This window comes from Peptoniphilus duerdenii ATCC BAA-1640 (genome assembly GCF_000146345.1).
In the GTDB taxonomy this organism is placed as follows: Bacteria; Bacillota; Clostridia; order Tissierellales; family Peptoniphilaceae; genus Peptoniphilus_B; species Peptoniphilus_B duerdenii.
Map to the genome: position 1 here is coordinate 1,345,391 of NZ_GL397071.1, position 57,671 is coordinate 1,403,061.

At 31.6% G+C, this 57,671-nt stretch carries 57 protein-coding genes, 2 pseudogenes and 1 other annotated feature (2 of these 60 running past the window's edge); of the genes and pseudogenes, 47 read left to right on the top strand and 12 right to left on the bottom strand.

The genetic code is table 11. From position 1 onward, the window contains the following. The 3 genes from HMPREF9225_RS05980 to HMPREF9225_RS05990 all read left to right on the top strand — a co-directional run. Positions 1 to 318, top strand: partial view of an S-layer homology domain-containing protein gene (locus tag HMPREF9225_RS05980; RefSeq protein ID WP_008902062.1) — the end only. The gene continues 951 nt to the left of window position 1, outside the view; 318 of the gene's 1,269 nt are visible here — the last part of the coding sequence; its start codon lies beyond the left edge, outside the window; the stop codon is at positions 316 to 318. 177 nt (positions 319 to 495) lie between these two features. Further along, positions 496 to 734: a binding site (T-box leader), on the top strand. Positions 735 to 790: 56 nt separating this feature from the next. Continuing rightward, positions 791 to 2,368, top strand: a complete 1,578-nt coding sequence (locus HMPREF9225_RS05985) for an ABC transporter substrate-binding protein/permease (protein WP_040551350.1) — start codon at positions 791 to 793, stop codon at positions 2,366 to 2,368. Between the two features lie 9 nt (positions 2,369 to 2,377). Continuing rightward, positions 2,378 to 3,106, top strand: coding sequence for an amino acid ABC transporter ATP-binding protein (locus tag HMPREF9225_RS05990; protein ID WP_008902064.1), 729 nt, complete (start codon positions 2,378 to 2,380; stop codon positions 3,104 to 3,106). 68 nt (positions 3,107 to 3,174) lie between these two features. On the opposite strand, the gene rd is transcribed toward HMPREF9225_RS05990, so the two are convergent. After that, positions 3,175 to 3,336, bottom strand: a complete 162-nt coding sequence (rd, locus tag HMPREF9225_RS05995; protein ID WP_008902065.1) for a rubredoxin — start codon at positions 3,334 to 3,336, stop codon at positions 3,175 to 3,177. Positions 3,337 to 3,493: 157 nt separating this feature from the next. Between rd and HMPREF9225_RS06000 the strand changes: the two genes are divergently transcribed. Beyond that, complete coding sequence (locus HMPREF9225_RS06000) at positions 3,494 to 3,892, top strand: ATP-binding protein (protein WP_008902066.1); 399 nt, start codon at positions 3,494 to 3,496, stop codon at positions 3,890 to 3,892. Between the two features lie 146 nt (positions 3,893 to 4,038). After that, positions 4,039 to 5,859 carry a translational GTPase TypA gene (gene typA / locus HMPREF9225_RS06005; RefSeq protein WP_008902067.1) on the top strand — a complete coding sequence of 607 codons (1,821 nt, stop codon included), beginning with the start codon at positions 4,039 to 4,041 and terminating at the stop codon, positions 5,857 to 5,859. A gap of 84 nt (positions 5,860 to 5,943) precedes the next feature. Here the strand turns inward: typA and HMPREF9225_RS06010 are convergent, their stop codons facing one another. From HMPREF9225_RS06010 to HMPREF9225_RS06035, 6 genes are all read right to left on the bottom strand, one after another. Next, positions 5,944 to 7,581, bottom strand: coding sequence for a recombinase family protein (locus HMPREF9225_RS06010; RefSeq protein WP_040551353.1), 1,638 nt, complete (start codon positions 7,579 to 7,581; stop codon positions 5,944 to 5,946). Between the two features lie 72 nt (positions 7,582 to 7,653). Continuing rightward, positions 7,654 to 7,830, bottom strand: a complete 177-nt coding sequence (locus HMPREF9225_RS10325) for a hypothetical protein (protein ID WP_169304152.1) — start codon at positions 7,828 to 7,830, stop codon at positions 7,654 to 7,656. Positions 7,831 to 7,835: 5 nt separating this feature from the next. After that, the gene (locus HMPREF9225_RS06020) at positions 7,836 to 8,816 is read right to left on the bottom strand and encodes a phage major capsid protein (protein ID WP_281032284.1); all 981 of its coding nucleotides are present in this window, start codon (positions 8,814 to 8,816) and stop codon (positions 7,836 to 7,838) included. A 115-nt stretch (positions 8,817 to 8,931) separates the two neighbouring features. Then, positions 8,932 to 9,144, bottom strand: coding sequence for a hypothetical protein (locus HMPREF9225_RS06025; protein ID WP_008902071.1), 213 nt, complete (start codon positions 9,142 to 9,144; stop codon positions 8,932 to 8,934). Positions 9,145 to 9,255: 111 nt separating this feature from the next. Next, the gene (locus HMPREF9225_RS06030; RefSeq protein ID WP_008902072.1) at positions 9,256 to 9,657 is read right to left on the bottom strand and encodes a hypothetical protein; all 402 of its coding nucleotides are present in this window, start codon (positions 9,655 to 9,657) and stop codon (positions 9,256 to 9,258) included. Between the two features lie 163 nt (positions 9,658 to 9,820). Next, a complete protein-coding gene (locus HMPREF9225_RS06035) occupies positions 9,821 to 12,124 on the bottom strand; it encodes a phage/plasmid primase, P4 family (protein ID WP_008902073.1) in 2,304 nt (767 codons plus the stop codon). 605 nt (positions 12,125 to 12,729) lie between these two features. On the opposite strand from HMPREF9225_RS06035, the gene HMPREF9225_RS06040 reads away from it, so the two are divergent. The 7 genes from HMPREF9225_RS06040 to HMPREF9225_RS06070 all read left to right on the top strand — a co-directional run bounded on the left by HMPREF9225_RS06040 (position 12,730) and on the right by HMPREF9225_RS06070 (position 19,375). Next, a complete protein-coding gene (locus tag HMPREF9225_RS06040) occupies positions 12,730 to 12,951 on the top strand; it encodes a helix-turn-helix domain-containing protein (RefSeq protein ID WP_008902075.1) in 222 nt (73 codons plus the stop codon). Then, positions 12,948 to 13,970: a DNA adenine methylase gene (locus HMPREF9225_RS06045; RefSeq protein WP_008902076.1), complete on the top strand. Its 1,023-nt coding sequence runs from the start codon at positions 12,948 to 12,950 to the stop codon at positions 13,968 to 13,970. The genes HMPREF9225_RS06040 and HMPREF9225_RS06045 overlap by 4 nt, the downstream gene beginning before the upstream one ends. A gap of 2 nt (positions 13,971 to 13,972) precedes the next feature. Beyond that, positions 13,973 to 14,821, top strand: coding sequence for a DNA adenine methylase (locus HMPREF9225_RS06050; protein ID WP_008902077.1), 849 nt, complete (start codon positions 13,973 to 13,975; stop codon positions 14,819 to 14,821). Between the two features lie 8 nt (positions 14,822 to 14,829). Next, positions 14,830 to 16,599, top strand: coding sequence for a restriction endonuclease FokI recognition domain-containing protein (locus tag HMPREF9225_RS06055; RefSeq protein ID WP_008902078.1), 1,770 nt, complete (start codon positions 14,830 to 14,832; stop codon positions 16,597 to 16,599). 66 nt (positions 16,600 to 16,665) lie between these two features. Then, a complete protein-coding gene (locus HMPREF9225_RS06060; protein ID WP_008902079.1) occupies positions 16,666 to 18,351 on the top strand; it encodes an ATP-dependent nuclease in 1,686 nt (561 codons plus the stop codon). Positions 18,352 to 18,585: 234 nt separating this feature from the next. Beyond that, positions 18,586 to 18,888, top strand: a complete 303-nt coding sequence (locus HMPREF9225_RS06065) for a hypothetical protein (protein ID WP_008902080.1) — start codon at positions 18,586 to 18,588, stop codon at positions 18,886 to 18,888. A gap of 10 nt (positions 18,889 to 18,898) precedes the next feature. Continuing rightward, a complete protein-coding gene (locus HMPREF9225_RS06070; RefSeq protein WP_040551354.1) occupies positions 18,899 to 19,375 on the top strand; it encodes an acyl-CoA thioesterase family protein in 477 nt (158 codons plus the stop codon). A gap of 41 nt (positions 19,376 to 19,416) precedes the next feature. Here the strand turns inward: HMPREF9225_RS06070 and HMPREF9225_RS06075 are convergent, their stop codons facing one another. Then, positions 19,417 to 21,063 carry an S-layer homology domain-containing protein gene (locus tag HMPREF9225_RS06075; protein WP_008902082.1) on the bottom strand — a complete coding sequence of 549 codons (1,647 nt, stop codon included), beginning with the start codon at positions 21,061 to 21,063 and terminating at the stop codon, positions 19,417 to 19,419. Between the two features lie 289 nt (positions 21,064 to 21,352). Between HMPREF9225_RS06075 and HMPREF9225_RS09830 the strand changes: the two genes are divergently transcribed. Then, complete coding sequence (locus HMPREF9225_RS09830; RefSeq protein WP_008902083.1) at positions 21,353 to 22,228, top strand: folate family ECF transporter S component; 876 nt, start codon at positions 21,353 to 21,355, stop codon at positions 22,226 to 22,228. A gap of 95 nt (positions 22,229 to 22,323) precedes the next feature. Here the strand turns inward: HMPREF9225_RS09830 and HMPREF9225_RS06085 are convergent, their stop codons facing one another. The 3 genes from HMPREF9225_RS06085 to HMPREF9225_RS06095 are packed head-to-tail and all read right to left on the bottom strand — an operon-like array spanning position 22,324 to position 24,684. After that, on the bottom strand, positions 22,324 to 23,028 hold the full coding sequence (locus HMPREF9225_RS06085; protein WP_008902084.1) for an ABC transporter permease: 705 nt from the start codon (positions 23,026 to 23,028) through the stop codon (positions 22,324 to 22,326). Positions 23,029 to 23,036: 8 nt separating this feature from the next. Further along, on the bottom strand, positions 23,037 to 23,789 hold the full coding sequence (locus tag HMPREF9225_RS06090; RefSeq protein ID WP_040551356.1) for an ABC transporter permease: 753 nt from the start codon (positions 23,787 to 23,789) through the stop codon (positions 23,037 to 23,039). A gap of 1 nt (position 23,790) precedes the next feature. Then, positions 23,791 to 24,684: an ABC transporter ATP-binding protein gene (locus HMPREF9225_RS06095; RefSeq protein ID WP_040551358.1), complete on the bottom strand. Its 894-nt coding sequence runs from the start codon at positions 24,682 to 24,684 to the stop codon at positions 23,791 to 23,793. Positions 24,685 to 24,811: 127 nt separating this feature from the next. Here HMPREF9225_RS06095 and HMPREF9225_RS06100 point away from each other — a divergent pair, with 127 nt between their 5' ends. Then, a complete protein-coding gene (locus HMPREF9225_RS06100; protein ID WP_040551359.1) occupies positions 24,812 to 25,507 on the top strand; it encodes a response regulator transcription factor in 696 nt (231 codons plus the stop codon). Between the two features lie 2 nt (positions 25,508 to 25,509). Continuing rightward, on the top strand, positions 25,510 to 26,796 hold the full coding sequence (locus tag HMPREF9225_RS06105; protein WP_008902088.1) for a sensor histidine kinase: 1,287 nt from the start codon (positions 25,510 to 25,512) through the stop codon (positions 26,794 to 26,796). An 86-nt stretch (positions 26,797 to 26,882) separates the two neighbouring features. Here the strand turns inward: HMPREF9225_RS06105 and HMPREF9225_RS06110 are convergent, their stop codons facing one another. Next, entirely contained in the window at positions 26,883 to 29,318 is a 2,436-nt protein-coding gene (locus tag HMPREF9225_RS06110; protein ID WP_008902089.1) for a transglycosylase domain-containing protein, read from the bottom strand. A gap of 113 nt (positions 29,319 to 29,431) precedes the next feature. Here HMPREF9225_RS06110 and HMPREF9225_RS06115 point away from each other — a divergent pair, with 113 nt between their 5' ends. From HMPREF9225_RS06115 to HMPREF9225_RS06270, 32 genes and pseudogenes are all read left to right on the top strand, one after another. After that, positions 29,432 to 30,352: a tRNA dihydrouridine synthase gene (locus HMPREF9225_RS06115; protein WP_008902090.1), complete on the top strand. Its 921-nt coding sequence runs from the start codon at positions 29,432 to 29,434 to the stop codon at positions 30,350 to 30,352. 122 nt (positions 30,353 to 30,474) lie between these two features. Beyond that, complete coding sequence (gene greA, locus HMPREF9225_RS06120; protein WP_036746654.1) at positions 30,475 to 30,948, top strand: transcription elongation factor GreA; 474 nt, start codon at positions 30,475 to 30,477, stop codon at positions 30,946 to 30,948. 37 nt (positions 30,949 to 30,985) lie between these two features. Then, on the top strand, positions 30,986 to 32,860 hold the full coding sequence (lysS, locus tag HMPREF9225_RS06125; RefSeq protein ID WP_040551704.1) for a lysine--tRNA ligase: 1,875 nt from the start codon (positions 30,986 to 30,988) through the stop codon (positions 32,858 to 32,860). Positions 32,861 to 32,923: 63 nt separating this feature from the next. Next, positions 32,924 to 33,205 (top strand): CD1845 family protein, encoded by a 282-nt coding sequence (locus tag HMPREF9225_RS06130; RefSeq protein WP_001267200.1) that lies wholly within the window; start codon positions 32,924 to 32,926, stop codon positions 33,203 to 33,205. Positions 33,206 to 33,288: 83 nt separating this feature from the next. Then, entirely contained in the window at positions 33,289 to 34,062 is a 774-nt protein-coding gene (locus tag HMPREF9225_RS06135) for a replication initiator protein A (RefSeq protein ID WP_001008418.1), read from the top strand. Then, positions 34,059 to 34,886, top strand: a complete 828-nt coding sequence (locus tag HMPREF9225_RS06140; protein ID WP_000793094.1) for an ATP-binding protein — start codon at positions 34,059 to 34,061, stop codon at positions 34,884 to 34,886. The genes HMPREF9225_RS06135 and HMPREF9225_RS06140 overlap by 4 nt, the downstream gene beginning before the upstream one ends. Next, positions 34,879 to 35,364: a PcfB family protein gene (locus HMPREF9225_RS06145; RefSeq protein ID WP_008902093.1), complete on the top strand. Its 486-nt coding sequence runs from the start codon at positions 34,879 to 34,881 to the stop codon at positions 35,362 to 35,364. Before HMPREF9225_RS06140 ends, HMPREF9225_RS06145 begins: the two co-directional genes overlap by 8 nt. Then, entirely contained in the window at positions 35,361 to 36,095 is a 735-nt protein-coding gene (locus tag HMPREF9225_RS06150) for a phage antirepressor Ant (RefSeq protein WP_008902094.1), read from the top strand. Before HMPREF9225_RS06145 ends, HMPREF9225_RS06150 begins: the two co-directional genes overlap by 4 nt. Next, positions 36,088 to 37,083 (top strand): annotated as a pseudogene (locus tag HMPREF9225_RS06155) (type IV secretory system conjugative DNA transfer family protein); the annotation flags it as partial. The gene HMPREF9225_RS06150 and the pseudogene HMPREF9225_RS06155, both read left to right, overlap by 8 nt. 96 nt (positions 37,084 to 37,179) lie before the next feature. After that, positions 37,180 to 39,021, top strand: a complete 1,842-nt coding sequence (locus tag HMPREF9225_RS06160) for a recombinase family protein (protein WP_008902096.1) — start codon at positions 37,180 to 37,182, stop codon at positions 39,019 to 39,021. Positions 39,022 to 39,086: 65 nt separating this feature from the next. Next, on the top strand, positions 39,087 to 39,701 hold the full coding sequence (locus tag HMPREF9225_RS06165) for a TetR/AcrR family transcriptional regulator (RefSeq protein ID WP_008902097.1): 615 nt from the start codon (positions 39,087 to 39,089) through the stop codon (positions 39,699 to 39,701). Positions 39,702 to 39,808: 107 nt separating this feature from the next. Then, positions 39,809 to 41,578 (top strand): ABC transporter ATP-binding protein, encoded by a 1,770-nt coding sequence (locus HMPREF9225_RS06170; protein ID WP_008902098.1) that lies wholly within the window; start codon positions 39,809 to 39,811, stop codon positions 41,576 to 41,578. Continuing rightward, complete coding sequence (locus HMPREF9225_RS06175; protein WP_008902099.1) at positions 41,575 to 43,299, top strand: ABC transporter ATP-binding protein; 1,725 nt, start codon at positions 41,575 to 41,577, stop codon at positions 43,297 to 43,299. Before HMPREF9225_RS06170 ends, HMPREF9225_RS06175 begins: the two co-directional genes overlap by 4 nt. A 25-nt stretch (positions 43,300 to 43,324) precedes the next feature. After that, positions 43,325 to 43,915: an MptD family putative ECF transporter S component gene (locus HMPREF9225_RS06180; RefSeq protein WP_008902100.1), complete on the top strand. Its 591-nt coding sequence runs from the start codon at positions 43,325 to 43,327 to the stop codon at positions 43,913 to 43,915. Next, positions 43,915 to 44,643 carry an energy-coupling factor transporter transmembrane component T gene (locus tag HMPREF9225_RS06185; RefSeq protein WP_008902101.1) on the top strand — a complete coding sequence of 243 codons (729 nt, stop codon included), beginning with the start codon at positions 43,915 to 43,917 and terminating at the stop codon, positions 44,641 to 44,643. The genes HMPREF9225_RS06180 and HMPREF9225_RS06185 overlap by 1 nt, the downstream gene beginning before the upstream one ends. Then, the gene (locus tag HMPREF9225_RS06190; RefSeq protein WP_008902102.1) at positions 44,640 to 46,025 is read left to right on the top strand and encodes an ABC transporter ATP-binding protein; all 1,386 of its coding nucleotides are present in this window, start codon (positions 44,640 to 44,642) and stop codon (positions 46,023 to 46,025) included. The genes HMPREF9225_RS06185 and HMPREF9225_RS06190 overlap by 4 nt, the downstream gene beginning before the upstream one ends. Before the next feature lie 312 nt (positions 46,026 to 46,337). Continuing rightward, complete coding sequence (locus HMPREF9225_RS06195) at positions 46,338 to 46,754, top strand: sigma-70 RNA polymerase sigma factor region 4 domain-containing protein (protein WP_001074477.1); 417 nt, start codon at positions 46,338 to 46,340, stop codon at positions 46,752 to 46,754. An 83-nt stretch (positions 46,755 to 46,837) separates the two neighbouring features. Then, the gene (locus HMPREF9225_RS06200; RefSeq protein WP_009346081.1) at positions 46,838 to 47,167 is read left to right on the top strand and encodes a DUF3847 domain-containing protein; all 330 of its coding nucleotides are present in this window, start codon (positions 46,838 to 46,840) and stop codon (positions 47,165 to 47,167) included. Positions 47,168 to 47,411: 244 nt separating this feature from the next. After that, the gene (gene mobQ / locus HMPREF9225_RS06205) at positions 47,412 to 49,064 is read left to right on the top strand and encodes a MobQ family relaxase (RefSeq protein WP_008902103.1); all 1,653 of its coding nucleotides are present in this window, start codon (positions 47,412 to 47,414) and stop codon (positions 49,062 to 49,064) included. A gap of 2 nt (positions 49,065 to 49,066) precedes the next feature. Next, positions 49,067 to 49,819, top strand: a complete 753-nt coding sequence (locus HMPREF9225_RS06210; RefSeq protein ID WP_000774839.1) for a phage replisome organizer N-terminal domain-containing protein — start codon at positions 49,067 to 49,069, stop codon at positions 49,817 to 49,819. A gap of 173 nt (positions 49,820 to 49,992) precedes the next feature. After that, a complete protein-coding gene (locus HMPREF9225_RS06215; RefSeq protein WP_001222545.1) occupies positions 49,993 to 50,316 on the top strand; it encodes a hypothetical protein in 324 nt (107 codons plus the stop codon). Between the two features lie 21 nt (positions 50,317 to 50,337). After that, entirely contained in the window at positions 50,338 to 51,345 is a 1,008-nt protein-coding gene (locus tag HMPREF9225_RS06220) for an ORF6N domain-containing protein (protein ID WP_040551366.1), read from the top strand. 111 nt (positions 51,346 to 51,456) lie between these two features. Then, the gene (locus HMPREF9225_RS06225) at positions 51,457 to 51,642 is read left to right on the top strand and encodes a transposon-encoded TnpW family protein (RefSeq protein WP_008902105.1); all 186 of its coding nucleotides are present in this window, start codon (positions 51,457 to 51,459) and stop codon (positions 51,640 to 51,642) included. Between the two features lie 11 nt (positions 51,643 to 51,653). After that, positions 51,654 to 52,463 (top strand): annotated as a pseudogene (locus HMPREF9225_RS06230) (VirD4-like conjugal transfer protein, CD1115 family); the annotation flags it as partial. A 61-nt stretch (positions 52,464 to 52,524) separates the two neighbouring features. Next, positions 52,525 to 53,061: a ClbS/DfsB family four-helix bundle protein gene (locus HMPREF9225_RS06235; RefSeq protein ID WP_001258251.1), complete on the top strand. Its 537-nt coding sequence runs from the start codon at positions 52,525 to 52,527 to the stop codon at positions 53,059 to 53,061. Between the two features lie 17 nt (positions 53,062 to 53,078). Then, positions 53,079 to 54,548 carry a PIN-like domain-containing protein gene (locus HMPREF9225_RS06240; RefSeq protein ID WP_008902107.1) on the top strand — a complete coding sequence of 490 codons (1,470 nt, stop codon included), beginning with the start codon at positions 53,079 to 53,081 and terminating at the stop codon, positions 54,546 to 54,548. A 195-nt stretch (positions 54,549 to 54,743) separates the two neighbouring features. Continuing rightward, positions 54,744 to 55,055 carry a single stranded DNA-binding domain-containing protein gene (locus HMPREF9225_RS06245; protein WP_002839977.1) on the top strand — a complete coding sequence of 104 codons (312 nt, stop codon included), beginning with the start codon at positions 54,744 to 54,746 and terminating at the stop codon, positions 55,053 to 55,055. A gap of 1 nt (position 55,056) precedes the next feature. Next, positions 55,057 to 55,272, top strand: a complete 216-nt coding sequence (locus tag HMPREF9225_RS06250; protein WP_000394203.1) for a Maff2 family mobile element protein — start codon at positions 55,057 to 55,059, stop codon at positions 55,270 to 55,272. Between the two features lie 10 nt (positions 55,273 to 55,282). Beyond that, positions 55,283 to 56,146 (top strand): VirB6/TrbL-like conjugal transfer protein, CD1112 family, encoded by an 864-nt coding sequence (locus HMPREF9225_RS06255; RefSeq protein WP_000466919.1) that lies wholly within the window; start codon positions 55,283 to 55,285, stop codon positions 56,144 to 56,146. Positions 56,147 to 56,155: 9 nt separating this feature from the next. Continuing rightward, positions 56,156 to 56,446 carry a hypothetical protein gene (locus HMPREF9225_RS06260; RefSeq protein ID WP_002838520.1) on the top strand — a complete coding sequence of 97 codons (291 nt, stop codon included), beginning with the start codon at positions 56,156 to 56,158 and terminating at the stop codon, positions 56,444 to 56,446. Between the two features lies 1 nt (position 56,447). Beyond that, the gene (locus tag HMPREF9225_RS06265) at positions 56,448 to 56,858 is read left to right on the top strand and encodes a PrgI family protein (RefSeq protein WP_008902108.1); all 411 of its coding nucleotides are present in this window, start codon (positions 56,448 to 56,450) and stop codon (positions 56,856 to 56,858) included. Further along, a protein-coding gene (locus HMPREF9225_RS06270) for a VirB4-like conjugal transfer ATPase, CD1110 family (protein ID WP_008902109.1) crosses the window boundary here: on the top strand, positions 56,749 to 57,671 show its 5' portion. 1,501 nt of this gene lie beyond the right edge of the window; 923 of the gene's 2,424 nt are visible here — the first part of the coding sequence; the start codon lies at positions 56,749 to 56,751; its stop codon lies off the right edge, out of view. Before HMPREF9225_RS06265 ends, HMPREF9225_RS06270 begins: the two co-directional genes overlap by 110 nt.

A 57,671-nucleotide genomic window follows, 5' to 3' on the forward strand; every position in this document is an offset into this window, starting at 1 on the left:
AACCAAATAAAGGTAAAAACTTCTCTTAAAGATGTTAAAAAGATTGGAGAATCTAAGGATAGATTTGTAAAACTAAACTATATTTCTAAGAAAAATTATGATGAAATAGATGCCATTTCTACATCTACTCCAAAATACAAAAAGGAAGAACTAAGCAAAGATCTTTATACCGTTGAAGAAAAAGATGGAATCATTACTTTTACTATAAGTAAAGATCTTCCAGAAGATGTTGTAATTTTAAAACCAATCATCTATGTAAAATATGCTGACAATATTTTATTTGAAAATGGAGATTTAGTTTACGTTAACGCTAAATAATCTTTTAACTTGGAAATTTAATTAAAAGAATTCTATTTTGAAAACAAAATAAAAAACTAACCCCAAAGCCCTAGGTGAATATTCTATTCAAAGTAAAAAATCTCGATATAAAAATAAAATAAATAATTTGAGATTATCCCTTGACTTAAATTCTAATTTCTGTTAGTATTACTTTAATTAGTTGCATTGAGAAGAGGAGTATCTTCTATTATTTATTTAAAGAGAGTCTTCGTTTGGTGAGAGAAGATAATAAATGTAGTTGAGAATAAAGACTTTGAGCAGCAATCTGGATTGTAAATGATAGGTTGCCGGGTAATCCCGTTACAGATGAAGAGTATGTAGTACTTAGTGAGGTTTAAAGTGTGAACTTTAAATAAATATGGGTGGTAACACGGTTTTAACGCTCCGTCCCAAGTTGATAACAACTGGGGTGGGGCTTTTTTTATTAAATTATTTTTCAAGGAGAATCAAGATGAAGAGATTTATGAATGTAGTTTTATTGATTATGGTAGGCATTATTGGAATATTTTCGTTTCCAATGAGTACATTTGCTGAGGAGAACACTTTGAGGGTAGGACTTGAAGCTGCTTATCCGCCTTTTAACTGGACACAACAGACTGGACAGAATGGTGCTGTGCCTATTGAAGGGTCAAATGAATTTGCAAACGGCTATGACGTTCAAATGGCTAAGAAAATTGCAGAAGGTCTAGGAAAGAGACTTGTCCTAGTTAAGATTGAATGGGATGGCTTAGTTCCTGCTTTAACTTCTGGAAGAATTGACCTTATCATGGCTGGAATGAGTCCAACCGCTGAGAGAGCAAAGCAAATAGATTTTTCCGATGCTTACTACGAGTCTGACCTTGTAATGGTTGTAAATGCAAAAGGAAAGTATGCTAATGCTTCTAAGTTAGATGATTTTACAGGGGCAGGTATCGTTGCTCAGTTAAATACTTTTCACGATACGGTTATAGATCAAATACCTGGTGTTAATCATCTTGAACCAATGTCAGATTTCTCAATTATGAGAGTTGCAGTACAAACTGGTAAGGCTGATGGATATGTGGCTGAAAGACCTGAGGCAATGGCTGCTGAAACTGCTGGAGTTGGTATAAAAATGGTAGACTTAAATCCTGGATTTGACACAGACAAGGCGGATACTTCCATAGCAATTGGAATTAAAAAGGGAAATCCTATTAGAGAAAGACTTAACCAAATTCTAAGTGATGTGTCAAAAGAAGATAGATTAGAACTTATGGATGAAATGAACATCCTTCAAAACAAAGAAGAAAACGAAGGTGAAGGTTTAGAAAGATTTCTAAATAATATGAAGACCATCTTCATAGAAAATAAGAGCAATTTCATAAGAGGAACTGGATATACGGTTTTAATTTCATTTGTAGGAACTGTACTCGGTCTTGTACTTGGATTAATTGTCGGAATAATAAGAACCATTCCTGAATCTTTGAAAAAAGGTAAAAATTTTGTCTTAAATATATTTAAAGTACTCGCAAATATCTACGTTCAAGTTTTAAGAGGTACACCGATGATTGTGCAATCAGTGCTAGTATACTTCGGACTACTCCAATTTGCTGGTATAAACCTATCTCCGATGCAAGCAGCATTCTTAGTAGTTTCTGTAAACACTGGAGCATACCTATCAGAAGTTGTAAGAGGAGGTATAAATTCAATCGACAAGGGACAGTTTGAAGCTGCAAGGTCTCTTGGAATGAACCACTACCAAACTATGGTGCATGTGGTACTTCCACAGGCAATTAAAAATATAATTCCTGCAATTGGAAATGAATTTATCGTAAATATAAAGGATACATCTGTGTTAAACGTCATAGCTGTAAACGAACTTTTCTTTACAACTAAATCAATAGTTGGTGGCAATCTAATGTACTTTGAAACATACTTAATTACATCAATTATTTATTTAACACTTACATTATCTATAGCTTACTTTTTACATTTCGTAGAAAGGCTGTTGGCAGATCCGAATTCATATGTTAAGACTGGAAATACTGATGTAATGAAGAGTGCAAATTAGGAGAAGATTATGAAAAAGAATATATTGAAAGTAAATAATTTAAAAAAATCATTCGGTCAAAATGAAATCCTAAAGGGAATATCTTTTGAACTTGATGAAGGGCAAGTAACTACGATTATCGGTCCATCTGGATCTGGAAAATCAACTCTTCTAAGATGTTTAAACCTATTAGAAAGACCAGACGGTGGAGAGATAATCTATGAGGGAAAAAACATTTTAAATAATGATTTTAGAACTTCTGACTTCAAGGGCAAAGTTGCTATGGTGTTTCAAAACTTCAATCTTTTTAACAATATGAATGTGCTTGATAATTGTATCAAAGCACCAATAAAGGTTTTAAATATAGATAGAGAAACGGCAAGGAAAAAGGCGATTCATAATCTTGAACTAGTAGGGATGGGAGATTTTTTAGAAGCTAGACCAAGTCAACTTTCTGGTGGACAGAAACAGAGAGTCGCAATTGCAAGGGCTCTTACCATGGATCCAGACCTTATACTATTCGATGAGCCAACATCTGCACTAGATCCTGAAATGGTAGGAGAAGTACTATCAGCGATTAGAAATTTAAGAGATTTAGGTCTTACTATGATTATAGTGACCCACGAAATGGATTTTGCTAAGAAAGTATCCGATAAAGTAATATTCATGGATGGTGGAAAGATCTTGGAAGAAGGATCTCCTGAAGATATATTTGATAATCCAAAATTTGAAAGAACTAGAGATTTTGTAAATTTTTAAAAATACAAAGAAAAAATTTAATCAAAAACTAAAATAAGTGCAAGATATTCTTGCACTTATTTTTTTAATTATTCAACTGGTTCGAAATCGCTTTTTTCAGCGCCACATAGTGGGCAAACCCAATCTTCTGGTAGGTTTTCAAAAGCAGTACCAGGTTCGATTCCTGAATCTTCGTCTCCTAGTTCTGGATCGTAAATATATCCGCATAATTGACATTCATATTTTTGCATAAGTTTACTCCTTTCATATGTCCTTTATAATCTAATGATACCCAATAGCATACATTTTGTAAACAATTATTATAATTTTTATAAAATTTGCAATCGACTTTTAGTGTTTAACTTATGAAAACAAGGGTATTAATACAACATATAGAAGAGGTATATTATGAAGACGATTTATTGTTTTGAGGGGAGTATAAAATCAAATCTAAATGAGGTTAAACCTTTGGTAGAAGAAACCCTATTTGATCTTAAAAATTTCATAAAATGTGAAAGCTCATTATTTGATATTAGGCTTATCCTTGATGAACTGATGATAAATTCTATTCTTCATGGTAATAATAGCAATTTTTTAAAGAATGTGCATCTTAGTATATTTTTGAAAGATAATGAAGTTGAAATTAGAGTTAAGGATGAAGGCAAAGGAGTAATCTTTGACTTTAGTAAATATGATGCAGATGATTTAAAGACGACTGGTAGAGGTCTAGTATTGGTTAAAGAACTTACTGACAGATTTATTCTACATGGCAATGAGGTCATCGCAATTAAGTACTTAAACAAATAAATTTATAAGTTATTATAAGAAACTTCCACTGGAAGTTTTTTTATTGCGTTTTTGTGTAAATTTGCTAAAATATTTGGATTATTTACTATAAATGTGGACAAATTTAATTTTTAAATGTAAAATAGTTAAGTTAGGAAAAGGTGAATATGAAAAGATTAGATGTTAGAAATATAGCTATCATTGCCCATGTCGATCACGGCAAGACCACTCTAGTAGACTCTCTACTAAGACAATCAGGTATTTTTAGAAAAAATCAAGAAGTAAAAGACCGTGTCATGGACTCAAATGATATCGAAAGAGAAAGAGGAATCACCATCCTCTCAAAAAATACTGCAGTTATGCATAATGGTGTAAAAATAAATATTATTGACACCCCTGGTCACGCTGACTTTGGCGGTGAGGTTGAACGTGTTTTAAAGATGGTGCAAGGAGTTGTACTTCTTGTAGATGCATTTGAAGGTCCTATGCCACAAACTAAGTTTGTGCTTAAGAAATCATTTGAACTTAATCTTCCTGTTATCGTATGTATTAATAAGGTAGATAGACCTGAAGCGAGACCAAAAGAAGTGGTGGATGAAGTTCTAGATTTATTTATTGAACTTGGTGCAGATGAAGATGTGCTTGAAAGTCCATTTATATTTGCTTCAGCTAAGCAAGGATTTGCATCCCTTGATCCAGAAGATCTAGGAAATAATATGGATCCACTATTTAATACCATCATCGACTATATCGAACCACCTGAAAATAGGGATGATGAACCATTCCAAATGCTAGTGTCAACCATTGACTATTCTGACTATGTAGGAAGAATTGGTATTGGTAGGATTGAAAGAGGAATCTTAAAAGAAAATGAAACAGCAATCCTTGTAAATGCAAATGATGAAAATAGACATATCAAAGTTAAGATTTCAAATGTCTATGAATTTGAAGGACTTGATAGGGTTGAAGTTGAAGAGGCTCATTCAGGTTCCATAGTTGCGATTACAGGTATAGAAGATATAAATATTGGAGATACCATAGCTTCTACTGATGCGCCAGAACCACTTGATTTTGTAAAGATTTCAGAACCTACAATCTCAATGAACTTCTCTGTAAACGACAGTCCATTTGCAGGTAAAGAAGGAAAATTCCTTACAAGTAGACAGATAAGAGCAAGACTCTTTAAAGAATTACAAACAGACGTATCACTAAGAGTAGAAGAAACAGACTCAACAGATTCATTTAAAGTAAGCGGCAGAGGAGAGCTCCATCTTTCAGTTTTAATAGAAAATATGAGACGTGAAGGATTTGAATTCCAAGTTTCTAAACCACAAGTTCTATTCAAAGAAATAGATGGCAAGAAACATGAACCGATGGAAATTGTTACAGTGGATGTTTCACAAGACTATGTAGGGTCAGTAATAGAAAAACTCGGTAGAAGAAAAGGCGAGCTTTCTGTAATGGAAGAACCAAAAGGCGGCTACCAAAGACTTATCTTTAAAATCCCTGCAAGAGGATTAATAGGATATAGATCAGAATTTCTAACCGATACAAAAGGTGAAGGAATCCTAAATTCAAGCTTTGACTCCTACGAACCATTCAAAGGAGAAATACCTAGACGTGCATTTGCATCAATAGTTTCATTCGACACAGGAGTTGCAACATCTTACGGTCTTGCAAATGCTCAAGATAGAGGAACTCTATTCGTAACTCCAGGTATGGAAGTTTACGAAGGTCAAATAGTAGGAGAAAGTCCAAAGGGAGTGGAACTAGAAGTATCAGTTACCCGTGCTAAGAAACAATCCAATGTTCGTGCGTCAGGTTCTGATGATGCTATAAAGCTAAGTCCAGTTCACGAAATGAGTCTTGAAGAAGCTCTAGAGTTTATTGAAGACGATGAACTTATAGAAGTAACTCCTTCTACATTTAGAGTTAGAAAGAGAATTCTAAACAGTCAAGCAAGATATAAATCAAAAAAGAATAAATAAAATAAATCCCTTAGGGGCTCTTAATTAGGGATTAATTTCCTTAAAATTTAATCGGCATGAAGGTATTAACCTTTGTGCCGATTTTTATATGTCAATTTTCCCTATAAAGTTCCAATAAATCCAAATGGTTTGTTTCTTTAAATTTGTACCTGGAACTTTTTCTGATTGTTCTACATAAATCTTGTCTACAAATGTTCTAATTATTTCTGGATCAAGTTCTTTTATATCCGTGTACTTCCTAACAAGTTTTAGGAATGATTCCACATTAAGTTCTTCCTCCTGTGATTTTGTAATAGTTTCTTCAAGTTCAGCTATTCTTTTTTGAAGTGAAATTTCTTCTTCATCATAAGCTTTAGCCATTTTCTCAAATCGTTGATCAGATATTTTACCTTCCAAGTTGTCTTCATAGATGTTTTGAACGATAGAGTCGAGTTTTACAATTCTATCTTTAGAATCTTCCAGTTCCTTTTTCTGGCTTCTTAATACCTGATTTAACTCGCTGGTTTTCTTCTTCAAAACTAAATCTACAAATTCTTCCTCATGGTCTTTTGCAAAGGCTGTAACTTTCCTAATTTCCCTCAGAAGAATTTCTTCAACTTGAATGTTCTTTATCTGGTGTGAAGTACATTTGCCTTTTTGCTTTCTATAGGATGCACAAACGAAGTATTCTTTATCATGAGACCAGCCTTTACCTCTTACTTGATACAGTTTTGCTCCACAGTCTGCACAGTAGAGCATACCAGATAAGGCAGGCATTTTTCCTAAGCTGTTACGAACTCGTCTTGTTTTTCTTATCCTTTTTACAATATCAAAAGTTTCTTCATCAATAATCGGCTCATGAACATTATCAAAGACAGCCCATTCAGACCTTGGATTGTCTACACTTTTCTTAGTCTTGTATGATTTTCTCTTTGTTCTAAAGTTTATGACTTTTCCAAGATATTCCTCTCTATCTAAAATAGTAGATATTGTAGCAGGATTCCAATTACATTCCTCTTCTGGAGTGTCAACAGGAAAATTGAGTCCTATAGACTTAAAGTGTTCAGCAGGAGTTGGAATTTTTCTACTCTTTAGTTCACTTGCAATTTGACTTGGACCATATCCTTTAATACAAAGATTAAAAATTAGCTTTACAGTTTCAGCTGCAACTTCATCAACTATCCACTTATTTTTGTCTTCCTTATCCTTTAAATAACCATAAGGAGGATTAGTTGTCAGTGGTTTTCCACTTTGACCCTTTGCCTTAAAAACAGCCTTTATCTTTTTGCTTGTGTCCTTAGCATAGAACTCGTTGAAGATATTAATAAAAGGTGTAAGGTCGTTTTCTACTTGGTTATTTGAATCCACACCATTATTAATGGCAATGAATCGTATATCATTATCTGGGAATAAGACTTCAGTATAAAATCCTACCTTTAGATAATCTCTGCCAAGTCTACTCATATCTTTTACAATAATATTTTCAACTTTTCCATCCTCAATTAAACCATTTAGTTTATTCCAAGAGGGTCTATCAAAGTTCGTTCCTGAATAACCATCATCCACAAAGAACTCTAAGTTTTTAAATCCCATATCCAGAGCATATTTTTCTAATATGTCCTTTTGATTTCTTATGGAGTTACTTTCGCCTTGAAGTTCATCGTCTCTTGAAAGCCTACAGTATAGTGCTGTAATCTTTTCAGTATCTGAAAAGTAAGAAGACTGTCTATTTAATTGTTCCATATTTTCCTCCTTTCGGACAGCCTTCAAGTGGCAATTACATATTCCCGTACTTTTCAGACTATATCAAGTTAATTAAGCCGATAAATTGGTTCTATTCAAAGCATCTACATTGTTTAATATGAGCTTTCTTATGATTTGTTCGACACTCTTTTTTGCATTTTCACTTTTCATAGAATGAACTGTAAAGATTGTGCCAGATACCTCAATATTCTCCGACTTTTTAATCTCATTCTTTTTAGTTTCTACCATAGGCATTATTCTTCAATGGCTAAAGTAAGGACTGAATCCTTATCCATTAGCTTGGCATCTAAATATTCTCGCATAATGAAGCCTTGATGTTGTTTAAGAATAAACATCTCGGACAATCTTTTTATTGTTGGATTTTGTCTTTCAACAATCCAGTAGTTTGAAAAGTCTCCAAAAGCGATAGGTTTTAAACCTATATCAATGTCTGGCATAAAGTTTGAGATTAGAATTTCTTTTCCCATGAAAGTGCCATCATATTGATTCCACAAATAGCTACCTTGACCATCTTTTAAGCTTTGAAGATAAAGAGCAGTCTTATCGTTCATTAACCATTTTGCATTTTCCCTGTAATCACTATCTAAAGAGAAGAATAGTTTTTTCAAGTCATCAAGCTTTATTTCTTTTGTAGCAGATAGGCTTTTAATCTTTTCATCCACTAAGATTCCTAAAGGCTCTCCATTACCATCGCCAATGATAAAAGCTTTATCTTCAGCCTTGGCAAAATTATGAGCAAAGGTATCTAGGATTATTTTTTCAATCTTAGTTTGAGGATCATTTAAAAAGTCTTCGTGGATTGTAATTAAGTTAGATAATGTATTGCATTCTAAATTCACATCCACATCTTTCATTTCTAAAGCATCTGCAAATAGGTCATGTTCTCCTGCTTTTGTCCAAGTTGCCATAGATTTACTTGGAAAAGTTACAATAGAAGATGAATCTACATCATTTTTTAAAACTGTAGCTTCTTTTCTAACTACGCTCTTTTCTGCAAGTGTTTCTCTAAAGTGTTCTGTGCTTTCTGCATCCATAAAAGGTGAGCCATCTTGGATAAGACCAAGAGCCTTAATATCTGAATAAGATGATTCATCCTTGTTTCTTAAATAATTCCATAGATTAGTTTTATAGGAATTAGCTGACAATATTTCGTTTCTTTTTGATTTTTCTTTAATTAACATAAATTTCTCCTTTGTATTTTTTGAATTATTCAGGGCATTAAAATAATTTTTTAATACCCCCTTTGAACCTGTCTTTTTGTGCGTAAGAGGGCGGCACCGTTGATAGAAAAAAGTCTCCTGGAGATTAGGATGCCCCCTGGGTTACAAATTATTTTTTGCTCACAATATATTCTTCGGCTTCTTCTAAGGAAGGGAAGAACATATTCTTAAATCTTCCATCAATTACAAGATAAGACTTGTCTCCTTTAGCAAGGATGATTTTATCCTTATCTTTATTAATTACATTTAGGACTTCATACTTAGTGTCCTTTAAGTCCACAGCTGTAAGTTTATCTTTTTCAAAAATATCTCCAATAATCATTTCTACTCCTTTCAAAATATCTGGGGCAGTGTGGCAGGTGAAAACTAAACTTCCTATAGAGAATAGAAGTTTTAAGCCCTATATATTTACCTGCCACATTGCCACCTTTATTTATAGACTAAAATTATTTTGATTTAAAAAGTCTACAATACTTTCTGTTCCTTTAAATGGAATAACTGTGTCTTGATTATCCAGTGTGTAGTTGTATATTTTCTCTTTGGCTACTTTTACAGGTGTCTTGTCGGACTTGTGAAGAATGATAGTATCTCGTAGCTTAAAGGCATTCTCCAATAAGTCTTTAGTGACTTTCTCATTATTTCTGTAAAGGCACATATCCTTACAATATTCAGTCAAGTCTTTTAAGTCATTTAGCTTGATTTCGCTTTCATCTTTTTTGATGACATATCTATAGTCTTTTTCTCTTTTTAATTCTGTAGATATTCCCTTTGGGGAAGTCACCACAATCTTATTTTTTAAAGTAAATTTTCTTTCTAAATCTTCTTTTGTAATCATTTATATTCCTCCTAATTTTCTAACTTCGATTAAACCTCTAAAGACACACAATCATAAGCACCACCTCCTTAAATGAGGGCAGGTGTGGCAGGTAAAAAAGTATTATCTATATAGATACAAGATTTCCAAATTAAATTTTTCATCTGCCACATTGCCACAGACTTTATAGAAATTCAGAAATTAACCTATAGCCTATTAGGACTGTGGTCTTGTGTTTTCCATCCTTTGGTCTTTTTCTTTTGATGGTAGCTTTAGACTCCAAAGATTGCTTAAAGGTCTTCATGCTTTCAAGGTAGTAGCCATTTTCTAAAGACCAAGACCTATACCTTTCGTAAACTTCAGAGGTTCTAACTTCATAGTCCTTTCCTTCTTCTAAGCAATCTTCCATAAAGATAGCTATCTTATCTGATTCCTTTTGATATTTTAAAGTTGCATCTTTTACTGAATCAGGAATAGTTAGTCCTTCTTTTTGTAAAAGTTTGTAACCTTCAATAAGCCAGTTAAGGATTGCAGACTTTACTTCTTCTTTTGCAAATTCTGTCTTTAATGTTTTGTCTTGTTCCTCTTCAGTAAAGTGCCTGTCAAAGGGAATGATGAGCATTCTTCCACTGGTAAATACAGTTACATCATTAACTATGGGTAGATAATTGGTGTTGATGTAGATTTTAAATTGAGGTTTAAAATCAAAAGAATTCTCATGAAGGAATCTTGCATTAATAGTGTCATTACCAGTAAGACTTTTAACTTGTGCAACATTTAAGGGTAGTCCCTTTCCTGGTTCTGGAATATTTACAAAGCGTACTCCTGCAAGCCTTGCTATTTCTTCACTGGGTCCAGAACTATTTACTTTGTTTTTTAGAGCTAGTGTTTCAGGTCTTGATGCACAAGCATAAGTTCCAAGAACTTTTAATATGGATTCACAAAGAGTTCCTTTACCATTTCTTGTAGTCATTCCATAGAGGATTGCCATGCACTCATGCCTTGTATCTCCTGTAAGTCCATAACCTAATATCTTTTGTAGAAACTTAGCTTTTTCTTTATCTCCACTCATAATTTCATCAATGTAGATGTTCCATCTCTCATTTAATGACTTAGAATCATAGATAACATCAGCCATTTTGCTTAAATAGTCAGAACTTCTATGTGCGTAAAATTCCATTGTTCTAAGATTTAAAGTTCCATTGGTACAGTTTAAAAGGTAGGGGTCTTTATCGAAGTCAGATACATTTAATGGATGATGAACTTCTGCATCTTTTAATACACTGACCCTATAACCTCTTGCTTGCCATCTGTTTGAGAATTTGACATAAGCCTTTCTTTTATGTTCGTCCTCAATATCAAGGGCAAGGATATGAAGTAGGTTTGCAAGTTTCATACATAATTTCATAGCTTTTAAACTTCCAGTATCAGCTATCCAGATTCCATCTTCGTAGAAATGCCAAGCTTTCCTTTCTCGAACATAACGAAGAGAGTCCTTGTAAAAGTCTGCGAATATTTTTCCTGCACCTATATCTGTCCAAGAATACTTTGAAGATAAAGGAAGTCCCATCTCTTTTAACTTTTCAATAGATAAGTTAAACTCGATGCTTGGATCTATTCTTGAAATAGGTTTATAGACTTCTTTTACAGAAGAGATTGCTTTTTCAATGGTTATTTCTCCATAGGTCTTTCCTCCTCGATTTTCATCCCACTTATCCCTAAAAAGTTCTGATTGCCTAAAGAGCCTATCTATCTGGTCAGTATTTCCACCAGCATAAAATGCGAGTATTGAAGTTAAGGCTAAGTCTGCTTCACTTGAAGAAGGATAGGCTTTAATGTTTCCAGCCCATAGATTTAAAAACTTTTCTTTGTTCTTGGCATTAGATGCCTTTTCAATAACTTCTTCATCAGTTAAATAGCTTTTAAAATTTTGTTTATTAGACTTACTTTGTTTTTCTCTTTTCAGATATTTTTCTAAAAGCCATAGAAGCCCTTCGGGTTCTTCGACAATCTCACCTTCTTGATAAACATGACCTGTCACAGTTACAAAGCGATTAGTAAAGCCAGCAATATAAGCTTCAACTTCTTTAGTCTTCATCTTGTAGATGTCATTGTTGTAAGTTATTGAGTTCGGTAGAAAAGTGAAGATTCTAAGACCCTTACCACTTGGACTAAATTCAATGTATGACTGTGGAAAATGGTTAACTATTTCTTTTGCTAAATCATTTAAAACTCCGTTGATTACACAGTCATCCACATCAATTGCTACGAGTTTTCCATCGACTCTTATTCCAAGCCCATCATAGGAACTAAGTTTTTCAGATGCTTTATCAAAGGATGTAAAAGTCTTTGGATCATTAACTGATGCATAGCCGTTTGTAGTTGGATTAAAAGGTATCTTTGTCTCCCTATTATTTCTTGTTTCATATTTCCATAAGCACCAGCTTGCATTTTCTTTTAGATATTCTGGTATATTTTCTAAATTCACATATCTACTCCTTTCATATTTTTTTGAAGAAGAAATATCCCCTCATATTCCTTAGGACAGTTAGAAGAATTTTGAGTAATATTTTTATCCTCTACCTGTATAAGTAAAGTTAGGATTTGATTTTCCGGTTATTTTGAAAAATATTTCCTTCCTCTAAAGAACAGGCAAAGAAATTCAGCAGTTTTTTAACCTGTAAGAAAATTTCTCCCTCTACTAGCCCTAAGACATTTTTGATAGTTTTGTTAGGTTTTATTTTTCCTTTCATATCACAGGCGAAGAAAAACATAATTTTTTAAACCTGTGCTAAAAAATTTCTTCTCTTAATAGACTCAGGACATTTTTAAAGGTTTTGAGTAATTATTTCTTCATCTATCTGTATAAGTAGGAATTAGGATGAATTTTCCGGTTATTAAAAAATACTTCTCCCTTCACTAGCACTAAGACAAAAATGGTGGTTTTGATTAGTTGTTTAGAAGATTTAATTCTTTGAATTAAAAAAAGACGGAAATAAATCCGTCTTAAAAAATATGTAAAGATCAAGTTGTAAAATGTGGTATAATATTATAGAAAAACTATACAAAGTGAAATATTATTCGAGGTGAAATATGGGATTTTCCTATGATAAATTATGGAAAAAATTGATAGATGAAAAGATGAATAAATTAGACCTACAAAAAGCCATAAAAACAACTCCTAGAACTATTGCTAAAATGGGAAAAGATGAAAATATAAGTATGGAAACATTGGGAAAAATTTGTGAATATTTTAATTGTGATGTTGGAGATGTTATTGAATATAGACGAAAGAATGAAGAGGAAATCAAATGAGATTTATTGGTGGCAAAACATTAATTATACCATATATATTAGAATTAATTAAAGAAAAAACAATAGATGTAAAAAGTATATCTGATGTATTTGCTGGTTCGGGAGTTGTATCTCGTGAATTTAAAAATCTCGGATATGATGTTATATCTAACGATTTGATGTATTTTTCTTATGTGCTATTAAGAGGAACAGTTGGGATAAATTCTAAATTAGAATTTAAGAATCTTAATATATCAAATCCAATAGAATATTTAAATAATCTCAACTTAGAAAATATAAATCTTCATCTAGAAAATTGCTTTATTTACCAAAATTATAGTCCTAAGGGTGGAAGAATGTATTTCACAGAAGAGAATGCTTTAAAAATTGATTTAGTTAGGAATCAGATTGAAAATTGGTATAATGCATCTTCTATTAATGAAGATGAATATTTTTATTTACTTGCCTGTCTAATAGAAGCAATTCCATTTATCAGCAACATAACAGGAGTATATGGAGCTTATTTAAAGCACTGGGATAAAAGGGCATTGAATAATTTAGAATTAAAAAATGTAGATTTCTCAATTAATAATTCAGTAGGACAAGCATATAATGAAGATTCTAATAAATTAATCGAAAATATAAAAACAGATTTAGCATACTTTGATCCACCATATAATCAAAGACAGTACTTGCCCAATTATCATGTATTAGAAACAATAGCTAAATATGATGCTCCTAGAATAAAGGGAGTAACTGGATTAAGAGATTATTCTGAACAAAAAAGTGACTATTGTAGAAAAGACTCAGTTTTCAATGCTTTTGAAGATTTAATCAAAAAGACTAATTCGAGATATATTATTCTTAGCTATAATACAGAAGGTTTGTTATCCCATGATGAGATTATTAGTATTTTAGAAAAATATGGAAAGCAAAGCACTGTGGATTATAAATTTATACATTATAAAAGATATAAGAATGCACATACAAATAAAAATAAAAACTTAAAAGAAATATTATATTTTGTAGAAAAGGAGTAATTATGAGCGAAAATTATATAAAATCACCATTTAATTACATTGGAAATAAGCATAGATTATTAGCTCAAATATTGCCTCTATTTCCTCAAAATATAGATACTTTTTATGACGTCTTTTGTGGTGGATTAGATGTTTCTGTTAATGTTAAAGCGGACAGGAAAATAGCTAATGATATAAATTATTTTGTAATTGAAATTTTACAAATGTTTAAAAAGACTGATAGCAAAGAACTGTTAAGGAATATTGATAATGTAATAAGTGAATTTAATCTATCTAAAGAAAATAAAGAATCATATTATGAATTTAGAGAATATTACAATAAAAATAAAGACCCGCTTTTGCTATATGTTTTGATGTGTTATTCCTTTAATTACCAGTTTAGGTTTAATTCAAATCATGACTATAATAACCCCGCTGGAACTAATAGGAGTAGTTTTAATGAAAATATGAAAAATAGACTTACTTCTTTTAGAGATAAGCTTTTCAATATAGAATTTAGCAATAAAAACTTTAAAGAATTTGATTTCTCTAAGATTAAAGGTTCAGACTTTGTATATTGTGACCCCCCTTACAGAAGCTCTGTAGGTTCATATAATGATGGTAAAAGAGGGTTTGAAGGCTGGACTCTTGATGATGATCTAGCTTTATTTGTGATATTAGATGAATTAAATGATAGAAAAATTAAGTTTGCATTATCAAATGTATTTTTTAATAATGGATTAGCTAATAAAGAGTTACAAGAGTGGAGTGGAAAATACAAAGTTCACTTGTTAAAGATAAATTACTCAAACAGTAATTATCAACGTAATAAGCTAGGTGAAACCAAAGAAGTTTTGATTACAAATTACTAGGAGGAAATATGGCAGAAAGAACATTAGGCTGGATACAAAATCCATCAAGTTTTGAAAATTTAAAAAATGTAGTTTCTGTTTTTGATAAAAATTCTGATATATACAAGGAAATCTTAAATACTAAACTTCCTAAATTAGTAAAAGATTTAGATTTACAAAATAAACTTATTTCAGAATTGGAAAAAGATCCACTTGAAATGGACTATGTTTTATTAAAAGGTCATGGTATAAAATCAGGTCAGAAAAGAGCCGATGCAGAGTGTAGTGGTATTGTTCAAGCTGCCATTACAACACAAGGCGGTAGAGCTTATACAGATGATTGGACTGCTGATGGATTTTTAAGATGGGGAATATCCATAGGACTTTTAGATTATGATACAGAAAAAGATACAGTCTCTATAACAAAACTAGGAGAAAAGTTTGTAAAATCTAATTCTGAAGACTCAGATAAAGAAATATTAATTTCAGCTTTTTTGTCATATCCACCAGCCGTAAGAATTTTAACTTTACTGGAAAATGGAGACCATTTAACAAAATTTGAACTTGGTAAGCAATTAGGAGGACTTGGAGAAGCTGGTTTTACATCAATTCCTCAAGATTTATATATTCAAGCAATAGAATTAGCAGCTGATAAAGATAAAGCAAGTATTCGATCAAACACAGAGGGATCAGCTGATAAATATGCAAGAATGATTTCGGGCTGGTTATCTAAAGTTGGACTTATACAAAGAATTGGAAAAGAAGTTTCAACTAAAATCGGAGATGTTGAATATAAGGTCAACATAGGCCATTCCTTTAGAATTACTTTAAATGGTATAAAAGAACTTAAAAGAGCAATGGGATTATCTTCATATCCAAAGACTGATAAAATTGTTTATTGGCAAATGCTAGCAACCAAGGGTAAAGATAGAGATTATATTAGAAACAGACGTGGTTATATAATAAAAGCTATCAACAACAGAGAAAGAAATTTAGAAGACATTAAGGCTTATTTATTGGAAAATAATATTGATGAAAGTATTACAACTATAGAAGACGAACTAAAAGTTATTGAAGCAATGGGTCTATCATTTAAACATAGTAGGAATGGCTATGTAATTGATGATAACATTATAAAATTAGAAATACCTAGAACTAAGATTTCTAAGACAAACGTACTAGAATTAAAGGATAAAGTAAGAGATAAATTAAAATATGTTGACCACAGATATTTAGCACTAATTGATTTAGCTTATGACGGAACTGCAAATAGAGATTTTGAAATTCAAACAATTGATCTTTTAATTAATGAGCTTAAATTTAAGGGTGTGCGTCTAGGAGAAAGTAGAAAACCAGATGGAATTATATCTTATAATATTAATGGCGTAATTATAGATAATAAGGCTTATTCTACTGGATATAATCTACCTATTAATCAAGCAGATGAAATGATTAGATATATCGAAGAAAATCAAACTAGAGATGAAAAAATAAATTCAAATAAATGGTGGGAAAGCTTTGATGATAAAGTTAAAGATTTCAATTATTTATTTGTATCGTCTTTCTTTAAGGGAAACTTTAAGAATAATTTGAAACATATAGCTAATAGAACTGGAGTGAGTGGTGGTGCTATAAATGTAGAAAATTTATTATATTTTGCAGAAGAATTAAAAGCTGGGAGATTATCTTATGTTGACTCATTTAAGATGTATGATAATGATGAGATATATGTAGGAGATTTTAGTGACTACAGTTATGTTAAATTTGCTGCAGAAGAAGAAGGCGAATATTTAACATAATATGCATATAAATTTTTCTAATTTAAATATTTTACTAAAAAATGATTAATAGATAGGAGTAGTTTAATGAGACTAGAAAAAATAAATATTAGGCACTATAGATCCATTGAGAATATAAGTATAATAATGCCCAAGAATAAACCGCTAGTTTTATTCGGACCTAACAATGCTGGTAAATCTAATATATTATCCGCTTTTGATAGAATTTTAGGAGAAAGATATCCCACATTTATTGCTGTAGAAGATTCTGATTATTTTATGCGTGATAAAAACAAAAATCCTACAATTGACATTAGCATTAAATTTGATTCCTCGTATCACGTTGATAACTATAATACGTATAGTTCCATATCCTTAACTTATGGTGTTGATGGAAAAATTAATGAAAATTTGATTCATGATGGAAATAAGAAAAAACTTTATATTAGCAATGATACAAGAGAGAGTTTTCAATCTTTTTTGTTAGATGCTAATAGGAATACTAGTTTTCACTTTAACTATTCTAATAAATATTCTTTACTAAGTAAATTTAATAAGAGCCTTCATGATTCATTAACGGATGATGACAAAAAAGAATTAAGTCATTCTTTTGAAAATATAAAAAGTGTATTTGAGAATAAAGCACAGTTTGCTAATATGTTTACTATATTTAAAGATTCAATTGAAGAATCAGTTAAAGGATTTATACACCACTTAGAAGCAGATTTTTCTGCATACGATCCTAACAATTTTGCAAAATCTTTGAGAATAAATGCATTCGAAAATTCAGAAGTAAGATCGTTTGATGAATTTGGAACAGGCGAGCAACAAATTCTAGTCATGGCTTTTGCAAAGGCTTATATGGAAGCTTTTAAAGGAAGAAACTTCCTTTTTATTTTAGAAGAACCAGAAGCAAATCTGCATCCATTAGCCCAAAAGTGGTTAAAGAAATATATTTATGATTTATGTGAGTCTGGTTTGCAAATTATAATTTCAACTCATTCACCAAATTTTATAAATCCTTCAAATTTGGAAGGATTGGTTAGAGTATATAAAGATGAAGGTGTAACTAAAACTATCCAGCTTGACTCATCTAAATTAAAACAAGTCTTAATAGAAACTGGGGTAGATGAAAATAGAATTTCGTCCAATAATTTAGGCGACTACTTTGACTTAAGGCTATATTCAGAACAACTAGAAGGTATGTTTGCAGATACTATAATCTTAGTTGAAGGATTAACTGAAAAATTATCCATTCCAATTTGGTTAGAAAGAAAAAAATACTTTTTGTCAGCTAATGGAATTGAAATTATTAATTGTATGGGTAAAGCAAATATTCCAACACTATATAGGCTATATAAATCATTTGGATACCGTTGTATTTGTGTATTTGATGGAGATATCAACAAAACAAACCCTAAAGAAAGAAAAAATAATTTGCTGGAAGATGTATTAGAAGATTTCGAAGAAGCTAAAATATATACAGAAGACAAAAAAGAATATTATTATGTTATTACTGGATCCGATTATGTATGTTTTGGAAAAGATTATGAAACAGCTATAATGAATCAAATAGGTAAAGATTGTTATATGAAATTAGAAAATGAGGCTAAAGCTTATAATATAGAAAATAAACAAGGGATAGCAAAATATATCGCTAAAAACTCCAGTCATATACCTAAAGCAATTGATAAACTGATAGAGGTATTATTCCCTAATATGAATGAAGAAAACAACGAAGATTACTGCTTTGATGATGAAATACCATTTTAACAGATGTTTCATAAATTTATTTTATAATATAAATGGGCTATAAGTGTTCAAACTTATAGCCCATTTACGTGCCACCTAAAGACTCTCTAATTCAATTTTCTAAAATCCCTAATTCAACGAGCCATTCGGGGATTTTTTTGTTGTAAGTTATTTTTATTAGACAAAAGAAATTTTGTTTTCTTTAAAATATAGTATAATGAATTTATAAATAGAGTTTTATGACGGAGAGATATAATGAAAAGTAGAGAAAATAAAAATGAAATTGAAAAAAATATAAATGTATTTTTTGAAACTTTGACATTTATAATTATTTTATATTTAATTTCCTGCTTCTTAATATCTTTTCATCAGAACATTCTAAAAGTATTATTTTCATGTGTGAGTATATCTGTCATGGCAAGTTACAAAGCTCGTATCGAGAAATATATGGGAAGTGTGGTTGCATATTTACTATTATTTGCATCAGTTATTTTAATCGCATTTATTATTTATACATTTGGATACTTTGAAGTTTCTAATACAATTACTAAATTTTAGGGGGAAAATTATGAAAAAACAAATAGCAATTCAAGATACCTACGGGGAAAGATTTCAATACTGCTGGGGATGTGGACCGAAGAACGATGCGGGCATGCACCTAAAATCTTATCCAAGTGAAGACGGAGAGTCTGTTACATGCAAAGTTATTCCAGATGAACATTTCACCGGAGGAGTACCTGCAAATCTCTTTGGCGGAATGATTGCCATGATTTTTGACTGTCATGGAACCGCTTCTGCCGCATGGTTTAAACATAGAGACAAAGGTCTTGAACTGACAGAAGATACAGTAATAGGAAGATTTATAACTGCAAGGCTCGAAGTTGATTTTAAAAAACCAACTCCTATGAACACTGAAGTAAAAGTAACAGCAAAAGCAGAAGAAATAGGCGAAAGAAAAGTAATCGTAGACATGGTGCTAGAAGCCGAAGGCGAAGTAAGAGCAAAGGCTAAGATGGTTGCCGTTGCGGTAAAGGACAATATGTAAATATCAAAAAACGACTAGAACTTCTAGCCGTTTTTGTTTTCTCATTTTTTAAAATTTGCTTCTGTATTATAACGAATAAAGCAATCGTTGAACTTTCTACCTATATTCCAATTCATTTCGCGACAGTCACCTACGAATAATCCATCTGCAAGGGTTGCATGGACATAAATTGGACGATTATTGTTGTGTCCCATGAAGATTCCCACGTGATTATATCCTAGGTAGAAGTTAGGACTGTAGTTAAATATTAAATCTCCAGGCCAAGCCTTTGAAAAATCTGCAGGGTAGCGAATACCGCCAAATTTTTCTGCATCTACATATTGAACACGGGTAAGCTCATAACCTTTGTGAAGTTTAATATTTGCATCCTCAGCTCCAGGAATTTTAATTCCAAATGCTTTGTGAGCGGAGTAGGCGTTACCAACGCAATATACACCTTGTCCGTTGGTAAGGTCAAAGCCGTACCATTTAAATGGAAGACCTTCGTAGGATGCTGAGAAGTTAGCAATTTCTTGTCCTCGGAAACGAAGTTCTTTATCTTCTCCAGTTAACCATTCATTTGTAAGTTCTTTTTCACTAGGACCAGCCCAATAAACGAGCCTGCCTTTTATTCCACCAGGTCTGTTCCCGGTCTTTAGTTTTCCGTCTTTTCCAAACCAGTATACACCTTTACCGGTGGAGAACATTCCATCCTTGTACATACGATAATCATAAGGTGAGAAGTAGTAGAGAGCCCCATCAATCTTTTTCCAACCAATTGCTAGACCATTTTCACCGTCAACATAGTAGGTCTTATTATTCTTTTCTATAAAACCTTGACCAAGTGAACCATCAGGATTTAGAAGGTACGTCTTATCTTTAAGTTTAACTATTCCGTCTTTAAACTTACTAGGAGAGAATCGAAGTCCGTTGGTCTTGTCTTCAAGATAGAATTTGCCATCTACATTTACAACCTGCGCTTCATCTAAAGAAGGTTCTTTAGGCACACCTATAAAAGCACGAACAAGCATAGTCATAGCTTCGCCACGACTTAGAGATCCTTTAGGATTGAATTGATTATCCTTATTACCAGAAATTATTTTTCTATCGCTTAAATCATAGATTGAAAAGATGAATCTTTTGTCTATTGAATCTCTGTCACTATATTTTAAAATATCAGCACTGTCTTTGAGTTCAATTTGTGATTCAAAGAGATCGAGGACAGTATTTAAATTCTCTTCATTTAAAGCATTTCCATTCTTTTCAAAAGTATTTAGTAGAATTGAATATCCCAAAAGATTGGCAGCTTCTTCACGACTGATCTCCTTATTAGGATATAGATTTGGTCCTGTAAATGTGTGTCTAAGCATATTAACAGCTTCGGCTGACTCGATGCTTTTCTTGGACCAACCTTGGGTATCCAAATCATCATATTGGGAAGAAACTTTAAGATTAAATCTTTCTAAATTTAAAATTCTACTTAGGATACTTATAAATTCAGAGCGGGTAATCTTTTCGTTTGGTCTTATGGTTTGATCTTCGTAGCCTTTTATCCAGCCTTCTTCAATACCTTGTGTTACATACGGTTTCGACCAGTGGGACTCGATGTCCTTGTAGCTTTCAGCCCAAGTAAATTGGGAGATTGAAAGAATAAAAATTAAGATAAGAGAAAATATTTTTGCAAATCCCTTAGTTTTGTGTTTAAACATTTCACAACTCCTTTAAACTTTATATATATAGAACCATCATATCATATAATAAACCTTTAAACTATAAATAGGACTATTTAATGGATTTTATATGGCGAGTTGTAAAATAAAAGCAATATTAAATTTTCATGCTATGAAAAATATTTTTTTAAGTGTATAATTAATCTAGTCTTACGTCTAAAGGGTAGCTTTTGAAGTTCCAAATGGTATGGGACGTTGACCATTTGGCAAAATTGTTTGATTCTTAAGCGCGTTCACTTTCTTTAGACCGAAATTATAGGAGGTTTAAATGAAGACTATAGCAAGTATATTTTTATATTGTTTGGCAGTAGTACTCACAATGAGTGTCACTACCATAACAATCGGAGCACCAAAGGTTTACTTAGGTCTAGTAGCAGCAGTAATCGTAGTATTATTCGCATCAAGACTACTTGACAAGAAGTACTCCCTAATAGCTTCTATGGCAAGCATCGCAATAGGAATGGCTCTTCAAGTAAAGATGCCGATGATTCCAAAGATGAAGCCAGAAAAATTAGAAGCTTTGAAACCACTTATCGAAACATACCATGAAAATTTAATAAAGTATGGAGTAATAGTGGTGGCAATCGTTGGAATCTTGGTATACGTACTAAGTCCAAAGATTAAGGTCGCAAGAAAACAAAGTTCAACGAGAAGGATAACCTACATGGCAGTGTTTATAGCACTATCCGTTGTGATTAACACCATGAGGTTTGGAAGTGTATCCTTTGGAGGATTTCCAATTATCTATTCTGGACTTGTACTAGGTCCTGTAAATGGACTTATAGTTGGGGCAGTATCAGATGTTCTAGGTTTTATTATCAGACCATCCAGCGGAGGATACAATGTGGTGTTTACACTTACAAGTGCACTAACTGGACTTATTCCAATCATGGTAGTAAAACTTTTTAAAGTTAAGTATCCAAACTATAAATTCTACCAAGTACTTCTGGGAATATTTATTGGACAGATGCTCACATCAGTCATAATGGCTCCATATTTTCAAGCGCTACTATTTGGTAAGAATACATTTTACTACTATGCGTCAAAAGCATTTATAAAACAAATAGTATCTATACCATTATATGCAGCACTATTCACATCCATGACAGAATCAATCAAGGATTCAATAGATTTTGAAGTATAAACTTAAAGCCCCAATGGGGCTTTTTTCAATATTACTTTTATGAAAAGATAAAAAAAAGGGGATTTTAGAATTGCTAACTCTAAATCCCCATAAATTTACTTATTTTCATACTTTAAAAATTTGTTAGAAAGATATAGAAACACAATTAATTCTCCAATTGCAAATAAAGCTAAGAGTCCTAAGTCATGTGTGTTTATATACCTTAAATTGTTAGCTTCAATCGCCAAGAAGCTTAATCCTATTACTTTTAGAGATTTATAAGCAGTGGCAAACCCGAGTATGGTAAACATACTAGATAGAAGCACTATTATTCCAAAGGACTTAATCCTTATAGCGAGGGCTCCAAAAATTCCTATAATAGGAAGTGACAATAATATGCTAAGAGCGATATAGTAAAAATAGATACTAAAGTCTATGCTTGAAAAATGTCCAATAAATTTTCCGCCTGCGTAAAATAAAGCTAAAAAATACATTTGACAGAAGCTAACTATTATAAAAGCTAAAATTAATTTAGCTAGTACAAATGACATATTTTTCTTGGGACTAAGTCTAATAAATTTAAGCCCAGCCCTGTGTTCCGATGACCAAAGACTAGCAATTACTATTGCGATTAATGGTATATAGAAAAAGGAAAAGTAAAATAGACTTACCTGAGTCCACAGACTTTGCCACTCATTAGTTAAAGTTTCTTTATTTCCAATATAGTTTATAAGTCCAAAGGCATTGGCTAGTAGTGGAATTATAAGGCTTACTAGCAGAATATTTATAAATTTTATTTTTTTTAATTCTAATCTTAACATTTTTCCTCCTAGTCTTTGTATAGGTTATAAGATTTCATTGTTTTTAAATAGATAGTAGTGAGTATTAAAAGAATTATTGCAATGATCAAAGTATAGTAATTAATCGGATTTAATACTTGGATAAATTTATCTCCCTCTTTTACATATGAAATATTTAATAAACTTGCCATAAAAGCAAATGGATTTACATAAGAGAGAATATTAGATGTGAGCATGGTAATTATTCCGGTAAGTCCTCCTATTATTGAGATAAATGATAGTGAGTAGACCTTTGTAGTCTTCATTTCTATTATCATAAATAATCCCAAGAAGAATAGATTTATTATTAGAGCCGTTAGATTTACCACTGCAAATCTTAAAATCATTTCACTATTAAAATCAAAATGCTTTGACTTCATCGCTAATAGAATAAATACGGCAGATTCTATTATTTGTAGAAAAACTAATTTAAAAGATAAATTTTTAAATTTATTTAGCAGAATAGAATTAATTTTTTCTCCGAGGATTATTTGCATCTGCCACATCTTATTTTTTTCTTCAATTTCGATTACTTTTTTCACAAGGGAAGATATTAGTATTGGATTTAAAAGTAGTGATATGAATAAATATGTGTCCAAAATATAAGCAAGAGGAAACTTTCCTTCTGCAAATGATTTTGAATGGGTAACACCTGTTACCATTACCATTTGAGCAATAAAGACTATTATTATCAAAAAATTTATTCCAAGTCTTTTATATTTTTTCCTTTCTAAGCTTTTCATATTAAGACCTGCTTTCTTCAATAAATAGCTTTTCTAGACTTTCTTTTTCTTCCTCTATCCTATATATATCTACCTTGCCATTTAAAAAGTTCACTATATTTGCAATATCTTGATTAGATTTCTTACCAAGAATTATCTTTTTTCCATTTAATCTATCTACATCTAGATTTAAGAGTTCTAATGCTTTTTCGTTATCAGATGTGCGCAGTGAAATAAATGGTGGATGAAGCCTTCTATAATCTTCTAAGCTTCCGTTGTAGGTTAAGTTACCTTCTTTAAGTATGCCTATGTGAGTAGATATCTTTTCTATTTCATCAAGGATATGAGAAGAGATCAAGATACTTGTAGAAGAGTTTCTTACGATATTTCTAAATAGATTTCTCATTTCTTCGATTCCTTGGGGATCAAGTCCATTTATAGGTTCATCTAAAATTAAAAGTTTTGGACTTCCAATTAAAGCCATGGCTATTCCAAGTCTTTGCTTCATACCCAATGAATATTCACGAGATTTCTTTTTACCTACATTATTAAGACCTACAAGGTCCAAAGTTTTTTTAATTTCATCTTTTTTAATTCCTTTTAACTTACATATTATTTCCAGATTTTCATATCCTGTAAGATGATCATAAAAGGAAGGATTTTCAATTAGAGCACCGAGATTTCTATTGAACTCCTTTTGATTTTTTGAATTTATTTCCTGTCCAAAGACTTTGATCAACCCATCATCTTTTTTTACAAGACCGAGTACAATCTTCATAAGAGTGGATTTACCAGCTCCATTTTTACCTATAAGACCATAGATAGAGCTTTCTTCGATTTCTAAAGAGTCAATGTCCAAGACTCTTTTGTCGTTATACGATTTTTTTAAATTTTTTATTTCTAGTAATTTTTCCATAATCATTCCTCCTGAGATGATAGTACCATCCCTAGATAAATATAAAGTTTAAACAAGATCACTTTTACATCACAAAGACAAATAAATGAAAAGACTGGTGTATAATAGAGTTAATGAGGTGGCACAAATGGATTTTAGGGAAAATTTTTCTATATTAATAGTTGATGATGAAAAAAGCTTATTAGAAAATTTGTACAATTTTTTAAAGAATAAGGGTTTTAAAGATGTCTATACTGCAAAAAATTTAAAAGAGGCTAGATTCAAACTAAAAAATTTTAATATTGATTTAATAGTTTTGGACTTGATGCTTCCTGATGGAAGTGGTTTTGACTTGTTGAAGGAAGTTAGACAGAATTCTAATGTAGCTGTTATAATTCTATCCGCCCTAGATGGGATAGACGATAGGAGAGAAGGGTTTGAGAATAAGGCAGATGACTACTTGGTCAAACCATTCTTTCCAGATGAACTCCTTTGGAGAATTGATGCGGTTTTAAGAAGAAGTAAAAAAATTAAAACTTTTGAAAAGTTAAATCTTGGAAATGTGATATTTGATAAATCGAAGGGAATACTTGAAAAGAATGGCAAAGAGATTCCTCTTACTGCCACACAATTTAAAATTCTTGAATACCTATCTGAAAATATAAACATGATAGTTTCCATTGACAGAATTTTAGAAAATATTTGGCAAGATTCCTATGGCTATGAGAACACACTGATAACTCACATATATAGATTAAGAGAAAAACTCGAGGATAATCCTAAGGATCCTAAAATCTTGATAACTATAAAGGGTCTTGGATACAAGCTTGTTAAAGAGGATTAAGAATGTTTAATTATATATTAAAAAGATTTAAAAAAATTGTCATAAGAATACTCGCTTTATTATTTTTTCTAATATTTTTACTCATGACTTTTCTCTACTTAAATTACAGGTTAAATAATAAATATCCAAATCCTAATTCGGTTTACTCTTATGTAGAAAGTAATAAAACTAATGAATACCTAAATGAAAAGAACAGAGAATTTTTAAAAGAAAAGGGTATTTGGGCTATAAGACTTAGTAAGGATGGAACTGTCATAGAAAGTTTCAATAAGCCAAAAGAGGTAAAAGATAAATTTGAAATTACAGATGTTGCAAGATTTACTAGATTTTATTTAGCTGACTATCCTGTATTCACTTATGTTGTGGGAGATGGTCTCATACTATTTGCCTATCCGAAAAATTCTTTGGATAAACTCCCTTTTAACTATTACAACTACAATAATTTTATTATTAATATAGAGTTAGTAGGATTATTTATAATTTTATTTTTATTTTTAGTATATATATTTTATAGAAAAGACATTAAAGAAATATTTAAGAATACACTACCATTTCAAAGAGCACTAGATAGTCTATATGAAGATGACTATGAAAAGTTAGATGAATATGGAGAATTAAAAGATCTAGCTACTAGCATAAATAGGGCAAATGAAAAATACAATAGTTTAAAAGTAGCCCAAGGTAAATGGATCAGAGGTGTAAGTCATGATGTAAGAACACCACTTGCAAATATTTCATGGGAACTTAGTAAAGAGAATAAAGAATCTATGGATACCAAGAATATAGAGGAGCAGGTCATGAAAATTTCAAATATTTTAGAAGGGTTAAATCTTACAATGTCACTTTCTAATATAGAAAAAGAAAGTTTTACCATGGAAAGTCCACTAAAAGTAATTCGAAAGCTTATAGTGGATAAATTAAATGAAAATAGAGAGAGAAAAATTATATTTAATAATAATTTGAAGGATCAAAATATAAAGATAAAGATGGATCCGAATTTATTTTATAGGATGCTTGAAAATATTTTAAAAAACTCACTGATTTATACAGATGGGGAGATAAAGGTTATAATTTCAGATGATAAAGATAGTTTAAATATAAAAATATTAGATGAAGGTGAAGGAATACCTGAAAATATTTTAGATAAAATAAATAAGGAGGATCTTACCAATATTACTAAACATGGCTTGGGTATTTTTATTTCAAAACAGATTGCTGAACTGCACGATGGGAATTTCATTATAAAAAATAAGTATCCAGGACTGGAAGTATCTTTTATCTTTAATTAGATGAGTTAATTTTTGCAGTATAAATAAATATAAGTATAAAAAAACCAGAGTAAAATATCAATTACTCTGGTTTTATATTTGATTTTTTATCTATTATTACTATTTTCGTTGTCATTTATTATAGATCTTCTTTTCTTCTTCTTGCTTTTGCTGTCATTGGAGTTTTCATTGTCTTTTTTAGAATCTTTCTTTGAGTCTTTCTTAGAATCTTTCTTTTTGTCGGACTTTTTGTTGTTGTCATCGTCATCATCGTCGTCATCATCCCTGCCCCAATATAATTTGTCTACATTTCTAGGAGTGGTACCGTCTTTGAACATTTCATACCTGCCATTTACATATTTTCTATAAATGCCATCTGGTTTGTCGTAGTCAACTTTATCTAAATCTTCATGGATTGGATCCATGATAGCTTTAAATAATGTGGCTGCTCTATCAGAACCAAATCCTAGAGGGTCGTGATTATCTTTTGCAAGTAGCACAGAAGCGGTGTAGTAAGGTGTGAACCCTACGAACCAAGCTTCTCTCTTGTCGTTTGTAGTTCCTGTCTTACCAGCGGTGACCTGACCTTTGACCCTAGCATTTCTACCGGTTCCTGAAGTTACTACTTCCTTTAAGATATCTGTTAGGATGTAGGTGTCTCTTTTGTCTGCAACTTCAACTAAATTATCTTTTCTTTCAAAGATTACATCTCCAGTGCTGGTTACAATCTTATCTACAAATGTTGGTTTTTCAAATTGACCTTCAGAAGGAAATACTGTAAACGCTCCAGCCATTTCAAGAGGGCTAATACCTCTAGTCATTCCCCCTAGGGAAAGGGCAGCGTAGTTTAAGTCGTTTACCTTATCTACTGAAGTTACTCCTAATTCTTCAAGAGTATCTATAATACTATTTAAGTTTGCTTCGTTATTTACATTTTGCGAATAGGTTGAGTATCTATTCTTTCTATCTTTGAAATCTGTATTTATATCTCTAGATACGAGATATGCTCCTACGTTAGAGCTTCGTACCAAAAGTTTTCTGATAGTAGTCCAACCAATATAACTTCCAACATTAGAAGGTTTGTATTGAATATATGGAAGGTTTACATATTTTAGATTTGAATCTAGGTATACATCTCCTGCGGTTGCTCCATGATTAAATGCAGTTAGATATGGACCGATAGGTTTAATTGCTGAACCAGGCTGTCTAGGTATGGTTGCTCTATTTGCAAGAGAACCTCCGCCAAGTCCACGACCACCGACAAGTGCAACTACTTTGTGAGTCTTGTTATCTATAATAACTGAACCAACTTGAGGTTGTGGATCACCATTTACATCCACTGTGTTACCAGGATAATATTTGGTGTTTTGTACAGTTTCTTCAAGAGATTGTTGAATCTTGGTATTCATAGAAGTGTAGATATTTAGTCCACCACGATATAGTTCACTTTCTGCATCTTCTTTTGAAAATCCTGAGTTAATAAGTATTTCCTTAGTTTCTTTCAGAGCTGTATCTACAAAGTAAGAGGAGATACCAGATTGTGATCTGTTGGAAATATTTAAAACTATAGGTTGATTCATAGCTTCATCGAATTGAGCTTGGTCAATCATTCCTTGTTTAAGCATATTTTTAAGTATCTTATGTTGTCTTTCAAGGGATTTTTCGTTGAACTGCGCCTTCATCGGAACAAGTTGATTAGATTCTATAAGGTGAAGGTCAAATTTATCTATTCTACCAAGATCTAGAAGTTTTCTAGAGTATTCAATTATCTTATCGATATTTTCTTTTTGAGATGTGTCTGCAGGCACTAGCTCAAACTGTATTGAAGATAGATCATCTTCATCTGTTATATTTACTCTGTTGTAAGGAGTGTAATATTCAGGCAAGTTTGTAACTCCTGCAATAAGTGCACACTCAGCAAGAGTTAAATCTTTTACATTTTTACCAAAGAACATCTTAGATGCAGCTTGAACTCCTACTGTACCTTTTGAAAAACCGGCACAGTTAAGGTATGCTTCCAAGATTTCTTCCTTAGAAAGTTCATCTTCGATTTGATAAGCATAGTATATGTCCATAAGCTTTCTTTCAATCTTTTGGACACGACTGGTGTATAAATTCTTCGCAAGCTGCATTGTTATGGTTGAACCACCTTGATCAAATCTACCACTCATAAGGTCGTAGTAGAGAGCACCAGCGAGCCTTTTGAAATCCACTGCACTATGTTGGAAGAATCTTTCGTCTTCAACAGAGACTACAGCATTTATTAAATCTTTTGGAATATTATCAATGCTTACGAATTCCGCGTATTCATCTTTTACAAGCCTTTGGAGAAGATCTCCATTGCTATCGTATATTCTTGAAGTTTCAAATAGCTTCTCTCTATAATTTTTTGGATCGATAGGAGGTGCTTTTTTAAGTACAGATACGAGGTAGCAACCTGCAATCGAGCCGAGAGTTATAATTGCTATTAGAATAAGTAGGAATATAACTTTAAAAAAAGAAGAAATTCTATGAGTTTTTTTCTTTTTATTATTTCTTTTCATTTAAACCTCCGAGCATATGTTAATTATAACAGAAATGTTTAAAATCTTAAACAATCTACAAAGAATTTGAAATTTTGTAAGAAAGTAAATATAATTAGTTGAGAGGAGATAATATGGAATTAATGCTAGCCCCGATGGCGGGGTACACAGATTTTGTTTATAGATCCATGTGTATGGACTTTGGTTGCGACTCAACCATCACAGAAATGGTAAGTGCCAAAGCTCTCTATTACAAAGATAAGAAGACCTTGGAACTTATGGAGACTTCTGACAAAGAAAGAGATGTTCATCTGCAGCTATTCGGATATGAAGAAGATATATTTGAAATAGTTGCTAAAGAAATACCAAATAGGTTTAAGTATATAAATATCAACATGGGTTGCCCAGCACCAAAAATTGTAAAGAACTTTTCTGGTTCCTACTTACTAAATGATCCAGAAAAATGTAAAAGACTAATATATGCTCTTAAATCTTCAACAGATATTCCTATAAGCATCAAAATCCGAAGAGGAATAAATGGTGGCAATCAAGGATTAAAAGTTGCAAAAGTTGCTGAAGAGGAAGGGGCAAGCATGGTCATAGTCCATGGAAGGACAAAAGAAGAATATTATAGCGGAATTGCGGATTGGAATTTTATAGAAGAGGTAGCAACAAGTTTAAATATTCCTGTAATAGGAAATGGAGACATAACAGACTACGATAGTTTCTTGGAGAGGACAAAAGACTCAAAAGTAAGTGGTGTAGCAATAGGCAGAGGTGCAATTGGAAATCCATTTATATTTAAAGAAATAAAGAGTAAAATAAATAAAGAAGAATATACTCCACCGACAGAGAAAGAAAAATTAGAGACATTTCTTACACATCTAAAGATGATGATGGAAGCGTATCCGAAGAAGGTCGCAATAAACGAAATGAGAAAACAATTTGTCGGATACTCTAATGGAATCTATGGAGCAAAAGAATTAAGACAGAAGCTAAATACACTAAATGAATACGAAGATATATTAAAAATGATAAAAGATCACTTTGAATAGTTATTTTTAGTTCGAAAAATGGCTAGAATTTAGTAAATAACTTGACTTATTGAGTTTTTTTTAATATAATAATTTGACGTCAGGCGGAATGCCTATTTTTTATGAGAAATGGAAGTGAAACGATGGAAAAGGATATATTTTTTACCCCAGAAGGGTTAGAAAAAATTGAAAATGAAATAGAATTTTTAAAGACCGTCAGAAGAAAAGAAGTTGCTGAAAGAATCAAGATTGCACTTGGTTACGGAGACTTATCTGAAAACTCTGAATACGACGAAGCTAAGAACGAACAAGCTCAAGTTGAAGAAAGAATCGTAAAACTTGAAAACATGGTTAGAAATGCCGTTGTCATAGAAAGCGATGATTTAAACACAGAAATCGTAAATATCGGATCAACAGTTTCAGTAAAAGATATAAACTCAGATAAAGAAAGCACCTACACAATAGTTGGTTCAGCAGAATCAAGTCCACTTGAAGGCAAGATTTCAAACGAATCACCAGTAGGATCTGGTCTTATCGGCAAAAAAATTGGGGACGTAGTAGATATAGAAGTTCCAAAGGGAACTATAACTTTGGAAATAATGAATATTTCATTATAAGGAGGATACTTTGTCACAAGAAAAAGATTTAAATGAAATGCTTCTTTTGAAGAGAAATAAACTTAAAGAACTTAGAGAAAGAGGAGAAGATCCTTTTTTAATAGAAAGTTATCCCGTTGATAGTTATTCAAAAGATATAAAAGATAATTTTTCTGATTTTGAAGAAAAAGATGTAGTTGTAGCTGGAAGAATCATGAGCAAAAGACGTCATGGAAAGATTGCCTTTCTTGACTTACAAGACTCAAGAGGAACCATCCAAATATTTTTGAGAAAAGATGTAATGAATGAAGGCTACGACGTAATAAAAGACATAGATATCGGAGATATAGTAGGAGTAAAGGGAAAAGTTTTTAAGACAGAAGCTGGAGAAATCACAGTGCGTGCAACTGAAGCTTCTCTACTATCTAAATCTCTACAAATCCTACCAGAAAAATTCCACGGTTTAAAAGATATCGAACTTAGATACAGAATGAGGTACGTGGATTTAATTGTAAATCCAGAAGTTAAAGATGTATTCATAAAGAGATCTAAGATTATAAAAGCAATCAAGGAATACCTAGATGAAAGAGGATTCTTAGAAGTTGAAACTCCTATTCTAGGATCTGTTGCAGGTGGAGCAAATGCAAAACCATTCTTAACTCATCACAATACACTAGACATGGATATGCAAATGAGAATCGCAAACGAACTCTATCTAAAGAGACTAATCGTTGGTGGTTTTGACAAAGTTTATGAACTTGGAAAGATGTTTAGAAATGAAGGGATAAGTCCAAGACACAACCCTGAGTTTACAAATATAGAACTATATCAAGCATACGTTGACTACGAAGAGATGATGAGAATCACAGAAGGTATCTTCGAATACGTAGCAAAAAAGGTACTTGGAACTACTAAGATCAACTACCAAGGAAAAGAAATAGAATTAAAAGCTCCTTGGAGAAGAATAACCATGATCGATGCTATAAATGAGTATGCGGGAGTAGATTTCAACGAAATAAATACAGATGAAGAAGCAAGAGAAATTGCTAAGGCAAAGGGACTTGAAGTAGATCCAAAATGGACTAGAGGCCATGTAATTTCAGAAATGTTTGAAGAATTCTGTGAATCACACTTAGTTCAACCAACATTTGTAACTAAACATCCAGTAGAAGTTTCTCCGCTAGCTAAGCGTGACCCAGAAGATCCAAGACTTACTCAAAGATTCGAAGCATTTATGAACACCTGGGAACTTGCAAATGCATTTTCAGAATTAAATGACCCAATAGATCAAAGGGAAAGATTCGAAGAACAACTTCGTGAAAAGGAAATGGGAGACGATGAAGCTCACCCAATGGATACAGACTTCCTAAACGCAATAGAAGTTGGACTTCCACCAACAGGAGGACTTGGAATAGGAGTTGACAGAATGATCATGATACTTCTAGACCAACCAACCATAAGGGATATAATCTTCTTCCCAACAATGAAGCCATTGGGAGCAAGTAAAGATGCAGAAGGACAAGAAACCTTAGAACCAGAGACAGAAACAATAAAGATCGATCTATCAAAGGTTAAGGTTGAACCATTATTTGAAGATATGGTAGACTTTGAAACTTTCTCAAAATCTGATTTTAGAGTTGTAAAGGTTAAAAACTGCGAAGAAGTTCCTAAGTCAAAAAAACTTTTGAAATTTACATTAGATGATGGTTCTGAAAAAGAAAGAGTTATTTTATCTGGTATTAAGGAATATTACAGCGCAGAGAGCTTAATTGGAAAGACACTACTTGCAATTTGTAATCTTCCTCCTCGTAAGATGATGGGAATCGACTCAGAAGGTATGATTATATCTGCAATTTGTGAGTATGACGGTGAAGAAAAACTTAACTTAATAATGCTGGATGATAATATTCCAGCAGGATCAAAATTATATTAAAGGACACGCTAATTATGAAACTGGGGTTTGTTATGAATCCCAGTTTAATTTTTAGGAGTATGTATGAGATGGATAATTAGAATAATTTTATTACCGATAAGATTAGTGTTGAGTTTGCTCATAGCTTTTTTAACCTTCATATTAAGTTTGAGTACTGCGTTGTTAAGCGTAGTTTCTACTTTGATTTTTATAATTGGAATAGCTAGCATTTTTCAAGGAGACAAGCAAATTGTAATTGAAGCACTAATATTAGCATTTTTATTTAGTCCATTTGGATTACCTAAATTAGGTATATATGTTATTGGATTATTAGAATTATTAAACTATACAATAAAATCAATTTGAAGAAAAATAAATATAAGACAACCGTAGACGATAGAAAGCAATAATTCTGTCGTCTTTTTTTATTTTAAAGAGAGGAGGTAGGAATGAATTTTGATTATTTTTATAATAGGCAATCTGAGATGTATAACTTCATTAGGTTACCTATGGTATTAATGGAAGATGAGATTTTTGAGAGCATTTCTATTGAAGCTAAAGTTTTGTATTCATATATGCTTAATCGAATGGGTCTTTCATATAAAAATGGCTGGATAGATGAAGATGGAAAAGTCTTTATTTACTACACAATGGATGCTATTAAAGAGCAATTTAACTGTGCTAATGATAAAGCCTTAAAGATTATAAATGAGCTTGATATAAAATCAGGAATTGGATTGATAGAAAAGAAAAGACAAGGACTTGGAAAACCAAATAGGATATATGTTAAAGATTTTATGAGTGTTTTCTCCGATTCAAATAATAGAAATCCAGATTTCCGAAAAGCAGAAGTCCAGACTTCCGATAATCGGAATTCAAGAACTCCTAATAACAGACTTCAAGATTTCCGAAAATCGGAAGGTAACTATAACAATATTAGTAATAATGAGTTAAGAAAGAATGATTTTAGTAAGGGACAAAAGCCTTATGGAATATATAAAAACATATTTTTGACTGATGAAGAATACAAGGACTTAACAAATGAGTTAGGAAGTAGAATTAGTGACTACATTGATAGGTTGTCGTCATATATGAAAGCAAATAACAGAGTGTATCAAGATTACAAGGCAACGATAATCAATTGGTATCTTAATGATCAGGCAAAAAACATTAATGATAATACAACAAGGAAAATGAATTACGATATAGGAGAGAGTTTATGAAGAACTTAAAAGATTTTGTATTAAGAGAAAATGATATTGAAAGAAATGGACATATTTATTGTAAGGTATGTGATAAAAGAGTCGATGGAGAATTACTTGACCTTGGCTTTACAAAGTTTATTCCCAGAATTAAATGTGAATGTGAAATAAAAAGAGATAAGGAAAATGAAGAAAGAGAAAGACTAATGAAAATATCATCGCTAAAAAGAGATTGTTTCTCATCGCCACTCCAACACCAATATAATTTTGAGAGATTCTTAAATGAAAAAGGTCAAGCTTACAAGGTTGCTTACAATTATGCTAAAAGTTTTGAACAAATGAAGGAAGACAATGTTGGACTTTTATTTCATGGAGATGTTGGCAGTGGAAAGACTTATCTTGCTTGTTCTATTGCAAATGAATTAATTGAAAGAGAACAAGTTAAAGTTAAGATTATGAATTTATCTCAGGTTATAAATCAAATACAAAAATCAGCATTTAAGCTAGATTCAAATGAAATTATAGATAACCTATCAAACATTCCGTTGTTAATTTTAGATGATCTTGGAATTGAAAGGGATACATCTTATGCAAGAGAACAAGTATATAACATTATAAACTCAAGATACTTAAAAGGTAGGCCGACAATTTTTACTACAAACTTATCATTGGAAATTATTCAAAATCCTAATATTGAACTTGAGTATCAGAGGATATATTCAAGAATACTTGAAATGACAATACCAGTTAAAGTTACGGGAGAAGATTTTAGAAGAAAAATCCATCAAGAGAAGTTAAGAAAATACAAAGAGTTACTTTTATATGGAGGTGGAATAGATGATTAATGAAGAAGTATCTAGGTCGAGTCTTAACCTTGAAGTAAGGCTTGCAAAAGCAACAAGTAAAGCAATTCTTGATGCCTTAAAGAAAGTTCACAAGCAAATAGAAGATCAAGGAGGCTTGAAAAATGTAATAAAAAATAATGGAGAAGAAGTAAAACTAAAGGATATGGTTAAAAAGGGACAGTTAGAAGAAATTAATCTAAAAGATCCTGAGTTAAAAGAATTAAAGAAAATTTTAAACAAACACGGAGTGAAGTTTTCTGTTATGAAAGATAAGGAAACTGGTAACCACTCTGTGTTTTTTCAATCTAAGGATATAAAGGTAATGGAGCATGCCTTTAAAAAAGCAGTTAAGGCTTCTGAAAGAAAGGCTGATAGAAAAGATTCAATAACGAAGACAATAAATAAGTTTAAAGATATGGCTAAGGACACCATCAGCAAAGATAAAGTTAAAAATAAACATAAGGAGCAAAGCTTATGATAAGTAATTTAAAAACATTTGAAAATAAGAATTTTGGGAAACTCACTGTTATAGAAAAAGACGGTGAGTTTTTCTTTATAGCTAATGAAGTAGCAACTATGTTGGGATATGTCAATCCGAGGAAAGCTGTTTATGACCATGTAGATGAGGAAGATAAGGGTGTAACGAAATGGAACACCCCTGGAGGAATACAGAATATTTCAATAATTAATGAGTCAGGATTGTATTCACTTATCCTCTCATCAAAACTACCACAAGCAAAAATATTCAAAGCTTGGGTAACTAGAGAAGTCTTACCAAGTATTAGAAAAAATGGAGGATATATAATAGGGCAAGAAAAGAAAACTAACGAAGAGCTACTTGCAGATGCAATTCTTGTAGCCAATAGAATTATTGCCGAGAGAGAAGAAGAAATTGGAGAATTAAGACCAAAGGCAGATTATTATGACAAATTAGTAGATTATAAACTACTTACAAACTTTAGAAATACTGCCAAAGAGTTAGGAATACCACAAAATCAATTTATAAGTTTTCTAATGGATAAGGGATTAATTTATAGAGATAAGAAAATGAAACTCTTACCTTATGCAGATAAGAATAAGGGATATTTTGAAGTAAAGGAATGGGTTGATCCACTAGGTACACTTGTAGGAATACAAACATTTATAACACCAAAGGGAAGACACTATATACTAATTTTATTAGATAGTGAAGGTTTCTACGATGAATAAGATATTAGAATCTATTCTTTCTGATATTAAAAACTTAATTAAAATAGACAACCCAAAGAAATTTATATTAGCAAACATTCCTTATCTGTCCTTTTTCTACATTGGAAATATTTTTTCTAAGCACATCAATTCTTATGTAGGAGGAGATATTATTGATAAAATAATGGTGGGAATTTCTGATATAGGAACTTTATCTTATATACCAAGCCTTAATCCAAGGGACTTGTTAGTAGGTATTTCAGTTGCTGGTCTTGTTAAGTTAATTGTTTACAGCAAAGGTAAAAACAAAAAGAAATATAGGCAAGGCAAGGAATATGGATCTGCAAGATGGGGAGAAAGTAAGGATATTGCTCCATATATTGACCCTAAGTTTGAAAACAATGTTCTCATAACTAATACCGAAAGACTTACAATGAACTCAAGACCTAAAAACCCTAAATATGCCAGAAATAAAAATGTATTAGTAATAGGTGGTTCTGGATCAGGTAAAACGAGATTTTATGTAAAGCCAAATCTAATGCAAATGCATTCTTCCTATGTAGTAACAGACCCTAAAGGCACACTTGTGTTAGAATGTGGAAAAATGCTTTATGAAAATGGTTACGACATAAAGATATTAAACACAATAAACTTTAAAAAATCTATGAAATACAATCCATTTGCATACTTGAGAAGTGAAAAAGATATTTTAAAGCTTGTCCAAACCATAATTGCTAACACCAAGGGAGATGGAGAAAAGGCAGGAGAAGATTTTTGGGTAAAGGCTGAAAAGTTATATTACACTGCTCTTATTGGGTATATTTATTATGAAGCACCTGAAGAAGAAAAGAATTTTAAAACACTCTTAGATATGATTGACGCAAGTGAGGTTAGAGAAGATGACGAAACCTATATGAACCCAATTGATAGGCTTTTTGAAGCTCTTGAAAAGAAAGATCCAAGTCATTTTGCAGTTAAGCAATACAAGAAATATAAGCTGGCAGCAGGAGTAATAGAATTAAGGAGAACACTTAATCACTGTTTTAGTGAAACATGTACTTCTTAATTCTTTTTTATTTAAGAAATTAAGAGGAAGGAGGAAAAAGTGAGGAATTTTGAAAAGATAACAGCACTCTATGAGAGATTAAGTCGAGATGATGAACTTGAAGGAGAAAGTAACTCAATCGTTAATCAAAAGAAAATCCTTGAAGAATATGCAAGTAAGAATAATTTAACCAACATCATCCATTTTACAGATGACGGAATAAGCGGGACACAGTTTGATAGACCAGGCTTTATGGAAATGATGAATGGAGTAAATACTGGAAATATCGGTTGTATCATCGTAAAGGATATGAGTAGACTCGGCAGAGATTATCTCAAAGTTGGTCAATGTATGGAGATATTAAGACAAAAGGGCGTAAGACTGATTGCTATCAATGACAATGTAGACAGCTTTTACAGAGAAGATGATTTTACCCCTTTTAGAAATATTATGAATGAATGGTATGCAAGAGATACTTCAAGAAAAATACAATCTACATTTAGATCAAAAGGAGAAAGCGGAAAGCATACGGCAAGCACTCCACCTTATGGCTACATCAAAGATGAAAAAGACAAAGATAAGTGGATTGTAGATGAAAAGGCAGCCGAGATAGTAAGACGAATATTTAATCTTACAATGGACGGAGCAGGACCATACAAAATAGCGAAGATACTGGAAGCAGATAAGATAGATATACCCGCTTATCATCAGCAAAAAATGGGATATGGATTACATCAAAGCAAGAACTTTGAATATCCTTATCGTTGGTGTAGTTCCACAATTGCCAGTATCTTAAAGAAAAAAGAATACTTAGGGCATACAGTTAACTTTAAAACAAGAAAGCATTTCAAGGATAAGAAAAGCAAATATGTATCCGAAGATAAATGGCTCATCTTTGAAAATACTCACGAAGCAATCATAGACCAAGAAACCTTTGATAATGTACAAAGAATTCGAGGGAATGTAAAAAGGTATCCAGATGGTTGGGGAGAATATCATCCATTAACAGGACTGATGTATTGTGCAGATTGTGGAAGCAAGATGTATGTTCATAGGACAAATAACTATAAGAATATTCCTTATTATGTTTGCAGTAATTATAAGAAAGTACCTTGCGGAACGCTATGTCCATCAGCTCATAGGATAAAAGCAGAAGTAGTCTTAAACCTTATCCAAGAAACATTAAAAGATATAAAAAATTATCTTGATGAAGATAATGAAGCATTTATTCATTCCATTCAAAATGAAATGGAAGAAAAGGAAAAAATAGAGATAGAAAAGAAAAAGATAAGATTAACAGAAAGCCAAAACAGGCTTCAAGAGCTGGAACGATTGATGTGCAGAATTTATGAAGATATGATTTTAGATAAGATACCGAATAATCGCTATGAAATTTTAAATAACCAATATGAAACTGAGCAACTCACGTTAAGTAAAGAGATTAAAGACTTAGAGCTTGTAATATCAAGATATGAAAAGGAAACAGATAAGGCAAGAAAATTCATATCCCTTATTAGTCGTTATGAAAACTTTGATAATCTCACAAACACAATGATAAATGAGTTTGTAAAGAAGATAATCATTCATGAAAGAGATAGGAAAGGCAGTCAAACATCAAAGCAAAAAATAGAAATTTACTTTAATTTCATAGGTAATTATGAACTTCCACAGGCGGAGTTAAGTGAGGAAGAAAAACAAAAACTTGAGGAAGAAGAAAGAAAAATCAAGGAAAGAAAAGACAAGCTACATCAAAATTACCTGAAACGAAAAGCAAGCGGAAAACAGAAAGAGTATGAAGATAAATATAAGGCAAGGAGAGAACAGAAGAAACAGGAGAAATTAAAGGTTCTAAAAAGAGCAGGAGTACCATTAAGTGATTTTCAACGAAAGATTTTAGATTGACTTTTCGGTTAGAGTATGCTAACATATGAATAAAGAACGAATGTCGGTCAATAGGCGGTGAGATTTTGGTAAAGAGAAATGTAAAAGATCCAGAAGAAAGAAAACAGGAGCTTATAAACATAGCATCCAGACTTTTTGAAAAGTATGGGTATGAGAAAGTTTCTGTTAGAGATATTCTCGCAGAAGTTAATGGAGCGCCGGGAATGTTTTATTATTATTTCAAATCAAAAGAAGATATTTTCTTGGCTTGTATGGAAACATATTTTGAAGAAAAACTAAAAAATAAGTTGGATATACTTCAAAATAAGGAAATGGATTACGAAGAAAGAATAAAAATTGTAAGAGAACTTATAGTAAAAGATATCGGTCAATTTACAACAAGATATAATTTCTCGAAAGAGAATTCAATTACAGATAACTCTTACAGGCTATGGGAATTAATTCATTACATTGGAAAATTTATAGATGTCTATTCAGAGTTTATAATTGAAGGAATTGAAAATAAAAAAATAGAAAATAATATGGGAATAAACAGAGAAAATGTGAGAAGTTTTGCAGCTTTTATTTTATACGGAGCTGTTGGAACAATATATAATGACTATATTATTAAGGGAGAAAACAAAACAAATTCAAGTGAAGCCTTTGGAATAATAAGCGAACTATTTCAAAGACCTCAGTAGAGAAAAATAAAATATAAGTATTTTACAAGGGAAACATCAATGGTGTTTTCCTTGTATTAGTTTTAAGGCAAATGAACGAACTCGTTCGGTAAGGAGGTATGTTTTAGATGAAAAAGAAGAAATCAATCAAAGATATTATTTCCTACAGTGAAATAAAAAAAGGACAACTTGTAGGGGGAATATTATTTGTTAGTCTTGGAATGCTATTAAGTATTTGTCCAATTTTGGTGATATACAAAGTCATAAAATCTCTATTTTTATATGGAAAATTAGAACAAAGTACAATACAGTTCTGCACCTATGGACTTGCAGCAGTGGTATTGTCATATTGCTTAACTTACATTGGCGGTATTTTATGCCATAAGTTTTCATATGTTTTAATAGCTAACTTAAAAAAGAAGATATTATTTCATATTGGGAACCTTCCTTTAGGATTTTTCACTGGGGACAACAAGTCAAAAATAAGGCAAGTATTAGGATCGGATATGAATCAAATTGAGGGATACTTTTCTCATCAATTACCAAATTTAATTTCAACTTTAGCACTAATTTTAGCAATGATAATTGTTATGTTGAAGATAAATTTAATATTAGGTCTTACGACTTTGTTAATTATATTTGTCGGTTTAGGAATTCAGATTGCAATCATGGCAAAGATTATAAAGTCGGGTGGACTTGAGAAGAACTTTGCGATTTTGGATCAAATTAATTCAGCAACTACTGAATACGTTAAAGGTATGCCGGAAGTGAAAATATTTGGAACAGGAGCAAAATCATTTAAAACTTTTTCAAAGTCAGTAGGAGAATATAGAGACTTTACAAGTTCGATGACTTCAATGATAAGACCGGGATTTGTTTCATTTAGAATGTTTATTTTATCTGTTGCTACATTCATAGTTCCAGTAGGAATACTTTTAATGTCACGAAATAATAACTTGGATTTTGCTACAGTTTTTATTTTCTATTTGATTCTTGCACCTGCCATTAGCGTACCTGCATTAAAACTTAGAGATTTTGCAGAAGGAATGAATTTACTAAATGAAGTTGTTTTGAGAATCTACGAAATTATAGATCAAAAAGAATTGGCAATCGAAGATAGTGAGGAAGAGATAAAAGGTCATAATCTTGAATTCGAGAATGTAAGCTTTTCTTATGGAGATGAAGAGGTTTTAAAGAATATAAGCTTCTGTGCTAAACAAGGAGAAGTTACAGCATTAGTTGGCTATTCGGGAGCAGGCAAATCTACCATTGGAACGCTAATACCGAGATTTTATGATCCTTCAGAAGGCTCTATTAAAATCGGTGGAGTTAATATAAAAAATATTCCGATGAACGCCTTAATGGACAAGATAGCATTTGTTTTTCAAGACAGTGATCTTATCACAGATACAGTCTTCAATAATGTTGCTATGGCAAAGCCAGGTTCTACAAAAGAGGATGTCATAAAAGCATGTAAAAAAGCAAGATGTCATGATTTCATTGAAAAACTTCCTGATGGGTATGATACTGTTTTGGGTAAAGGAACTTATTTATCTGGCGGAGAGAAACAACGTATTGCAGTAGCAAGAGCGATTTTAAAGAATGCACCAATATTAGTATTAGACGAGGCAACAAGTTTTGCAGACTCTGAAAATGAATATCTTATGCAGGAAGCTTTATCTGAATTGGTTAAGGATAAGACGGTTATCATGATTGCTCATAGGTTAAATACCATAGAGCATGCAAATCAAATTTTAGTAATATCTGATGGAAAAATTGCAGAAAGAGGTAAGCATGAAGATTTAATCGTTGCAGATGGAATATATAAGCGACTCTTTGATATTTATAAGAAGACAAATATTTGGCAAATGGATATAGAAGGGAGTGAGAATGAATGATAAGAAATATTACATTAGGAAAGATGAATAATATAAGAAAATCAATTATTTTAAATGTTTTGGCATCTATTTCCAACCTTATACCATTTATTGCTTTGGCGAAAATTGTAGAAAAACTATTTTTAAATAGAGGTGCAGATAGTATAGATACGAGCCTTTTATGGAAGTATTTTGGGATAATGGCAGTATTTTTCTTAATAACATTCTTATTGGAAAATTTAGCCACAAAATATACCTATGAACTTGGATACAAGACAAGTGCAGATGGAAGAATAGAGCTTGCAGACCACATAAGAAAATTGCCGATAGGTTATATTTCAGGAAAAAGTTCAGCGGAGATCTTAGATACATTAATGAATGATTTTTTCAAAGTTGAAACGGCAGTAACGCATCAATTACCTCAATTTTTCAGTGGTATATGTGTAGCGATTCTTTGCTCGATATTATTTTTGATAATTAATGTAAAAATGGGAATAGCAACACTTATAGGACTACCTATTTCTGTTCTACTTCTTACACTCATGCAAAACTTTCAGAAACAAATTTATTTAAAAACAAAGAAAATGAGGATAAAAGAGGAAGAAGATATAAATGAATATTTGGATGCCATTAAGACTCTAAAAGCTTATAACAGCTTAGATGATACATTAACAAAACTTGAAGAAGATATAGATAACTCAAGAAATGCAAATATTAAGAGTGAGAAAGGGGTTGGTTCATTAACTACTATAGCAAGTATGATTTTAAGAATAGGACTTCCTTTGATGAGTTTAGCGGGTTCCTATTTGTTTATAAATGGATCTTTGGAAATTGATACATTTTTAATGTTCTTATTTGTAGGCACAAGGATTTTTGACCCCTTGGAGCTTGCACTTGTAAATTATACAGGTCTACAAATGGCATCAGTTTCAGGAGAGAGAATCATTAACTTGCTTAACGCTAAACCTATGTCAGGAAATTGCGATGTGAACGAAAGCAACAAAATTGAAATCTGTGATGTTTCATTTTCTTATAAGGACTCTAAGGTTATCGATAATGTGTCATTAGACATTAATGAAAATGAATTAACTGCTTTTGTTGGTTACTCTGGCTCTGGGAAATCTACACTAATTAAATTAATCTCCAGATTTTATGATCCTAATGAAGGGACAATTAAAATTGGTGGGGTGGATTTGCTAACAGCCAATCCTGATAAATTAATGGAAAAATTTTCTGTTGTTTTTCAAGATGTATATCTTTTTAAAGACACAATTTATAACAACATAAAGTTTGGTAATGAAGATGCGAGTAAAGATGAAATAATGAATGCTGCAAAAATGGCAGGAGCTTATGACTTTATAGTCAAAAAAGATGATGGATTTGAAACTATGATTGGACAAGGAGGAGCGACTCTGTCTGGAGGTGAGAAACAAAGAATATCAATAGCGAGAGCAATATTAAAAAACGCCCCAATAATACTACTTGATGAAGCAACATCTTCGCTTGATCCTGAAAATGAACTTATTATACAAGAAGCAATATCAAATTTAATTAAGAATAAAACAGTTGTGGTTGTAGCTCATAAATTAAGGAGCGTAATGGGAGCTGATAAAATTGTTGTTTTAAACAAAGGAAAGGTAGAGGAAGTTGGGAAGCATGAAGAACTTATTAAAAATGAAGGACTATATAAAGACTTATGGAACTATCAAGAAAAGTCTAAAGAATGGAAGATTGTACAGTAACAATCAATTTTAAGGGAGGAAACTTATGAAAACACAAAAGAAATCATCAAAAAACGCAGTTACAGCCGGTGTTTTAATTGCACTTTACTTTGTAACATATGCAGTAATTGGGGCAATATCTATGCCTGTCCCTGTTTTATTTTTACTAATGCCTATGCTTGTAGCACTATTTGCTGCACCAACCTATCATATGCTTCTTGCAAAGACAAGGTCAGCTACTGCTATTGTAATCGCAGCTATTTTACCAAGTATTTTATTAGTTGCAACTGGGCATATTCCAATTGCACCATTAGTGGCAGTGCCTGCCGGAATAATTGCTATGTTCATAGCAAAAGGTGGAAATTATACAGACTTTAAGAAAAATACAATTAGTCATATGTTTTTTTCTCTAAACTTATTTGGAGGCTTTTTACCAATTTGGGTTATGAGAGAAGCGTTTTTTGAAAGTGTAATAAAAGGTGGCTTAGATCAAAGCTTTTGTAACACAGTAAGAGCATGGACACCAATATGGATGTTACCAGTTATGATTATAGGAACATTTATATTCTCTTTGATTGGTTCTTATTTTACAAAGAAAATACTAAATAAAAAGTTGGAATCCGCAGGAGTTTTATAATGGAAAATTCAAAGTTTGTTCTGGGGTCAAAATATGACCTCAGAACAAAACTTATCTTGCTTATAGGTGCGAATATTTTAATTTTTTTAGGGTTTGATTGGATCTATCAAAGCCTTATTACATTATTTTTCCTTGTCATCACTATTAGCGATGGTTATAAAAAATCCGCTATAAGGTATATTTTATTTTTTGTAATAAGTGTAGTATTGGAAAAATCTTTAACCTATTTTAGTATGAATTTTCTTTTGAATTTAACTTTATTTATCTTGGCAATTGGAAGAAAATTTCTGCCATGTATTATCGTGGGTAAATGGATTTTAAATTCAACATCTGTTTCCAGTGCAGTGGCAACTTTACAAAAATTAAAACTTTCAAAAGACTCGCTCATAATGATTTCTGTAATATTTAGATGTTTGCCTACTATTAAAGACGAATGGAGTCATATAAATATGGCGATGAAAACAAGAGGGATTAGCGTTAGTCTTTATAATTTATTTCATAGACCTGCTGCGACAATGGAATACTTTTTTGTACCCTTATTCGTAAGTGTAATAGAAATCGGGGATGAGCTATCCCAATCAGCCATTATAAGGGGGCTTGATGCTCCTGTTAACAAAACAAGTAGACACCTAATTAAGTTTAGAAAAAATGATATTGGTGTTCTAATTCTTATGATTTTAATTTTATCAATAGTAATATTTATGAAAGTGTCAGGGTGGGACTTATGATTGAAATTAGAGAATTAAGTTTTAAGTACAAAGGAGGAGCTAATTACTCATTAAAAGATATAAACTTGAAAATCAAAAAAGGGGAATGCATTCTTCTATGCGGTAGGAGCGGTTGCGGAAAGTCGACCCTATTAAAGCTTATGAACGGTATAATACCTGAGTTTTATGATGGGGACATTTCAGGCAGTGTTATGGTCAACGGTATGAATACATTTACTACACCAATTTATAAATTATCTAAGGATGTAGGTTCAGTTTTTCAAAATCCTAAAACACAATTTTATACAACAAACACTACAGATGAGATTGCTTTTGGTTTAGAAAATTACGGAATAGAAAGAGAAGTAATTAACAAAAGGATTAAAGAGGTCGAAAAAGAGCTTCATCTTGAAAACTTGATGAATAAAAATATATTTAATCTTTCCGGAGGAGAAAAGCAGAAGATTGCTATAGCAAGTATTTACGCATTAAACCCTGAGATATTTATTCTTGATGAACCGTCTTCAAGCTTAGACATAAAGTCAATGAAAGAACTATCACTTACAATGAAAAAGCTTAAATCTTTAGGAAAAACTATTATTATTGCAGAACATAGGCTGTGGTATTTAAAAGACATTGTTGATAGAGCAATATATTTAGAGGATGGGAAAATCATCAGAGAATATAGTATGGAAGAAATTCAAAATTTAGATGAAGAAGAAAGATTGAAAACAGGACTTAGACATACTGAATTGCGTAGTGCTAACTTTAATAGAAAATCAAATTCTTTGCGAAAAGTACCTGAATTGGAAATAAACGACTTGCTGTACAAAAGAAATAAGCAAACTGTTTTTAAAGTAGACAGATTAAAATTTGAAAGCGGAAATATTGTGGGCATAGTTGGAAATAACGGAATAGGAAAATCTACTTTTGCGAGAATTGTTTGTGGTCTTGGGAAACAATCCTCAGGAACAATTTGTAAAAATAATAGGAAGCTATGCTCTAAAGAGAGAGTTAGAAACAGCCTATTAGTTATGCAAGAAATAAACAATCAGTTATTTACTGATACAGTTTATGATGAAATAAGTTTGACATCGGATATAGATGATGACAATAAAATAAACATCTATATGGAAGATATGCAAATTGAAAAGTTAAAGCAAAAGAATCCTCATACCTTATCAGGCGGGCAGAAGCAGAGAGTGGTTATTTTAGCCGCCCTACTTTCAAATAAAAATCTACTGTTTTTTGATGAGCCGACAAGTGGGTTGGATTATGCGAGTATGAAAGTAGTCGCTGAAAATATAAAAAAATTCAAAGAAAAAAAGAAACTGATTTTGATAATTTCTCATGACTTTGAGTTTTTAGAAGTAGTCTGTGATGAAGTTATATATTTTTCGTAATTGATGCAGAAAGTTAAGTTGAATATTAAAAAGGATAAGGGAACACGACAATTTTAAAAGGAGGGTATTTTTATATGGAGGGATAATTATGTCAAAACTTATAGTTTCGGTTTTCACAGAACGATATAATTATCCTTTTTTATTCTTGGAATTGCTTACACATAGCAATAATACTTTACCAGAAACGACCAAATAGAAAATTATATAAAACATTAGTTTTTAAGCCGAGAGGACTTTTTACGCCAAAGTGTAGAAGTCCTCCTTTTTTATTCTCAAAACCAAAACAGAGAACTTAAAAAGGAGGATGACTAAGTGGCAAAGAAAGAATATTACCTTTATGTAAAAGGCAAAGCCGTACCTGTAAGTGAAGAAGTCTACAAAGCCTATTGGAAGATAACAGAGCATGAAAAGTATCTCCAAAGAAAAGATTGGAAGCATAATGTAATACCATTTTCGGCACTGGATCATGATGGACACTTTGTAGATAACATCATAGATGAAAAGATAGACTTAGAAAAAATTGTAGAAGTAAAAATGCGAATTGAAGAACTTCATAAAGCATTAAATACTCTTACAAAAGAAGAACGAGAACTAATGGAAGCCATCTTCTACAAAGAAGAAAGTCTAAGGTCAATCAGCAGAAGAGAGAAAGTTACACATCAAGCAATCAGTGGGAGGAGGGATAGGATTTTAGAAAAACTGAGAAAGATTTTAGAAGATAAAATCTAAAAACTTGGAAAGGTTAAGTGTCAAAAAAGGTGCTTAACCTTTCTTTATGGAAACAAGCAGATACCAAAACGGAGGAATTAAAAATGAAGAAAGAAAAAACATTACAGGAAGTACAGGAACAAATTTCTGAACTTCAGGAAGAAAGAGAAAAGTGCGATGTAAAGCTGAAACAATTACAAAATCAAGGCAAAAAATTAGAAAAACTGGCAAATGAAAAGGAACGAAAAAGAAGAAATCACAGGCTCATACAAAGGGGATTGATAGTAGAAAGGGTCATTAAAAATCCTCTAATATTTACCAATGAGGAGATAGAAAAACTGTTAAATATCTCTACTCACACAGAAGAATACAGACAAGCCTATGAAGAAATGATAAATGGGAAAGATATGGAAGATGAAACAGACATAGAGTAGATAAAATAAAAGACCTTAGTTTTTTCAGAAGCTCCCTGCAAGGGCAAAAAGCTCCGCAGGACGCAAAGCACCCTTTAGGGTGTATAATTGCGCCCTTAGTAAACTAAGGGATTTTAGCAAGTCTTTGAAAATCCAAAACCTAATAAAAACATACGGATAAAGCAGATAGGAAAAGATACAAAAAATAACCCGTCTGCTTTTTTCTTTACCTGAAAACAAATAAAAAAATGAAAGGAGTTTAAAAGTGGCAGAAACATTTCACTTTAATATTTCAATGATAAGCAGAGGAAAAAGTAAATCGGCAGTTGCAAGTGCAGCATATATCTCTTGCGAGAAAATCAAAAATGAATGGGACGGAGAAGTTCATGACTATCACAATAAAAAAGGACTTTTACATTCAGAAATTTTCTTGCCGGAGAATGTCCCCATAGCATTAAAAGATAGAACTACCTTATGGAACAGCGTTGAACTAAATGAGAAAGCAAGCAACGCACAGCTTGCAAGAAACTTCATTATCGCTTTACCAAAAGAATTATCTTTTGAAGAAAACAAGAAACTCATTACCGACTTTATACAGGAAAATTTTGTATCAAAAGGAATGATAGCAGACCTTGCAATCCATGATAGAACAAGTGAAGATAACAACAATATACATGCTCATATTATGACTACCCTTAGACCAATCAATGAAAAAGGAGAGTGGCAGGCAAAAAGCAAAAAAGAATATGTAATTGATGAAAATGGAGAAAAGATAAAACTAAAAAGCGGGAACTACAAAACAAGAAAAGTAGAGCTGACAGACTGGAACAATAAAGGAAACGCAGAGAAATGGAGAGAGAATTTTGCAAGACTTTGTAATCAGTATTTAGAAAAAAATCATCAAGAAAAGAGAGTGGATCATCGTTCCTACAAAAGGCAAGGGATAGAAGAAATCCCAACCATTCACATGGGAGCAAGTGCCAGTGCCTTAGAGAAAAAAGGAATCGAAACCGACAAAGGAAACATCAACAGAGAAATAAAAAAACATAACTCTTTAGTAAAAGCTATCAAGAACAAGATAAAAGAAATCACTTCTTGGATAGACTCTTTACTTGGAAATCTGCAAGCAAAATACGATGGGTATAAACAGACCAAGAAAGATGAACTGGAGAACAAAGCAGAACTCTTTAACCTTTATGAATATATTTCTATCTACAACGAAATACAGGGAGAAAAAACAAAAAATCTATCCTACTATGGACAGATAAAAAAGGGAAATGCAGACCTAAAGAGATTTGTAAAAGCAATCTACTATCTAAAAGATAATCATCTTCAAACCATAGCAGACCTACAAGAAAAAGTTTTTGAACTGGCAAAGCAAAGTAAAAAGATAAGTGGTGATATTCAAAGCAAAACCCAAAGAATAAAGGAGTTAAATCGTTGCTTTATTTGTGCAGACATCATCAAAGAAAATAAGGCGGTATATCAGGAATATAAAGATAAAACTTTTCTTAAAGATAAATTTTACAATTCACATAAAGATGAAATTGAAAACTACAAAAAAGCAAGAAAGACTATAGAAAAATTTACTGGAACATCAGCTATAAAGTCGAGTGATTGGCAGAAAGAAATATCAAGCCTTGAAAAAGAGATACAAGACTTAACTGAAGATAAAGCTAAAGTTCAAGACGAATTTAAGCAGATAGATCATATCAAATATGCAGTAAAGATTGTGGGTGACGAGTATGGAATAGATTTATCTATAGAGATAGACAAGGCAATTAAGAGGGGAGATAAACCAAGTGTAATTGCACAACTGAAAAAATTTCAAGAGCAAGAGGAAAGAAAGGGTCAGTACAAACAAAAAGCAAAAGAAAAGGCTAAAGAAAATTATAAAAATAAAGGGGAGGAAAGATAAAAATGGCAGACAACAGAAGATACTATTGGTTAAAATTGAAAGAAGATTTTTTTACAGATAAGAGAATCAAAAGGCTAAGAAAAATATCAGGAGGAGATACCTATACAATCATTTATCTTAAATTGCTTTTACTTAGCTTAAAAGATAGTGGGAAGCTGTATTATGATGGAGTAGAAACAGACTTTATCAAAGAGCTTGCCTTAACGATTGATGAAACGGAAGATGATGTAATGGTTATAGTAAATTATCTTGTAGCACAAGGATTGATGGAGATAATTACAGAAAATGACGAGTATTTTTTAACAGAAATTCCAAGTCTTATAGGTTCAGAAACAGCTTCTACAAGGCGTTCAAGAAAATCGAGAGGACAAAAAGCGTTGCAATGCAACACTGGTGCAACACCTTGCAACCTTTTGCAACAAAACTGCAACGGAGATATAGAGATAGATAAAGAGATAGATATAGAGTTAGAAAAAGAGGGGGAGATAGAAAAAATATCCCCCAACCTTTATGGAGAATATAAAAATGTTTCCTTAACCGATGAAGAATATGGGAAGTTAAAGGATAAAATGCAAGGTCATAGGGAAGAAATGATAGAGAAGCTGTCAACCTATATGCAAAGCACGGGAAGAAACTATAAAGATCATTATGCGACCTTAGTTCATTGGTATGAGCAAGATAAAGGTAAATTAAAAGAAAGCCATAAATCAAAAGTATATACCTTTGAAGATTATGACAAGGGGGAACACTTGTAGACCTCGTATAAGACGGTGGAAAGGTGTTTTTAGAGCGTTAATGATAAAATAGGTATCAGACTATAGCTAAGTGTAAAATAGGGCTTAAAATTGCAGTATGAAAAAAATATCGTATTTATGATAAAATGATAGTGATATGGTAATAAACTCAGTTATAAGGAGAGGATATATAAATGCGAATTCAATTTACTGTAACCGATGAAGAACTTGAAATTTTAACTAAAAAAGCAATAGAGGGAGGTTTTCCAAGCGTTACTGAATATTGTAAGTGTAGCAGTTTACAAGAAAATACAAGCTATGCTGACCTATATACTACCTTATTAAACAAAATTAGCTCTTTACCGAAAGGCAAAGAATTTGTTTTAAGAGAGTTAATCGCAACACCGCCGGCATTGATTGGCAGATGGTTTTATGAAAATGTCAATAAGAGACTTGTAAAAAATGTGGAACACATTGGAAAAGCTGAAGGCGGAGTAGAAAAATATAAAAGAATTTAGATAATGTTGGAGGGGCATTTCATGGCAGATGAAAACAGAGAAATTGTAGTGATAGATGAAACTACAATGAAAAGCAAGATTTACTATATACGAGGTCAAAAGGTTATGCTTGACTTTGAACTTGCTGAAATATATGGGTATGAAACAAAAACATTTAATCAGCAAGTTAAGAATAACATAGAAAAATTTGATGAAGATTTTAGATTTCAACTTACCAAAAATGAATGGGAATTTTTGAGGTCAAAATTTTTGACCTCAAAATCAGATGAAGGTTCAGGCGGTAGAAGATATATGCCTTATGCCTTTACAGAACAAGGTATTTATATGCTGATGACTGTATTAAGAGGAGAACTTGCTGTCAAGCAAAGCAAGGCTTTAATACGAATGTTTAAGCAGATGAAAGATTTTATAGTTGAAAACCAAGACTTTATCACCTCGAAAGAATTATTACAAATAGCAGTACAGACAAACCAAAATACAAAGGATATAGCAACAATAAACAATAAAATTAGTACTTTAGCTACAAAAGAAGATTTGAAAAAGGTTATGGATAATTTTATAGATCCGGACACATACAAGCATTTCCTTTTAATGAACGGAGATAAGATTGAAGCAGATGTTGCCTATACAAAAATATATAAGTCTGCAAAGAAAAGTATTTATGTGATAGATAACTATATAGGGCTAAAAACATTAGAACTTCTTAGGGCTGCAAAAGACAATGTTGGAATTATAGTCTTTAGCGACAATGTAAAAAACAAGGATATGCTGACAAAAAATATCCTAAACGATTTTAGAAAAGATTACCCTAATATCAGACTGAAGATGAAAATTGCAGGTAAAAAATATCACGATAGGTATATTGCTATTGACTATGGAACAGAAAATGAAGCCTTTTATCTTTGCGGAGCATCATCAAAAGATGCAGGAAATAAAATATCAAGTATTACAAAGATAGAGGAATCTTCCAAGGATATGTATCATACGATGTTTGGCGGAATGCTGAACAATAAGGATTTGAAAATTTAATATGTAAATGGCAAAGCGTTATTAAATGAATAGCTACAAGACTTGTGAAAGGCGGTAGAAATAAAACTCTATCGTCTTTTTTTGATTGCAACTAACAGGAGGGAAACTAATATGCACGAAAATAAAAATGAACATAATACAGGAACAAAGACCATAAAGAAGATTGGAAAGGCAACTTATGAGGTTGTTGTCCATTTTAATGAAAATGCGACTGAAACCATGCAAGATAAATTGAAAAGGATAATGCTTAGAGAAATGGAGAGGGAAAAACATCAAAAAGACGATAAAAATGATTAGAAAGTCCTTGACAAGTGGTTACAGGAAAAACTGCCAAGTCAATTCTAATATCTTGTGGAGCAAGACTTGCACCTTTTGATATAAGAGAGCTTAGAGAACTAATGAGCGAAGATGAATTAGAGCTTGATAAAATTGGAGATAGAAAAACTGCTTTATTCGTAATAATATCAGATACAGATGATACCTTTAACTTTGTAGTTTCAATAATGTATTCTCAACTATTTAATCTTCTATGTGATAAGGCAGATGATGTGTATGGTGGAAGACTTCCAGTTCATGTTAGGTGTCTACTTGATGAGTTTGCAAATATAGGATTAATTCCTAAATTTGAAAAATTGATTGCAACAATTCGTTCAAGAGAAATATCGGCAAGCATAATACTGCAAGCACAATCTCAATTAAAAGCAATCTATAAAGACCATGCAGATACAATAGTTGGTAACTGCGACTCTACACTCTTTTTAGGAGGAAAAGAAAAAACAACAGTAAAAGAATTATCTGAAACCTTAGGAAAAGAAACCATAGACCTATATAACACATCAGAAACAAGATCCAATCAAAAATCTTTTGGTCTAAATTACCAAAAAACTGGCAAGGAACTTATGAGTCAAGATGAAATAACTGTAATGGATGGCGGTAAGTGTATTTATCAGTTAAGAGGAGTAAGACCTTTTCTATCTGATAAATTCGATATTACAAAGCATAAGAATTACAAGTTGTTGGAAGATTATGATAAGAAAAACTTGTTTGATGTGGAAGAGTATTTAACAAATAGAGATAAAATAAAAATAAACAGGAACAGTTTGATTACAAGATTATGAATTAAGCCTAGGATAAAAATATTTTTGGTATAATATCTATATAAACCATGGAGGTAGGCATATGAGGTCTTATGAAAGTAAGGAAGAATTAAAAAATGAGATAAAGAAAACTTTTGGAAAATATATTTCAGAGTTTGATAATATCCCAGAAGAATTAAAAGATAAAAGAGTAGATCAAGTTGATAGGACACCAGCTGAAAATCTTGCCTATCAAGTAGGTTGGACAACTTTAGTTTTGAAATGGGAAGAAGATGAAAAAAAGGGAATTGAGGTTAAAACGCCATCTGACAAATTTAAGTGGAATCAACTTGGAGAATTGTATCAATGGTTTACAGATACCTATGCTCATAAATCGTTAAAGGAATTAAAAGAACAACTATCACAGAATATAGAAGATATTTACTCTTTGATAGATAATCTTACAGAGGAAGAATTATTTAAACCACATATGAGAAAATGGGCAGATGAAGCAACAAAAACTGCAACTTGGGAAGTATATAAATTTATCCATGTAAATACAGTAGCACCATTTGGAACATTTAGGACTAAGATTAGAAAATGGAAAAAACTTAATAATTTTGTGAATGTAATTAAATAATAAGGTTGGTGCTTTAATTGAATTATGAAAAATTTAAAAAAATAATAAATAGAAAAACCTCTATAATAGTATTAGATACAAATGTAATACTTGACTTAGCTCGATATTCATTATACAGTAGCAAAAACATATTAGAAATTTTCAAGGAGTGTAAGGATTTAATATGGATTCCGAATCAAGTGTATAAAGAATTTAATAAAAATAAATATAGCGTATTCGGACAATTGAAAAAAAAGTATCAAAATTTTGAAAAAGATTTACTAAGAGTAATTGAAAGGAGTCAAAAAAATTTAGAGAGTGTCTTGATTAAATCATCTAAATATAATTATTTTGGAAGAAAAAATTTGGAGAATGAATTAAATAACAAGTTAGTTGAATTAAAACAAATAATCAAATCTTATAAAAATAGTGTTGGTATTGAATATGATGAAATAACAACAGATTCTCCTGAAATAATTAAAGATATAGATAATCTTATTTCATATTTAGAAAAAAATAATAGGATAGGTAATAGGATAAGGTTTAGTGAACAATTAAAAATTATTAGAGAGGGTGAACTTAGGTATAAATATAAAATTCCGCCTGGATATGAGGACATTAATAAAGATGGAGTTGAAAAATTTGGAGATTTATTTGTTTGGAAAGAGATATTAGATTTACCAGTTGAAAAATCAGTAAAAGATATTATTTTTATTACGAATGATATAAAAGAAGACTGGTGGAGTAAGGATAGTCAAGATAATTTAGTAGTTCACGATAAATTATTAAGTGAATTTAAAGAAAAAAATCCAAATGTAAATATTGAATTTTTAACAACAGGAATGTTTCAGAATTTCGCTTCAAAAGTATATGATAGATATGATTTTAATGTTTATGTAGATTTAAATAGAAAAGATGTGTCATATGTAGAAAGAGTAAAACAAGATATTTCTAATGATATAGTTGACAGTATTTATAATAACAACTATTATTATCTAGAATCGTATGTTATTGGAAGTGAGGGTATTGAAGAATTAGATATAAATAATTGTGAATTCAATGAGATATTAGATACTTATGAAGAGTTTACAGACGAGATTGTTAGTATAACTTATGAGCTAGAATATTTAATAAATTTAAGTTGTGTATCCTTTGATTATTGGGGACGTGATGATGATACAAAAGAAGTCATACAATCACCACCAATAGAACAAGAATTTAGTGGAAGTGTCATAGTTAATGTCACAAGATTAATTAATAAAGATGATATCGAAGAAGATTCTTTTTATATTAATAATGATAAAGAATATACAGATATTGAAATAATTGAAATTCAGATAGATCAAGATTCTATAAACAAAAATGAAGAAGACTACGATGACTCTTATTTAGAAGAGGAGAATTACAATAATGATTATGCATTTATTTGCTCTAAATGTGGAAAGGGATTTAAGGATAGGCGAGAAGATGTAGGTGGTATTTGTCGAGATTGTTCATTTAATGATTAATAATATAGGATATTTTATTAAAGCAGTAATTATAAAGTTTACTGCTTTTTTTATACTCAAAATTAGGAGGTTAAGATGTTAAGGATAAGAGCTCCTACTTAGAACAATTTAATAAGGAATAATGTATAGCGATTGGAAATAAATAGATCCAGTCGCTTTTTTAATTGAAATTTATAGATTAAGGAGAAGAAATTAATGGATAGAGAAATGATAAATATTAATGCAAATTTAGTTAAAGAAGTGGAATTATCAGAATTTGAAAGAGATGGAGAAAAAGTAGATGTAGCAAATTTTACTCTCATTAAAAAATATGGTAAAGGAAAAGAATATATAAATTGTTCAGTCTACGGAGAAAAAAGCGAACGTGCAAAAGAATTAGATAAAGGAGATCTAATCCATGTCTTTGGATATTTCAAAGAAAACAAAAAAGGAGATAAGGTCTACAAGAATTTTATAGTTAAATCACTAAATAAAATAGAAAATAAGAAAGAAAACGAGGAGGAATAATATGGAATTTTTTACAGCTGGAGTTGGAGTTTTAAAGACACTTGTAACTGCAATTGGTGCAGGTTTAGGAGCATGGGGAGTTATTAACTTAATGGAAGGTTATGGTAATGATAACCCTGGTGCTAAATCTCAAGGTATTAAGCAGCTTATGGCTGGTGGGGGAATTGTACTAATCGGTATTAAATTAATTCCACTACTTGCAAATGCTTTAAAATAGGAGAAAGTCTATGTTTGGTATCTTTGACAAGCTAACTGAATTTTTTAAGGATATGCTACTCGGAGGTATCAAAGCAAATCTTGAGTCCATGTTCTTAGATATAAATGACAAGGTAGGAGTTATTGCAACTGATGTTGGGAAGACACCAATGGGTTGGAATGGAGAAGTGTATAACTTCATAAAAAACATTAATGATAATGTGATCGTTCCAATAGCAGGTCTTATCATAACAGCAGTTTTATGTATTGAACTCATAAATATGGTTATGCAAAAGAATAATATGCACGATACAGATACTTTTGAGTTTTTCAAATACATTATAAAGATGTTTATAGCAGTCTACCTTGCAAGCCATGCCTTTGAATTTTCAATGGCAGTCTTTGATGTGGCACAAAATCTTGTAAACAAAGCGGCAGGGGTAATCACTACTTCTGCCACTGTTTCAGGAGATCAGATAGTTGCAATGGTTGATACATTAAAAGAAAAAGAAATAGGTGAGCTTTTAATGATATTAGTTGAAACAAGCCTTGTAAGGATTGCAATTCAATGTATATCTTTAACTATTACCTTAATAGTATATGGGCGTATGTTTGAAATATATGTCTACTCATCAGTATCATCCATACCATTTGCGACTATGGGAAATAAAGAATGGGGTCAGATTGGAACAAATTATATCAAGGGACTTTTTGCCTTGGGACTACAAGGTTTGTTTTTGATGGTATGTTTAGGTATCTACACCGTTTTAATAAGAACGGTACAGATTACAGATATTCACGCAAGCTTGTTTAGTATATTAGGATATGCTCTACTACTTGGACTTATGATGTTTAAGAGTGGAACAGTTGCAAAAAGTATTATGAATACGCACTAGGAGGAATAAATGTTAAAAAAGAAAAATTGTGCTTTATTGGGACTTGGAATTTTATTAGGAGGAACTTATGAAATCTTAAAAGAGAAAAAAAGAAATGAAGAGATTAGAAACTTAAAGAGGAGAATAAATAGACTCGGAAGATGTCACAATGAATTTGTTATGTATCAAGGCGAATACAATGACAGAAATGAAGAAAAACAAGAAGAATTAGAAGAAAGAATTAGCTACCTGGAAGAGGAAACAACATCTAATTATGACCATATACTTGAACTTTCCAAAGAAGAAGTAGAGGGAGATTAAAATGGCATATGTACCAATACCAAAAGATTTGGACAAGATTAAAACAAAGGTTGCCTTTAACTTAACCAAAAGACAACTTATAGGTTTTTCTGTGGCAGGACTAATTGGTATACCAACCTATTTATTTATGAAGAAATATCTACCTAATGATGTTTCTATCATTGTAATGCTAATAGTAACCCTGCCAATCTTTTTTATAACCTTATATGAAAAAGATACCTTAACTTTTGAAAAATATTTTAAATTTTTCTATCTTCATAAGTTTTATCAACCAACTAAGAGAATAAGAAAGGAGGCATACATTGAAGCAAAGAAAAAAGCAAATCAGCGACTTAAATCTAAGGGAAAAACAATTAAAAAAAGACCGAAAGGAAGTAAGAAGGCTAAAAACAAAGAAAGATCCAACAAATAGTCTTCTAAGTGTACTTTTAAAGAAAGAGAAAAAGAGATTTACTGTTGAAGATACAATTCCCTATATAAGAATGTTACCAGAGGGCATTTGCCAGTTAGATGAAAAAAATTATTCAAGGACAATTTCATTTCAAGATATAAATTACCAGTTGGCATTGGAAGAAGATAGAGATTTAATCTTTAACCAATTTGCCAACTTTTTAAATTCTTTTGATCCAAGTGTCCACATTGAACTTTCGTATGTAAATCAATTAGGAAGAAATAAAGACCTACAAGATGCAATTAAAATTGCTGATAAGGGAGACTTCTATGACGATGTAAGAAAAGAGTTTAGGGAGATGTTAAAGCTTCAACTTGCAAAGGGCAATAACGGACTTAAAAAGATGAAGTATATAACCTTTACAACAGAAGCCGATAACCTAGAGCAAGCAAGAGCAAAGTTAAATAGACTTGAAGTAGATATTTTATCTAACTTTAAATCTATGGGAGTAAGAGCAGAAAGCCTTGATGGTGAAGAAAGGCTAAGACTTGTTCACGATATGTTAAATCCAGACAAAAACTTTTATTTTTCATATAAAGATTTGAAGAAGAAAGAGTCTACAAAGTCACATATAACTCCCAATATCTTTAATTTTGCACCAGTAAATAATTTTAAATTTGGTAAATATATTGGAGCAGTAAGCCATTTTCAAATACTTGCAAGTGAGTTATCAGACAGAATGTTATCTGAGTTTTTAGATATTGATGACAATATTTATGTAGCTTTTCATATAGATGTAGTTGAACAAGCAGAAGCCATTAAACTCATTAAGAG

Coding starts and splice junctions, on each gene's coding strand:
- HMPREF9225_RS06025 (WP_008902071.1), bottom strand. CDS start 9,144: ATGATTATTGGAGATATTTTTGAAAAAGATAAACTTACAGCTGTGGAC.
- HMPREF9225_RS06255 (WP_000466919.1), top strand. CDS start 55,283: ATGTTTGGTATCTTTGACAAGCTAACTGAATTTTTTAAGGATATGCTA.
- HMPREF9225_RS06050 (WP_008902077.1), top strand. CDS start 13,973: ATGAGCGAAAATTATATAAAATCACCATTTAATTACATTGGAAATAAG.
- HMPREF9225_RS06140 (WP_000793094.1), top strand. CDS start 34,059: ATGAAGAACTTAAAAGATTTTGTATTAAGAGAAAATGATATTGAAAGA.
- HMPREF9225_RS06150 (WP_008902094.1), top strand. CDS start 35,361: ATGATAAGTAATTTAAAAACATTTGAAAATAAGAATTTTGGGAAACTC.
- HMPREF9225_RS06010 (WP_040551353.1), bottom strand. CDS start 7,581: ATGGAACAATTAAATAGACAGTCTTCTTACTTTTCAGATACTGAAAAG.
- HMPREF9225_RS06045 (WP_008902076.1), top strand. CDS start 12,948: ATGAGATTTATTGGTGGCAAAACATTAATTATACCATATATATTAGAA.
- HMPREF9225_RS06245 (WP_002839977.1), top strand. CDS start 54,744: ATGGATAGAGAAATGATAAATATTAATGCAAATTTAGTTAAAGAAGTG.
- HMPREF9225_RS06055 (WP_008902078.1), top strand. CDS start 14,830: ATGGCAGAAAGAACATTAGGCTGGATACAAAATCCATCAAGTTTTGAA.
- HMPREF9225_RS06175 (WP_008902099.1), top strand. CDS start 41,575: ATGATAAGAAATATTACATTAGGAAAGATGAATAATATAAGAAAATCA.
- HMPREF9225_RS06180 (WP_008902100.1), top strand. CDS start 43,325: ATGAAAACACAAAAGAAATCATCAAAAAACGCAGTTACAGCCGGTGTT.
- rd (WP_008902065.1), bottom strand. CDS start 3,336: ATGCAAAAATATGAATGTCAATTATGCGGATATATTTACGATCCAGAA.
- HMPREF9225_RS06030 (WP_008902072.1), bottom strand. CDS start 9,657: ATGATTACAAAAGAAGATTTAGAAAGAAAATTTACTTTAAAAAATAAG.
- HMPREF9225_RS06215 (WP_001222545.1), top strand. CDS start 49,993: ATGCGAATTCAATTTACTGTAACCGATGAAGAACTTGAAATTTTAACT.
- HMPREF9225_RS06250 (WP_000394203.1), top strand. CDS start 55,057: ATGGAATTTTTTACAGCTGGAGTTGGAGTTTTAAAGACACTTGTAACT.
- HMPREF9225_RS06235 (WP_001258251.1), top strand. CDS start 52,525: ATGAGGTCTTATGAAAGTAAGGAAGAATTAAAAAATGAGATAAAGAAA.
- HMPREF9225_RS06110 (WP_008902089.1), bottom strand. CDS start 29,318: ATGAAAAGAAATAATAAAAAGAAAAAAACTCATAGAATTTCTTCTTTT.
- HMPREF9225_RS06130 (WP_001267200.1), top strand. CDS start 32,924: ATGAGATGGATAATTAGAATAATTTTATTACCGATAAGATTAGTGTTG.
- greA (WP_036746654.1), top strand. CDS start 30,475: ATGGAAAAGGATATATTTTTTACCCCAGAAGGGTTAGAAAAAATTGAA.
- HMPREF9225_RS06220 (WP_040551366.1), top strand. CDS start 50,338: ATGGCAGATGAAAACAGAGAAATTGTAGTGATAGATGAAACTACAATG.
- HMPREF9225_RS06190 (WP_008902102.1), top strand. CDS start 44,640: ATGATTGAAATTAGAGAATTAAGTTTTAAGTACAAAGGAGGAGCTAAT.
- HMPREF9225_RS05985 (WP_040551350.1), top strand. CDS start 791: ATGAAGAGATTTATGAATGTAGTTTTATTGATTATGGTAGGCATTATT.
- HMPREF9225_RS06065 (WP_008902080.1), top strand. CDS start 18,586: ATGAAAAGTAGAGAAAATAAAAATGAAATTGAAAAAAATATAAATGTA.
- HMPREF9225_RS06085 (WP_008902084.1), bottom strand. CDS start 23,028: ATGTTAAGATTAGAATTAAAAAAAATAAAATTTATAAATATTCTGCTA.
- HMPREF9225_RS06040 (WP_008902075.1), top strand. CDS start 12,730: ATGGGATTTTCCTATGATAAATTATGGAAAAAATTGATAGATGAAAAG.
- HMPREF9225_RS06265 (WP_008902108.1), top strand. CDS start 56,448: ATGGCATATGTACCAATACCAAAAGATTTGGACAAGATTAAAACAAAG.
- HMPREF9225_RS06260 (WP_002838520.1), top strand. CDS start 56,156: ATGTTAAAAAAGAAAAATTGTGCTTTATTGGGACTTGGAATTTTATTA.
- HMPREF9225_RS06210 (WP_000774839.1), top strand. CDS start 49,067: ATGGCAGACAACAGAAGATACTATTGGTTAAAATTGAAAGAAGATTTT.
- HMPREF9225_RS06185 (WP_008902101.1), top strand. CDS start 43,915: ATGGAAAATTCAAAGTTTGTTCTGGGGTCAAAATATGACCTCAGAACA.
- HMPREF9225_RS06145 (WP_008902093.1), top strand. CDS start 34,879: ATGATTAATGAAGAAGTATCTAGGTCGAGTCTTAACCTTGAAGTAAGG.
- HMPREF9225_RS06075 (WP_008902082.1), bottom strand. CDS start 21,063: ATGTTTAAACACAAAACTAAGGGATTTGCAAAAATATTTTCTCTTATC.
- HMPREF9225_RS06070 (WP_040551354.1), top strand. CDS start 18,899: ATGAAAAAACAAATAGCAATTCAAGATACCTACGGGGAAAGATTTCAA.
- HMPREF9225_RS06095 (WP_040551358.1), bottom strand. CDS start 24,684: ATGGAAAAATTACTAGAAATAAAAAATTTAAAAAAATCGTATAACGAC.
- HMPREF9225_RS06200 (WP_009346081.1), top strand. CDS start 46,838: ATGAAGAAAGAAAAAACATTACAGGAAGTACAGGAACAAATTTCTGAA.
- HMPREF9225_RS10325 (WP_169304152.1), bottom strand. CDS start 7,830: ATGGTAGAAACTAAAAAGAATGAGATTAAAAAGTCGGAGAATATTGAG.
- HMPREF9225_RS06225 (WP_008902105.1), top strand. CDS start 51,457: ATGCACGAAAATAAAAATGAACATAATACAGGAACAAAGACCATAAAG.
- lysS (WP_040551704.1), top strand. CDS start 30,986: ATGCTTCTTTTGAAGAGAAATAAACTTAAAGAACTTAGAGAAAGAGGA.
- HMPREF9225_RS06000 (WP_008902066.1), top strand. CDS start 3,494: ATGAAGACGATTTATTGTTTTGAGGGGAGTATAAAATCAAATCTAAAT.
- HMPREF9225_RS06090 (WP_040551356.1), bottom strand. CDS start 23,789: ATGAAAAGCTTAGAAAGGAAAAAATATAAAAGACTTGGAATAAATTTT.
- HMPREF9225_RS06170 (WP_008902098.1), top strand. CDS start 39,809: ATGAAAAAGAAGAAATCAATCAAAGATATTATTTCCTACAGTGAAATA.
- HMPREF9225_RS06105 (WP_008902088.1), top strand. CDS start 25,510: ATGTTTAATTATATATTAAAAAGATTTAAAAAAATTGTCATAAGAATA.
- HMPREF9225_RS06060 (WP_008902079.1), top strand. CDS start 16,666: ATGAGACTAGAAAAAATAAATATTAGGCACTATAGATCCATTGAGAAT.
- HMPREF9225_RS06100 (WP_040551359.1), top strand. CDS start 24,812: ATGGATTTTAGGGAAAATTTTTCTATATTAATAGTTGATGATGAAAAA.
- HMPREF9225_RS06115 (WP_008902090.1), top strand. CDS start 29,432: ATGGAATTAATGCTAGCCCCGATGGCGGGGTACACAGATTTTGTTTAT.
- typA (WP_008902067.1), top strand. CDS start 4,039: ATGAAAAGATTAGATGTTAGAAATATAGCTATCATTGCCCATGTCGAT.
- HMPREF9225_RS06135 (WP_001008418.1), top strand. CDS start 33,289: ATGAATTTTGATTATTTTTATAATAGGCAATCTGAGATGTATAACTTC.
- HMPREF9225_RS09830 (WP_008902083.1), top strand. CDS start 21,353: ATGAAGACTATAGCAAGTATATTTTTATATTGTTTGGCAGTAGTACTC.
- HMPREF9225_RS05990 (WP_008902064.1), top strand. CDS start 2,378: ATGAAAAAGAATATATTGAAAGTAAATAATTTAAAAAAATCATTCGGT.